General features: G+C 52.0%; 32 protein-coding genes. 14 read left to right on the forward strand and 18 right to left on the reverse strand.

All coding sequences use genetic code 11. The annotated features are described in order from the left end of the window. Nucleotides 1-221 precede the first annotated feature (221 nt). The 8 genes from QME66_02295 to lexA form a co-directional block, all read right to left on the reverse strand. Nucleotides 222-2,648 carry a DEAD/DEAH box helicase gene (locus QME66_02295; protein MDI6807797.1) on the reverse strand — a complete coding sequence of 809 codons (2,427 nt, stop codon included), beginning with the start codon at nucleotides 2,646-2,648 and terminating at the stop codon, nucleotides 222-224. 219 nt (nucleotides 2,649-2,867) lie between these two features. Next, nucleotides 2,868-3,311, reverse strand: coding sequence for a hypothetical protein (locus QME66_02300; protein ID MDI6807798.1), 444 nt, complete (start codon nucleotides 3,309-3,311; stop codon nucleotides 2,868-2,870). A 162-nt stretch (nucleotides 3,312-3,473) separates the two neighbouring features. Then, nucleotides 3,474-4,211 carry a PmeII family type II restriction endonuclease gene (locus QME66_02305; GenBank protein MDI6807799.1) on the reverse strand — a complete coding sequence of 246 codons (738 nt, stop codon included), beginning with the start codon at nucleotides 4,209-4,211 and terminating at the stop codon, nucleotides 3,474-3,476. Then, on the reverse strand, nucleotides 4,204-5,061 hold the full coding sequence (locus QME66_02310) for a site-specific DNA-methyltransferase (GenBank protein MDI6807800.1): 858 nt from the start codon (nucleotides 5,059-5,061) through the stop codon (nucleotides 4,204-4,206). Before QME66_02310 ends, QME66_02305 begins: the two co-directional genes overlap by 8 nt. 196 nt (nucleotides 5,062-5,257) lie before the next feature. Beyond that, nucleotides 5,258-5,530, reverse strand: a complete 273-nt coding sequence (locus QME66_02315; protein MDI6807801.1) for a GNAT family N-acetyltransferase — start codon at nucleotides 5,528-5,530, stop codon at nucleotides 5,258-5,260. Continuing rightward, nucleotides 5,527-6,324: a DUF72 domain-containing protein gene (locus tag QME66_02320; GenBank protein MDI6807802.1), complete on the reverse strand. Its 798-nt coding sequence runs from the start codon at nucleotides 6,322-6,324 to the stop codon at nucleotides 5,527-5,529. Before QME66_02320 ends, QME66_02315 begins: the two co-directional genes overlap by 4 nt. Before the next feature lie 224 nt (nucleotides 6,325-6,548). Continuing rightward, nucleotides 6,549-7,727, reverse strand: coding sequence for a DNA polymerase IV (gene dinB / locus QME66_02325; GenBank protein ID MDI6807803.1), 1,179 nt, complete (start codon nucleotides 7,725-7,727; stop codon nucleotides 6,549-6,551). A 38-nt stretch (nucleotides 7,728-7,765) separates the two neighbouring features. Continuing rightward, complete coding sequence (gene lexA, locus QME66_02330) at nucleotides 7,766-8,455, reverse strand: transcriptional repressor LexA (protein ID MDI6807804.1); 690 nt, start codon at nucleotides 8,453-8,455, stop codon at nucleotides 7,766-7,768. Nucleotides 8,456-8,850: 395 nt separating this feature from the next. Here lexA and dnaA point away from each other — a divergent pair, with 395 nt between their 5' ends. The 9 genes from dnaA to QME66_02375 all read left to right on the forward strand — a co-directional run bounded on the left by dnaA (nucleotide 8,851) and on the right by QME66_02375 (nucleotide 19,516). After that, nucleotides 8,851-10,206, forward strand: coding sequence for a chromosomal replication initiator protein DnaA (dnaA, locus tag QME66_02335; protein MDI6807805.1), 1,356 nt, complete (start codon nucleotides 8,851-8,853; stop codon nucleotides 10,204-10,206). 326 nt (nucleotides 10,207-10,532) lie between these two features. Continuing rightward, the gene (gene dnaN, locus QME66_02340) at nucleotides 10,533-11,660 is read left to right on the forward strand and encodes a DNA polymerase III subunit beta (protein MDI6807806.1); all 1,128 of its coding nucleotides are present in this window, start codon (nucleotides 10,533-10,535) and stop codon (nucleotides 11,658-11,660) included. 23 nt (nucleotides 11,661-11,683) lie between these two features. Further along, nucleotides 11,684-11,965, forward strand: coding sequence for a DUF721 domain-containing protein (locus QME66_02345; protein ID MDI6807807.1), 282 nt, complete (start codon nucleotides 11,684-11,686; stop codon nucleotides 11,963-11,965). Between the two features lie 51 nt (nucleotides 11,966-12,016). Next, the gene (gyrB, locus tag QME66_02350; GenBank protein MDI6807808.1) at nucleotides 12,017-13,930 is read left to right on the forward strand and encodes a DNA topoisomerase (ATP-hydrolyzing) subunit B; all 1,914 of its coding nucleotides are present in this window, start codon (nucleotides 12,017-12,019) and stop codon (nucleotides 13,928-13,930) included. A 202-nt stretch (nucleotides 13,931-14,132) separates the two neighbouring features. Further along, entirely contained in the window at nucleotides 14,133-14,324 is a 192-nt protein-coding gene (locus QME66_02355) for a hypothetical protein (protein MDI6807809.1), read from the forward strand. A gap of 9 nt (nucleotides 14,325-14,333) precedes the next feature. Beyond that, a complete protein-coding gene (locus QME66_02360; GenBank protein ID MDI6807810.1) occupies nucleotides 14,334-15,005 on the forward strand; it encodes a hypothetical protein in 672 nt (223 codons plus the stop codon). A gap of 16 nt (nucleotides 15,006-15,021) precedes the next feature. Continuing rightward, nucleotides 15,022-15,948, forward strand: coding sequence for a site-specific DNA-methyltransferase (locus tag QME66_02365; GenBank protein MDI6807811.1), 927 nt, complete (start codon nucleotides 15,022-15,024; stop codon nucleotides 15,946-15,948). Between the two features lie 116 nt (nucleotides 15,949-16,064). After that, nucleotides 16,065-18,491, forward strand: a complete 2,427-nt coding sequence (gyrA, locus tag QME66_02370) for a DNA gyrase subunit A (GenBank protein MDI6807812.1) — start codon at nucleotides 16,065-16,067, stop codon at nucleotides 18,489-18,491. A gap of 92 nt (nucleotides 18,492-18,583) precedes the next feature. Continuing rightward, on the forward strand, nucleotides 18,584-19,516 hold the full coding sequence (locus tag QME66_02375; protein MDI6807813.1) for a WD40 repeat domain-containing protein: 933 nt from the start codon (nucleotides 18,584-18,586) through the stop codon (nucleotides 19,514-19,516). Nucleotides 19,517-19,599: 83 nt separating this feature from the next. Here QME66_02375 and QME66_02380 read toward each other — a convergent pair whose 3' ends face one another. Next, nucleotides 19,600-21,726 carry a pitrilysin family protein gene (locus QME66_02380; GenBank protein ID MDI6807814.1) on the reverse strand — a complete coding sequence of 709 codons (2,127 nt, stop codon included), beginning with the start codon at nucleotides 21,724-21,726 and terminating at the stop codon, nucleotides 19,600-19,602. 95 nt (nucleotides 21,727-21,821) lie between these two features. Then, nucleotides 21,822-23,336: a pitrilysin family protein gene (locus QME66_02385; protein ID MDI6807815.1), complete on the reverse strand. Its 1,515-nt coding sequence runs from the start codon at nucleotides 23,334-23,336 to the stop codon at nucleotides 21,822-21,824. A 308-nt stretch (nucleotides 23,337-23,644) separates the two neighbouring features. Between QME66_02385 and QME66_02390 the strand changes: the two genes are divergently transcribed. Continuing rightward, entirely contained in the window at nucleotides 23,645-24,670 is a 1,026-nt protein-coding gene (locus QME66_02390; protein MDI6807816.1) for a hypothetical protein, read from the forward strand. A gap of 44 nt (nucleotides 24,671-24,714) precedes the next feature. Next, on the forward strand, nucleotides 24,715-25,575 hold the full coding sequence (locus tag QME66_02395; GenBank protein MDI6807817.1) for a gamma-glutamyltransferase: 861 nt from the start codon (nucleotides 24,715-24,717) through the stop codon (nucleotides 25,573-25,575). Nucleotides 25,576-25,756: 181 nt separating this feature from the next. Here the strand turns inward: QME66_02395 and QME66_02400 are convergent, their stop codons facing one another. The 8 genes from QME66_02400 to QME66_02435 form a co-directional block, all read right to left on the reverse strand. After that, a complete protein-coding gene (locus QME66_02400; GenBank protein MDI6807818.1) occupies nucleotides 25,757-26,977 on the reverse strand; it encodes a T9SS type A sorting domain-containing protein in 1,221 nt (406 codons plus the stop codon). A 44-nt stretch (nucleotides 26,978-27,021) separates the two neighbouring features. Then, nucleotides 27,022-28,107: a D-2-hydroxyacid dehydrogenase gene (locus tag QME66_02405; protein ID MDI6807819.1), complete on the reverse strand. Its 1,086-nt coding sequence runs from the start codon at nucleotides 28,105-28,107 to the stop codon at nucleotides 27,022-27,024. Between the two features lie 48 nt (nucleotides 28,108-28,155). Further along, nucleotides 28,156-30,654 (reverse strand): DNA methyltransferase, encoded by a 2,499-nt coding sequence (locus tag QME66_02410; protein ID MDI6807820.1) that lies wholly within the window; start codon nucleotides 30,652-30,654, stop codon nucleotides 28,156-28,158. Nucleotides 30,655-30,749: 95 nt separating this feature from the next. Beyond that, on the reverse strand, nucleotides 30,750-31,397 hold the full coding sequence (locus tag QME66_02415; GenBank protein ID MDI6807821.1) for a hypothetical protein: 648 nt from the start codon (nucleotides 31,395-31,397) through the stop codon (nucleotides 30,750-30,752). 268 nt (nucleotides 31,398-31,665) lie between these two features. Then, nucleotides 31,666-34,452, reverse strand: a complete 2,787-nt coding sequence (locus QME66_02420; GenBank protein MDI6807822.1) for a M6 family metalloprotease domain-containing protein — start codon at nucleotides 34,450-34,452, stop codon at nucleotides 31,666-31,668. A gap of 207 nt (nucleotides 34,453-34,659) precedes the next feature. Beyond that, nucleotides 34,660-35,577, reverse strand: a complete 918-nt coding sequence (locus tag QME66_02425; GenBank protein MDI6807823.1) for a biotin-dependent carboxyltransferase family protein — start codon at nucleotides 35,575-35,577, stop codon at nucleotides 34,660-34,662. A 40-nt stretch (nucleotides 35,578-35,617) separates the two neighbouring features. Next, complete coding sequence (pxpB, locus tag QME66_02430) at nucleotides 35,618-36,274, reverse strand: 5-oxoprolinase subunit PxpB (GenBank protein MDI6807824.1); 657 nt, start codon at nucleotides 36,272-36,274, stop codon at nucleotides 35,618-35,620. Next, nucleotides 36,271-37,038 carry a 5-oxoprolinase subunit PxpA gene (locus tag QME66_02435; protein ID MDI6807825.1) on the reverse strand — a complete coding sequence of 256 codons (768 nt, stop codon included), beginning with the start codon at nucleotides 37,036-37,038 and terminating at the stop codon, nucleotides 36,271-36,273. The genes pxpB and QME66_02435 overlap by 4 nt, the downstream gene beginning before the upstream one ends. Nucleotides 37,039-37,406: 368 nt before the next feature. On the opposite strand from QME66_02435, the gene QME66_02440 reads away from it, so the two are divergent. The 3 genes from QME66_02440 to QME66_02450 all read left to right on the forward strand — a co-directional run bounded on the left by QME66_02440 (nucleotide 37,407) and on the right by QME66_02450 (nucleotide 41,725). After that, on the forward strand, nucleotides 37,407-39,116 hold the full coding sequence (locus QME66_02440) for a TldD/PmbA family protein (GenBank protein MDI6807826.1): 1,710 nt from the start codon (nucleotides 37,407-37,409) through the stop codon (nucleotides 39,114-39,116). A 26-nt stretch (nucleotides 39,117-39,142) separates the two neighbouring features. Then, nucleotides 39,143-40,939 (forward strand): metallopeptidase TldD-related protein, encoded by a 1,797-nt coding sequence (locus QME66_02445; GenBank protein MDI6807827.1) that lies wholly within the window; start codon nucleotides 39,143-39,145, stop codon nucleotides 40,937-40,939. A 243-nt stretch (nucleotides 40,940-41,182) separates the two neighbouring features. Next, nucleotides 41,183-41,725 (forward strand): SdrD B-like domain-containing protein, encoded by a 543-nt coding sequence (locus QME66_02450; GenBank protein ID MDI6807828.1) that lies wholly within the window; start codon nucleotides 41,183-41,185, stop codon nucleotides 41,723-41,725. Nucleotides 41,726-41,793: the final 68 nt, after the last annotated feature.

Genomic DNA, 41,793 nt, shown 5'->3' on the forward strand with positions numbered 1-41,793 from the left:
GGACACGACACTTTCATAGGGGCTTCTCGCCCCTCTGACGCTTCAGAATGCTCCTACTCGTCGCATCCCTACGCTGTCACCCCTGAGGGGGTCGGCCACGACCCCCTCATACCCCCTGGCAGTGTACCTCATGAAAGGCCCTGCATTTCGTAAAGTTACTTCTGGGACGGCACACTAGCTCCTGTCTAGTTTTTTCGTCAAACATACTTTTGCAGAAGCGTTTAAGGATTCAGCGCGTCTGGGAAGCAAGTGAAATCTCCACGAACCCTTGAACCCTCGATCCCGAGAACCCTCTCCAGGAGTTCCAAAGCGATCTCTTTGCTCGGAATGGTGAATCCGCCATAGACATCCGGGTCCTGTTGTGTCGGAGGCCTCAGGACCGGAAGTCCAACACATGAAGGACACCCCGATGCGCAGGGGCATTCCTTGACGAGCGAAAGACAGGTTTTCAGAATGCCGGCAACCTCGGCGTAGGCCTTCTCGCTGAATCCAAGCCCGCCGGGATAGCGGTCGTAAATGAAGATCGTTGGCTCACCGGTGTTTGAGCTCTCGACAACACCGCCGATATCCGCCCTGTCCGACATAACAAGAATCGGGAGCACCGTTACAAGAAGATTCCTGATTCCAGCGAGACCTTCCCATGGATTCTTGCCTCTATTCCTGAACTCCGACAGAAGCTCTCCCGGGAGGATGATGCCCAGGCACGTCGTGTCAATTACCTGCTCCGGCAGATCCAGCGATTTGTAGCCTATCGAATCGAGGCTCCCATACTTTATCTTCTTGAACGCGGTTGTCTTCCACGCAACCGTGCAGTCGCCGACCAGGATTTCTGTCTCTCCTTCCTTTTTCTTTTCTTTCCAACTCGTGACTCTTATGGAAGAGTCGATTACGGGCTGCGTGTAGTAGTCGAGGTCTCTCTTTTCAACAAATGCGACCTTTGCCCTCAGGTCAAGTTCCTGAACGAAGTAGCTTTCGCCTTCATGAAGGTACACACCTTCTGGATAGATGACCTCTGGGGCGCTTATTGCATCAACAGTGCCGATGACCTCATTGTTTTTCTTTGAATCAAGAATCGTGAATGTGTCGCTTGAAATTGTTCTCAGGTTCACTTTCCCCCGGGGCATCTCCGCCGAGCTCCAGTAATAGAGGGAATCGATCTCCTTGAGTTTTCCTTCTTCTTCCAGGAGTCTGCAGATTGGCTTCGCGAGAGGCCCGAAGAGCTTTTCATCGTCCGGGTTGAGAGGAAGCTCAAAGGCAGCGCATGCGAGATGGCTTGCAAGTATGAAGGGATTGTCGGGCTGGATGATGGCGGCTTCGGGAGATTGCTTGAAGAAATACTCGGGGTGTCTCATGAGGTACTGATCAATCGGATCGTTGTAAGCGACAACGACCGCGAGCGATTCATTTTCGCCCCTTCCAGCTCTGCCCACCTGCTGCCAGGTGCTGGCGATGGTCGGCGGGAAGCCAACAAGAATGCTTGCATCAAGTCCACCGACATCAATCCCAAGCTCAAGCGCATTTGTGCTTATCACGCCGAGGAGCTCTCCGCTGAAGAGCTTTCGTTCAATTTCGCGCCTTTCTTCCGGGAGATAGCCGGCCCGGTAAGGGCTGATGAGGGAAGAAAGAGATTTCCCGTGCGACCTCTTTTTGCCCCGGCTCCGCTCCAGCTCTTCTTTCACGTATCTGTAAATGAGCTCGGCAGTGACCCTGGCCTTTGTGAAAACGATCGTCTGTGTCTCTCTTTCTATCAATTCAGTGAGAAGCTCCTTTGCTTCGACATTCGAGCTTCTCCTTTCCATCCTTGCCCTATCGATGAACGGCGGATTCCAGAACACAACGGTCCTTTTTCCTCTGGGTGAGCCGTCCGCATCAACAAGGGAAACATCCTCACCGATAAGCCTGCCGGCCAGTTCGCCGGGGTTTCTTATTGTGGCAGAAGAGAGTATGAAAGTTGGCTTTCCGCCGTAGTGTTCCACGACTCTCCTCAGTCGCCTCAGTACGTTGGCAACATGCGAGCCGAAGATCCCCCGGTAAGTGTGAATCTCATCAACGACAATGAATGACAGGTTTGAGAAGAACCTTGACCACTTGGCGTGGTTGGGGAGGATACCGCTATGAAGCATGTCCGGGTTCGTCAGGATTATGTTTCCCTCGTTTCTGAGAGTCCGCCGCGCATATTGAGAGGCGTCACCATCGTAGGTGCCGGCCCTCACAAGCTCATCAAGCGAAGGTTCCTGGCTCGCAAAGAGGGCAAGCGCTCTGAGCTGGTCCTGGGCAAGTGCTTTGGTGGGAAAGAGATAGAGAGCTGTCGCTTCATCCTGCTCCAGCATCTTCTCAAGAACGGGAAGGTTGTAGCAAAGGGTTTTCCCGCTAGCTGTACCGGTGACGACTACAAGGTTTTTCCCAGCTCTTCCCAGCTCGAGGGCTTTGGCCTGATGAGTGTAAAGCTCCCCTATGCCCAGTTTCTCAAGTGAAGATGCAATCGCCCGCGGAAGCTCCGGAGACGGAACTCCGTACGCTGCATTTCGCTTCGGGATTATTTCGACATGGCTGATTCTTGGACTATGCTTGTCTCTCCCGCCGAGCTCCAAAATAAATGGGAGAAAGTCGCTTCGTGCTTTGGCAGTTGCTCTCACGCTTGTTGCCAATTAGATTCACCCCTGCGGCCCGGTCCCATGAAAAGCGTTAATGATGGAGCTTATTCTTTTTTGTCACCACCGGCGTTCGTAGGATTGCTGTTACCTTGTGAACTCCCGTCATTGTTGACGGCGTCCCGTCTCGGCTGGACGGGTCTTCGAAAAGCGTTCAGTGCTTGCCCTTTCTTGAATGGGACAGGGACAGTCTTCGTCTCTTTAGTCATTTCTACATCACCTCCATGTATTGGCTGAGACAAAAGCTATGGTCAACAGTATTCCGAGAACAAATGCACCCCCTGACGACAGATTAAGCCGATCCATCCGAGTCGATAGGATCATGCTGACTCTGTAGGAATCTTCGTTTTCTTCTATGTAGAAGCGCCGAGCCGCATCAATAAGCTTCTTAATCGCCCTTTGCCCGTAAATAAAAGAGGCGATAGTAACTATTATTGCCAGCGAAAAAGCCAACCAAGACAAGAATAGCAAGTACTTGTGACAAGCAACGTCAATGGGCACGACGTCTGAAATAAATGCTACAGACAACCCGAGAAACGCGCTGGACAGAGATAATATTGAATGATCATGGGTCTCTGAGTTAGAGATTTGCTTCGAAATCAGTTCATCTAGCGTTTGCTCGTAGAGTTTCTCTCTTTCCTTTCTGTCATCACTGTCCACAGTACCCTCCTTGCAAGTCTGACGGTAAGTATAGACGTCAGACATACCCGTCGGCGCCACACATCCAAATCCTAACGGAGCGACCGAATACAGGTCTTGGCAGTTGAACGGTGTGTCTTGAAATGGGCGGCGCGTCTGCAGGAGCGTCGTGGTCAGATGATTCTATGATTTCTTGCCAGAATTGAACTTGACCAGTTTCTTCCACATTATTGAGCCGTCCTTAGCACAGTACTCGCGCGCGAACTCAATTGTGAATTTGTTGACGACTTTCGCGTATTCCTTTGAAAATTTCTCGTTCCTCTCTTTTGCCCTGTCGCCCAACGGTTCGACGATCTTCGTGTACAGACCTTCGTCCCCAGAAACAAACTCCCAAAATCTCTGTCCGCAATACTTCTGGTAGTCTCCCTTATCTGGACTATCGTCTTTTCCACAACAACAGCCGTTTATCGCAACGATCTTCGTTTTCGATATGGATGTACGCAAAATCTTTTTCGCTTTCTTGAAGTCATCCTTCATCCTTGCAATTTGGCGACTGTTGCCCCAATTGGGGCCCGACTTTATGGAAACGATGTGTTTGACCCCATCCCTGTCAAACTCCAGATCAATCCCTTCCGCGGAAGATTTCTTCCCCCCAAAGGCCTGACCGCAAATGAAGAGCGCTAGACTTTCAAGAAAATCTCCAAAGATTCCTTCTTCTTGTGACGACAAGTGAGCGTCCAACAAGGTTTTCACCAGATCGTGGGCGGTATTCAGGGCCTTGGCCTTCAACAGATAGGGGTTTTTCCTCTTGAGAATTTTATTAAGTTGGAGGGCCAAGAGACTATCCAATCTCCTCTTGTGAAAACTCTGGATGTTCTTTCCGACAAATCGGACAATGCTTTCTTTTTCGATCTTAGCCATACTTTCTGCTTCTTTCTTTCCTAGCAAACGGGGCAGCTTGGGCCGCCCCAAGTTTCTTCTTGGCCAGTCTAACGTACTCCGGTTCAACATCTATCCCGACTGAATTTCTACCGAGTTGCTGAGCCACCTCACAGGTCGTTCCGCACCCAACGAAAGGATCTAGGACCCAGTCACCTTCTTTGGTGAAAAGCTTGATAAACCATTCGGGCAGAGCGCGTGGAAAGGCTGCACTGTGATTCCGATTTCCTGTCTCGGTGGCCAGATGGAGAACGTTAGATGGATAGGCCAATTCCCTGCCAATCCAGTTCGCAATATTTTTTCCAAAGCCGCTCCCGACTTGAGAGTTGAACCTCTTCACATCGTTTTTCCCAAGGTGCCTTAACCTTGTTTCTGCCCACTTGCCCATGGGCACCATCACATTTTCTTGATACATATGGAAGTCTTTTGACTTGTTGAACTGTAAACACCTTTCCCATGCGTCGCGGAATCTGTTCGGCCATTTGCCAGGATGGCAATTCTTCTTATGCCAGATAAATTCCTCAGTCCACAACCATCCTTGCTTTCTCATCTCAAGTATCAGCTCGATTACATAAGTGTGCCTTTCTCCGCCAACCACTCTCTCCTTGATGTTCAGCATGAATGTACCGGTAGGTTTGAGTACCCTGAGAAACTCGTTACTCCTTGGCAGGAACCAGTCTACGTATCTCTGTGGCTTGATCCCCCCGTAGGTCTTCTCCCGACTGTCGGCATACGGGGGAGAGGTCACAATTAGGTCAAAGAAGTCCCTTGGATAGTTCTTCAGGACTTCGAGGCAGTCACCTTGCCTTATTTCGTGTTCAGCAGTTCTCATAATGTCAGATATTGGACCCCAGTCGATTCTAGTCTGCAGACTCCGCGGTCCGGACGTCAAGCCTTCTTTGTCTCCCATAAACCCTCCTCCCCACACCCACTCTGTGAAGTGCTCTCGTTGTCCAGGCAATCTTGGACCGGACAAACTTGCCGCTTGCCTCAGGACTTGCTCTCACTCTTCTTGTTCCGTTCCGACATCAAAGAAACTTGGCCCAGCGGCTGCGATTGAGCTGTTCAAACCCTTCGCGCATGTACAAATGGGTTGCGCGATCGTGAGTTATGTCAACTTCAAGGTCTATTGCGGCACAGCCGTGCTCCCGCACACGTTCAAGGACTGCTCCAAGCATCAGCGAGCCAATCCCGCACTCTCTTCTTTCCGGCACAACATACAGCTCTTCGAGCCAGGCAGTCAGGCCGCCGCGCTCAAGAGTCCAGGCGATGCTTATCTGCTTGGATCTTTTGTCTCTCACTGGCGCCTGCTCTCCATGTCTAAATTGAGCAGCGTTTTCATGAGCTGGGCATTCTTGGCGGCTTGGCCCGCATGGCAGTTATTGAAAAAGACGTAAGTCTTTTCTGTTGCCCGGGCAAGGTCCCTGATTTTCGAGAGCCATCCTTTGAGCTCGTCTTCGCTGTAAAGATAATCGTACCTGTCCGAGACTCCACCGCTTGCCCACCAGTTTTTCGCGTTTCGGCCGTGGAGCCGAACGTAACCGATATCTGTCGTGTTCCTTGCAATCGGCGGGACAAGGCCTTTCAAGCCCGGCTCATCCACCGAGCAGTAGCCAATCCGTCCTTTCTCAAGCACATGAAACACTTCATCTTTGATCCATTCCGCATTTCTGAACTCGACAAAAAGAGGGTGGGGGAGGAGTTTTTCCCGCAGGGATAGCAGATACTCCTGATTCTGCCCCGTGTTTTTGAAGCTCCAGGGAAACTGAGCGAGAATTCCTCCGAACTTCCCCTCTCGAACAAGGGGCCTGCAAATCTCCAGGAAGTCGGCAAAGACCGTTTGGGCCGGGGCGCTTTCGTGAGTCATCGCCTTATTTGCTTTGAGAATGAACACAAAGCCGGGCGGGGTTTTCTTCTGCATCTGCTCGATAACCGCAGGGTGTGGGATCCGGTAGTAAGTCGAGTTCACCTCAACCGTATTGAAAATGCGGGCGTAGAAGGACAGCATGTCACCTTTCCTCTGGCCCGCCGGATAGAAATTTCCCACCCAGTCATCAAAACTGTATCCCGATGTCCCGACGAGAATCTCCGCCACTAGGCCTCCAGGGGGTGAAGCCAGGAGAGAGATGTCCTTGAACCGACTTTCCGAAAATCTCCGGACTCCCTTCTTGGACAAGGGAGCGGCTGCGGAAAGGCTCCCCTCGCCCCGCTCCTTTCCCCAAGGGGGAGAGGTTGGTGAGGGGGTCTCACTAGCACAGCCAAGCGCGTGTTGATGAGCCAATTCTGGCAGAGCCCAGCAGACCTGCCGGACAGTACCATTTACCTTGCCCTCGAAAGAAACGAAGGAAGAGACATTCCCCGTGCTAATACGTTTTCTCCAAATCGGTCCCTGAGACTGTCAACCGCGCGAACCAGGTCTTTCTTCTTTTCTTCTGTTGAAAAAAGCCCCGGTGCATGCTCATTTCTCCTTGTTAGGTTGCATGCAGATACGCCGAGGAGTCTTACTGCTTTCTGTCCGGCATTCAAATTATACAGCCTTAGAGCTGCCCTGAAGATAACTTGGGCATCATCGGTGCTCGAATCAAGCACTTGCTGTCTGGTAAAGGTCGTAAAGTCTGAGTATCTTATCTTTATTCTCACCGTCTTCGACTCATAATCGTCTTTTCTCAATCTTCTTGATACCTGTTCAGAAAGCCTGAGGAGCGTACCCTCTATTGTCTCATTATCAGAAACATCCTGGCTGAAGGTGTGCTCATGACCCATTGATTTCGGCTCGATTCCATCAAAATATGGTACAAGAGGCGTTTCGTCTTCGCCCCTCACAAAATGCGAAAGAAGCTCGCCGTATTTTCCAAATATCCTCTTAAGAGTATCTGGCTCAGTCTTAAGAATATCTACTACTTTCCTAATCCCTATTTTTTCAAGCTTTTCCTTGGTTTTTTCGCCAACTCCCCAGAGGCAGTCAACGGGCTTATCCCCGAAGACTTCAACAAACCGTTCAAATCCGATGGCGTTGAGGCCGTTCGGTTTTTCAACGGATGATGCCATTTTGGCTATGTACTTGTTCGGACCTATGCCAATTGAGCAAGAAAGCCCGAGCTCGTGGGATATTATGGACTTTATTTCATTTGCACACCCCTTAGCTCTTGCAACATCGAATCCTTCGCCGGTAAGCTCAAGGAACGCCTCATCAATGCTGAACGGCTCAACAAGGGGCGTGAACCTTTTGTAGATCTCAAGAAGTTTAATAGAGAAGTAAATGTACTTCTCTGGATCCCCTTCCACAAAAACACCCGTTGGGCAAAGTCTCTTTGCAACAGCCGCAGGCATCCCGGCGTTGATGCCATACTTCCTGGCCTCGTAAGAAGCTGCGGAAACCACGCTCCTTCTTTCCGGATTTCCGCAGACGATTACGGGCTTACCCTTGAGATGCGGCTTGCAGAGAACTTCAACCGACGCAAAGAATGCATCCATGTCAACATGCAGAATTGTTCTCATGGGAACGTGTTTGATGGGTTCGAGCAGAATCGGTTCCTCTATAGCTTCCTTATCACCCCGGTGACTTTGCCGAGAATCCTGAACGTCGGGGAACTTTTACCCACAGAGATCGGATTGTGAGCGGGATTCTCGGGCTTCAGGATCACTCTGTTACCCTTTTGAAAGAATCTCTTTACGGTGGCCTCATTATCGAGCAGCGCGACAACAATTTCGCCCGAATTGGCAGTCGATTGTTGCTTTACGACTATTATGTCTCCGTCGAACATCCCGACGCCCTTCATGCTGTCCCCTTTTACCCTCAGCGCAAAGCACTTGGAATGCCTGACAATGCCTTCATCAAGAGATAGGTACTCCTCAATGTTTTCTTCAGCAAGAACCGGCGCCCCGGCCTGTACTCTTCCAAGAACCGGGATTCGAACCGGCTTCGGTTGTTTTTCGTCGTCCTTTTCAACAAGCTCAATTCCTCTTGATTTTGATTTCACTCTCTTAAGAAACCCCGACTTTTGAAGCTTGCCCAGGTGATACCTTATGCCGTTAGTGGATGAGATCCCGAATTTCTCGCACAGCTCTCTTATGGTCGGGGGCATTCCTTTCTCTCTGATCGACCAGGTGGTGTGATCGAGTATCCTCTTTTGGAGCGGTGTGAGCTCATCAATTTTGATTTTCTTCATCTTACGGATATCATAGTGCACATTTGAGCAACAGTCAACAAATTTTTCCTGCTTCATCGGGCTTTCTTCTTGACACGGGGCATTGGACGGGGTTTTAATTCCGTTGTCTCAATCAAGAGTAAGCTCTCTCTGCTTTTGGTCTCGCGTTTTGCTTCCAGGAGAGATTCCATCTGCTAAAGAAGTGCCTTTCTGACAATCAGAAAGGCGTTTCGAGTTTTAATGGGGTCTTCGGAATGTTTTGTTTGTATCCTGTGGATAAGTTGTTGGGGCCACCTTTCAGAAGTGCTCTCAATCTACTTGATTTCCAAGGAGCTATGATCTCACTTTGTTATCAACAACCACCTTGTACACAAATCAAGAATTCTGTCGAAAAAGAGTTGAGACTTCTGGCTCCCGTTGGAGATTAGTGAAGTTCTAGATTGTTGGTAACTTGTTTATTTTGAGGTCTCCCTTTGTCAGTATCTTATGCCGAGAAAACCTGGAACGACATCCTTTCTGCGATCTCCCAGAAGGTAAACACTCAGAGTCTCGAGACTTGGTTTAGGCCCATAAAGCCCGTGGTAGCCAATTCTGAGCTATTACTCCTTCAGGTTTCGAACAACTTCATCGCCGATTGGATGGAAGAGCATTACGTAGATCTGATTTGTGAAGCAGCGTCAGGATACCTGGGGGCTAATTTTAGGGTGAACTTCTGCATCCAGCAGGATGCCCCCGACACGAGCGAGGAAACCTCTTCGGCGAAAGACCGTTCCCTTTACGCAAAGCCCACAGGACAGAACGGAAACCAGCTCAATTCCAAGTTCACGTTTGATAGTTTTGTCGTTGGCGGCGCAAACAACCTGGCACACGCCGCTTGCAGGGCTGTGGCAGAGAATCCGGCATATACATACAATCCCTTGTTCATTTACGGCGGAACGGGGCTGGGGAAGACGCATCTAATGCAGGCAATAGGCCACGTTGTCATGGAGAGACAGCCGGCCAGCAAGGTTTTCTACGTTTCCTCGGAGAAGTTCACCACGGAACTCATTTACTCCATTCAACATGGAAGAACCATGGAGTTTAAGAACAAATACAGGGCTGCCGACCTTCTTCTCATTGACGACATTCAGTTCCTGGTCGGGAAAGAAACGACACAGGAGGAGTTCTTTCATACGTTTAATTCTCTCTACGATGCCCACAGACAGATAGTGCTTACGAGCGACAGACCCCCAAAAGAACTGGACATGCTTGAAGATAGACTCATCTCCCGCTTCAGTTGGGGTCTTGTAGCAGATATTCAGGCCCCCGATCTTGAGACCAGGGTGGCAATTCTCAAGAAGAACGCCGAATTCATGGGGTTCAGTCTCTCAAACGACATAGCTCTTCTTGTTGCCAGCAGCATCAAGTCAAATATCCGGGAGCTGGAGGGTTCCCTTGTCCGGCTTGTCGCCTTCGCAAACCTTACGGGAAAACACCTTGTTCCCGAAGTTGTCCAGGACGTACTCAGGGATTTCATGAGGGAGGAAATAAAAGCCGTTGATCTCCCAATCATCCAGCAAACTATTTCAAAACACTACGGAATCTCGGAAGAATCCCTAAAGGGGAAGAAACGGACGAATTCGATAGCTTTTCCCCGGCAGGTAGGAATGTATCTTGCCCGCCAGCTAACCGAACTTTCCCTTGCTGAAATAGGACAGAGATTCGGAAATAGGGACCACACAACGGTCCTTTACGCCTGTGAAAAGATTACATCCATGATTATGACTGATAAAGCTATGAAGGAGTCCGTTGACAAGTTAACCGAAGAAATTTTGAGCTCCTCCAACTAAGTTCTCCATAATCCTAATAACCTGTGGAAAACTCCCCAACAATTTTCAATCATCTCACAAAATCAGAGAACTGGGATTGTTTCAAACAGTGTTTTGAACAAAAACAATTGTTCCAGCCGTGCCGTGTTCCATAGAGAAATCGAGTTTCAAAAAATGTTATTCAGATTTTCATAGTACCAACTACTACTACAGTATTATCTCTTACTTGAATCTTTTGTTTTAGACTCTGTTAGTATCTGGAGAAAATGTGGAAATTTACATTGCATGTTATGAACTCTTTTCCTATACTAAATGTGGTTTTTCCCAGCGAAAGGTAGGGGCCAAAAATGAAGCTAAAAGTCCTCAAAAGTGAATTCTTCCGCATCCTTCAGACAGTCGTAGGAATCGTGCCGGCAAGAAGTACGCTCCCCGTTCTCAACAACATCCTTATTGAGTCAGAGAACGGAAAACTCCTGGTCACTGCAACGGATCTTGATACGACGATCTCAACGTCGACCGGGAAGTTTATGGGTGAAGAACCGGGTCAAATTTCCGTATCTGCGAGAAAAGTCTGCGACCTCGTGAAGGAATTGCCCGAGGAGGTTATTCTCCTGAGTGGGGGGGAAACGAGTCTTAAATTGAGTTGGCAAAAGGGATCCGCGTCTTTCCCGGGCATGCCCCCCGCGGATTTTCCCAAACTGCCCACCGCCAAGTTTGAAACAAAGGTGGTATTCCCTGCACTCTCTCTTGAAAGAGCGGTAAGAAAATCATCTTATGCTGCAGCGGTTGACCAGGCCAGACCCGTACTGAGCGGGGTTTTGTTTCAAGTCTTTCCAACCGAGGTAAGACTTGTAGCAACAGACGGTCACAGACTTGCGAGATCAAGTTTTACCGGTAAATTTCCGAATGTGGTGAAGAATGAAACGGTAATTCCTCCAAAGGCGCTTTCCTACGTCACCAAACTCATGGGGAAAGAGTCTAAAGACATCACTTTTTCGATAGCCAAGAACCATGTGAAGTTTGACGTGGGTGAATCTATCGTCTATTCGAGAGTTCTGGAAGGTCCATTTCCTAACTACGAGCAGGTTATCCCAAAGGAGACGGGGAAACGCCTTGTTGTAGATAGAGAAGAGCTCATGGCCGCAATCAGGAAAGTGGCAATTTTTTCTGATTCTGTTACTCACCAGGTAAAATTCGCGCTTGCGAAAGACGTTATGACTCTGAGTGCCTCCACTACAGACATTGGGACTGCGGAGGAGAAACTCTCGGCGAGCTACGCAGGTGATGAGATGGAGATAGGCTATAACGCCGTGTACCTTCTTGACATGCTTGGGAGTATGGAAAGCAGGGAGGTGAATTTCGGTCTCAATACACCTGTTACCGCAGCAGTTCTCACGCCCGGGGAAGGCAAAGAGGGGGAGGATCTTCTTTGCCTTGTCATGCCGCTGAGGCTCCCGGAACCTTCCACCGTCTGAGACCCTACAATCTTGGCTGACCGATGGAAAGAGTAGGAAAAATCCTGGAGACTGTCCTTCGGAGTTTCTCTCTGGACAGCCAGCTCAAAGGCTGGAAAGCAGTCTCTCTGTGGAATACGGTAGTGGGGGAGAGAGTTGCCGGCAGGACTAAAGCGGTTTCTTTCCGCGACGGAAAGCTTATAGTTGAGGTCACCAGCTCCGTTTGGATGAAAGAGCTTACTTACCTGAGACAGGACATCTTGAGGAAGCTGAACGACACACTGGGCGAGGAAAGCATCAAGGAAGTCGTACTCAAGAGAGGATAGAATGCGGAGGGATGAACCTTGACCTCTAATTCTGATGGAGAAGTCGAAGTGATGGACGGCGAAGAAGACGTGAAAAGCAAATACGACGCAAAGAAGATTCAGGTCTTGAAGGGGCTCGAGGGCGTAAGAAAGAGACCAAGCATGTACGTGGGAAGCACGGGCTCTCGCGGACTTCACCATCTTGTGTTTGAAGTGGTTGATAACTCTATTGACGAAGTCCTTGCCGGGTTCTGCGACCAGATCGCCGTGACGGTCCACACGGACAGCAGGGTAACGGTTGTTGACAACGGGAGGGGCATACCTGTTGACATGCATCCGACTCAGAAGAAGTCCGCCGTGGAAGTGGTGATGACAATGCTCCATTCCGGCGGGAAGTTCGACAGTGAGTCCTACAAGGTCTCAGGAGGACTTCACGGAGTCGGCGTTTCCGTCGTGAACGCCCTGTCAGAGTGGCTTGAGGTTGAGGTGATACGGGACGGCAAAGTCTATCACCAGCGCTACGAGAGGGGAGTCACCGTGACTCCTCTAAAGGAAATCGGGAAGAGAAAAGGAACGGGCACCAAAGTCGCGTTCCTTCCGGACAGACAGATATTTGAATCGCTCGATTTTTCCTTCGACACCCTTTCACAACGCTTGAGGGAGCTTGCTTTTCTCAATAAGGGCGTGAAGATAGAGATCCTGGATGAACAGACACAGCGAAGCCACAGCTTCAAGTACGACGGCGGAATCGTCTCTTTCGTCAAGTTTCTGAACGAAAACAAGAATATTCTCCATCCTAAGCCGATCTACTTCTTCCGCGAAAGGGACAAGGTGTCGGTGGAGATTGCGCTTCAGTACAACGACGGCTATCTCGAGAATATCTTTTCATACGTGAACAACATAAGCACAACAGAGGGCGGAACACACATGGAGGGTTTCAGGGCGGCGCTCACGAGATCCATCAACACCTATGCCCAGAAGGAAGGTCTTATCAAGAACTCGGATGCGACTCTGACCGGCGACGATGTGAGGGAGGGGCTGACGGGCGTCGTGAGCGTGAAGCTGGTGAATCCGCAATTCGAAGGGCAGACAAAGACAAAGCTTGGAAATAGTGAAGTGAAAGGGATAGTCCAATCAATCGTAGGCGATGGACTCCAGGAGTTCTTTGATGAAACCCCTCCGCTGGCAAGAAAGATCATTGACAAATGTATCTCTGCATCCCGGGCCAGGGAAGCAGCAAGAAAAGCAAGGGAGCTCGTGAGAAGGAAGAGTGTCCTTGAATCCGGTTCTCTGCCCGGAAAACTGGCTGACTGTTCGCTCAGAGATCCTGCTCTTTGTGAACTCTACGTTGTTGAGGGAGATTCGGCGGGCGGTTCTGCAAAGATGGGACGGGACAGAAGATTTCAGGCAATCCTTCCCCTCAAGGGGAAGATTCTGAATGTCGAGAAGGCCAGAGAAGACAAGATGCTCTCGAATGAAGAAATAATTACCATCGTCACGGCTATCGGAGCGGGAATTGGAGTTGAGTTTGACCCCGACAAGGCAAGATACCACAAGATAATCATCATGACCGATGCCGATGTTGACGGCGCCCACATCAGAACGCTTCTTCTTACGTTCTTCTTTAGACAGATGAAAGCACTGATTGAAAGGGGATATGTCTATATCGCCCAGCCGCCGCTTTACAGGTTGAAGAAGGGGAAGACAGAAGAGTACGCATACGATGATAAGCAGAGAGACAGCGCAATGGAGAAGCTCGGCAGAAAGGGCGTTACTCTCCAGAGATACAAGGGGCTGGGTGAAATGAATCCCGAGCAGCTCTGGAGCACCACCATGGACCCCGAAACAAGGACAATGATCAGAGTAACTCTGGAGGATGCCGTAGAGGCCGAACAGATATTCACGATCCTGATGGGCGATCAGGTGGAACCCCGAAGGAAATTCATTGAGGATAATGCGCTTTCCGTGAAGAATCTGGACATTTGAGGAAGACACGGTCGCGAGAGATTAAACACAAGATCAGTCTAAACGAAGGCTCGGACCAAGTGATGGTGGCCGCTCAAGAAGAATGCGAACCGGCCACCGCGAAGGCGTATCTTGCGGTAGTTACGCTCTAGTGTTTGAAGCCCTTCGCGCCATATTGAGATCGTGTACTTGCAGGCCGGGATTCGCAAGTGCGAGGAGCAACATGTCGGAGCTCTGGAACAAGAGCCATGAAAGCGATTTCTTCACAAAGTCGCTGCGAAATGTGGCTCCGGAACAGCTCTTCTACGTTACCGAAGAAGGCCGATTTGTGGCCTATTGGCCAAAGAAATACGGTGGAGAAAAGAATACTCTCCAGAGCCGAAACGCGCTGATTGGCGACTACACGGAGAAGTGAGTTTGTGATTTGCTCGCTCCAGTTTCAAAGAAAGCTGGAGGATATTGCGTACGGGGAATAGTCTGCGAAGAAATTGGGCTGACGAAACAATCCCCAGCAGATGTGGCAATTTGCAGAGACAGCAAAATTTTGCAAGAACCGGAGAACATTTTGTTGATAACAGAAGTCAAGATGTCAATAGTTTGGAATTGGGAGTTTTCCCCCACAAGGAAGAGTCTAGACTGTCTTGGTGATTACAAAACTCACCAAGGAAATCCCGGACTTCTGAGATCGGACACAATGCTGAAGGCCATTGGCAAGATCATCAATATCCGCGTGTCCAGCGCCTCTGCTTCCAAGATTCCAATCGTCATCATAGGTAATACTCCCATTACAGACACCTACTACGAGAAGGTTGATCATTTGAAAAAGAACGGGATTATCCAAGGCTTTTGGTCTGTGAATCCCAAGCCCCTTGACAAAGCTGGCGAAAACATAAAGAACACACCAAATTACGGATTCCGCAGATTTGATAACTACGAAGAACTGGAATCGAATACGCTGAAACTATTGAAAGAAGACAGAGAATTCTTTTCCAGTATGATGACTAAGAAGAGACTAGGAGAAGTCATTGAACTGGCTAACAGGGAATCGACTTTTGAAGGGAAGGCGCAGAAATTCTTGGGGCTTTTGGGACGATGAAGGGGGGGCAATACCTATGGAACGACAGGATTCCTCGGTGAGAAGAAGGAGCGGAACGCAGACCAGCGCCTTTGGTACGCCTGGGCGTATTAACCATGATTCTTCAAGGTTCTACAACAGCAGACTTTACAAAGGATTGAGCAACGGGACAAACATGGAATATGTTGAGAACGTGATTGAACCGCAATACAAAAACAGAATCTTTTGCAAGAGTAGCGAGGGAATGACCGAACTCCCAGACAACAGCGTTCATATGATGGTCACATCGCCGCCGTACAATGTCGGAAAAGAATACGATGAGAATTTGTCTTTAGACGAATATCGGGAGTTCCTGAGGCGAGTGTTCAGGGAGACATATAGAGTGCTGGTACCTGGTGGCAGGGCATGCATAAATGTAGCGAACTTGGGAAGAAAACCCTATCTGCCGCTCCACAGTTATGTTATTGAAGATATGCACAATATTGGTTTCCTGATGCGAGGAGAAATACTGTGGGACAAGGGTAGCAGCGCGAGTCCTTCCACTGCCTGGGGCAGCTATTTGAAAGCAAATAATCCTGTGCTACGAGATGTTCATGAGTATATTCTCGTTTTTTGCAAAGATACCTTCTCAAGGCTAAACCCACAAAAAAGAAAAAGTACCATTTCAAAGACGGAATTTCTGGAATTTACCAAGAGCGTCTGGAAATTTCCCGCCGAGCGTGCGACTAAAGTTGGTCACCCTGCGCCATTTCCGTTGGAACTACCGTATCGCTTAATCCAAATGTACACTTTTGAGGGCGACGTTGTTCTTGATCCTCTTGCGGGCAGCGGGACGACCTGTATTGCAGCACTGAAGACCAACAGGGAATATGTGGCTTATGACATTGAGAAAAAGTACTGCCACCTGGCAGAGCAGCGACTAGGGCGATTTCTTGCCGGGATGGCTAGGTTGTCTCCAATGTAAGCCTCTCGGCTACGAACCGTGGGCGTGGGAATTTGGATTGTATGTTGAGATAGACGGGAGTGGCGAGTTGCAAGTCGAACCCCGTCGACTTCAGCAATCTTAAACGGGAGTATCTGATGGCACTGGGAAGAGAAAGAGTACTGCCGCGCTACATCGAAGATGAGATGAAGAGCTCTTACATCGATTACTCGATGAGCGTAATCGTATCCAGGGCCCTTCCGGACGCAAGGGATGGCTTGAAGCCCGTGCAACGAAGAATTCTTGTCGCTATGAGGGATCTCGGCGTCCATCATGACAAGCCCCACCGGAAATCGGCAAAAATAACCGGTGACGTGACCGGTAACTACCATCCTCACGGAACCGTTGCAGTGTATGAAGCGATGGTTAGAATGGCGCAGGATTTTTCGGTCCGGTATCCCCTTATCGACGGCCAGGGAAACTTCGGCTCGATCGACGGCGATTCACCCGCGGCCGAGAGATATACAGAGGCAAGGCTCAGCGCTCCCGCAGAGGAGATGCTGAGTGACATTGAGAAAAACACAGTCAATTTCAGGCCGAACTACGATGAGTCGAGAGAAGAACCAATTGTCCTCCCGGCACTTCTTCCAAACCTGCTCGTAAACGGCTGTTCGGGTATTGCAGTTGGAATGGCAACGAACATTCCTCCACACAACCTTGGAGAAATAGTCGATGCGGTGGTGAAGGTCGTGGATGACGCGGATGTCGCGCCGGAAGAGCTCCTCAAGGTAGTCAAGGGACCCGATTTTCCAACCGGCGGCGTGATCTACGGAAGGGCAGGAATCAGAGATTGTTATCTCACTGGAAAAGGGCTCATGAAAGTGAGGGCAAAGGCCTCCATCGAGACCCAGGAAAGCGGGAAGGAGAGCATCATAGTCGAAGAAATTCCCTTCCAGGTCAACAAATCTTCGCTTCTGGAAAAAATCGCGGACCTTGTAAAAGAAGGGAAAATTGATGGTGTAAGCGACCTCAGGGATGAGTCAGACAGGGAAGGCATGCGCATCGTAGTTGATTTGAAGAAAGATGCCCAGGCAAGGGTTGTGCTCAACCAGCTTTTCCATCACACACAGCTCGAGACGACCTTTGGGGCTTCAATGCTCGCTATCGTCAAAGAGCGGCCGAGGATACTTACCCTCAAGGAGGCAATCGAGCAGTACATAGAACACCGCAAGGAAGTGATTGAGAGAAGGACAAAGTTTGACCTTGATGAGGCAGAGAAGAGAGCGCACATCCTTGAGGGTTTGAGAATCGCCCTGAATCACATAGACGCGATAATAGCCCTTATTAAGAAGGCAAAAGATACAGAGACTGCAAAAGCCGAGCTCATGGCCAAATTCAAGTTGAGCGACATCCAGGCGCAGGCAATTCTCGATATGAGACTTGCAAGACTCACCGGCCTCGAGAGAAAGAAAATCGAGGAGGAGTACCTCGAACTCATCAAACTCATTGCCAGGCTCAAAGGGATTCTTGAGAGTGCCAGGAAGATCCGGGAGATCGTAAGAATAGAAGCTCTCGAGCTGAAGAAGAAGTATGGTGATGAGAGACGCACGGAGATTGTTTCCGAAGGGGTAGAGTTTGAAGTGGAAGACCTGATTGCAGAAGAGGACATGGTTGTAACGATATCGCGCGCGGGTTACATAAAGAGGCTTCCGGTTACGACATATAGAAAGCAGCACAGGGGAGGTAAGGGTGTAACCGGCGCATCGATGAAGGAAGAAGATTTCATCGAACACCTTTTCATAACGTCGACCCACAGCTATCTGCTCTTTTTCACAACAAAGGGAAGATGCCACTGGCTCAAGGTTCACGAGATTCCCCAGGCGGGCCGTGTGGCAAAGGGTAAGCCGATAGTGAACCTGATTGAGGTGGACAAGGACGAGAGAACCACGGCTGTTGTTCCCGTGAAGGAGTTTGATGAGCAGCACTATCTCATCATGGCAACGAGGAGAGGAACTATCAAGAAGACAAACCTCTCAGCTTATGGAAATCCGAGAAGGGCCGGGATAAATGCAATCCATCTTGACGAGGGAGACGAGCTCATAGATGCCCAACTCACCGACGGAAATCAAGACGTTGTCCTGGCAAAGAAGCAGGGGAAAGCGGTGAGGTTCAATGAAAGAGACGTCCGGCCGATGGGGCGGAGTGCCCGGGGAGTAAGGGGTGCGACCCTTGAAGGTCAGGACGAAGTTGTCGGGATGGTCAGCGTGAGGAGGGATGGGACACTTCTCGTCGTAACTCAGAATGGGTACGGCAAGAGGAGCCCGCTCGATGACTACAGGGTCACGAGGCGGGGCGGGAAGGGGATTATTACGGTAAGAAACACTCCAAGAAATGGGCCCGTAGTTGCGCTGCTCGAAGTTGTAGATGATGATGAGCTTATGATCATGACAATTAGAGGCCAGATTATAAGACTCCCGGTTAAGGGAGTTTCGGTTATGGGAAGAAACACCCAGGGCGTGCGGCTTATCACTCTCGATGAAGGAGACAAGGTGGCGGGGGTGGCAAGAGTAATAGCTGGCGAGTGAACCCTTCAAGGCCTCCCCCTCGTACTAAAGGAAGCGATACCAACGAGTGAGAAGTGGAAGTTGCGGCCTTTCGCTCGGAAGGGGATGATAGCATGAAGAAGAACCTGGTTTTGACTCTGATGATCACTGCGATGCTCTGCCTGCTGGCAAACGCGGGGATGGCACAGGATGAACCAAAAGGAACGCCTCCGGGTAGCGATCCAGCTGATCCCACTCGGTATCGCCCGGGTCCGCGATCGGGAACAACCCTGAGAAAGCCCGTAACCCCCGACAGGGCACACGGGGGAGCCGTCTACGCCGTGAGTTACAGCCCAGACGGCATGTATGTTGCTTCGGGAGGGCTGGATTATGGCGTCAAACTCTGGAAGGTACCAGAGGCAACTCTTGTCAAGATTCTCGAGGGCCATCAGGGTGCAGTGAACTCGGTGGCTTTCAGTCGGGACGGGAAATACCTTGCGTCCGGAGGTTCGGACAATGCGATTATGCTCTGGAGTGTCCCGGATGGCGGGTCGGTGACGACTCTCGGGAGGCACTCGAAGCGTGTGAATTCGGTGAGTTTCAGTCCGGACGGGAAATATGTTGCCTCCGGAGGTTCGGACAATGCGGTTATGCTCTGGAAGGTGCCGGAGGGTAAGCTGGTGGCGACTCTCGGGAGGCACTCGAAGCGTGTGAATTCGGTGAGTTTCAGTCCGGATGGTATGTATGTCGCCTCTGGAGGTTCGGATAATATGGTTATGCTTTGGAAAGTTCCGGAGGGCGGGTTAGCCAGGACACTCGAAGGTCATTCGGATGCAGTCAACTCTGTCAGTTTCAGCCCGGACGGAAAATACATCGCCTCGGGCAGCTCTGACAACACTATCGCGCTGTGGAGCACGCCGGATGGAACGTTGATCAGCACTCCCGGACAGCATGCCAAACGCGTTTTTTCAGTCTGTTTCGATCCGGCAGGCCAGTGCATCGCCTCGGGCAGCGCCGACGAGACAGTCGGCCTCTGGGGTTCAATCTATTCCCGCTCCCAGTTCTGATGCCCGATGCCGCCGTTTCCATGATTCCGTGATGTTTGCGAAAGCCCGGGCTCTTCGGGCTGGCATCGCAGATCTAAGCTCTGCTATTTGATAACGAAGACTGAATCCTGGACGGCCGAGTTAAACTTGACCTCTTTGACGTTGGTCTCCCCGGCTTTTGTGCCATCCTTTTCTATGATTGTCCTGAATGGAAACTTAACTCCCTTGACATCCCTGAAATCGGAGTACGTGGAAGTAAGAGTTCCAGGCAGTCCCATCAAGCCCTGGCTCTCCACTGTCCTGGAAATGATCCCCGTCTGCTTTTCCACATAGATTCTTAGGGGCTTATCTTCAAGTCCAATCCTGATCAGTATGATCTGATATGTCTTGCCGCCTTCTTCCACCTCTTCAAGAAACTGCGGAAGTATAGCTTCTTTTTCAAAGTTCTGGAGTATGTATATGTGGGAAGTCTTGATGGTTGACAGCAGGTCCAGACGCTTCTCTGCATTGAGCTCTTCGGTGCCCCTCGGGCTCTTCATCCAGCCGATTCTCCCATCGTATGCCTTCACCATTTCGCCCATTGGAGTCTTCACAGACTGGAATATCCTGTCGGGGAATTTGATCACCGTCTTTATGTCCACCTCAAGACTCCCCGCCTGGGTCTGCACGGTCAGGGTTGAGGTCTCGGTGATGTCCTTCACGGCGCCTACATTCTTCCCGCCCGTTGCCGCCAAACACAGTTTGAGAATATCCTTTGCCTTATCTATTGTCTCGGGCGTGGGTTCCGGAAGCGGCTCCTCCTCCGCCTCCGGAATTGTGATGTCAATCTCGGCGACCGGCCCCAGAGAAGAAAGCGTTTTTGCGAATTCCGTCTCATTTCCGACTGCGAGGATCACAAGCTCCCCGGGATGGAAATGCTGTTTCGCAACTCTCAGGACATCCTGTCTTGTGACTTTCTCAATATTTGCCTTGTACCTGAAGATGAAGTCCTTGGGATAGCCGAAGTACTCATAGTTGATGATACGCTCCAGGATTTTTGCCTTGGTGTCGAAGTTGAACACAAATGAATTGAGGATGCCGTCCTTCGCAGTCTTGAGCTCCTTGTCCGTGACTTCGGATGTCGTCATCTTCTCAAGTTCTGTCTTGAGAGCCGTTATCATGTGTACGGTCTGATCTGATTTTGTCCCGCCCCCGATTTCAAAAACCCCGGGGTAGTCATAACTCGCCCCCCAGTATCCCCAGACGGCATAGGCAAGCCCTCCCTGGGAGCGGATGTTGGTGTTGAGCCTGGAGGTCCAGCCCATGCCAAAAATTCTTCCGGCAATCTGAAGGGCAAAGTAGTCCGGATCGTTCATCTTGCCCCCGATATGTCCGAGTCTAACGTTTGTCTGATTGACTTCGGGCCTGTCGATTAGACACACTTGATTGCGGAACTTATAAGTAACCTCCGGAAGAGGGGGCAGCTCTGAGTCTTGACGTTTCCAGCTTCCGAAGTAGGTTTCTATTTTCTTTCTCATCTCTGCAGAGTCAAAGTCACCGACAATTCCAAGAATCACGTTGTTCGGAACAAAATACCGCTTGTGGAAAGCGACAAGGTCGTCTCTTTTGATTCTGTCAATTGTCTCGTATTCTGTTGTCCTGGCGTAGGGGCTATGCTCTCCGTAAATCAGTTTGTTAAACTCCCTGTCGGCGACAGCGCTCGGATCGTCATTCCTTCTTGCAATTGCATCCTTCTCCTCAATCTTCGCGAGCTCGATCTTGTCCTCTCTGAAAGCCGGGCTCTGCAGGACGTCTGCAAGTATTGAGAGCCCCTTGTCCACATCCTCCTTGAGCACGGACATGGAAGCGCCGCCTTGCTCGGTGTAGATTGCGGTCTCCACGTATGCGCCCAGGGCTTCGAGCTCGTCATCAAGCTCATCGCCGGTCCTGGCGGCAGTGCCCCCGGTCCTCATGGCTGTTCCGGTAATCGAAGCAAGACCCACTTTGTCTTCCGGCTCCCATCTTGCGCCGGTTTTTATGATCGCATGCGCATAAATCAGGGGAAGCTCATGGTCCTCCAGAAGGTAGAGGACAAATCCGTTGGGAAGCTCAGAACGCTGGGGCTCGGGAATATTGAGCTCTCTCTGGGGAGGAAAAACCAGTTTGTCCCAGCGTTTTGCATTCCCCGCAAGGGCAAGAGCCGTTGAAACAACCAAAAAGCATAGAGACAGCGCGAGAACTAGCTTTCTCATATTCATTCCTCCCTCCAGCGACGTGCTGCCTGACCCCCGCACCCCATTAGCCTCTCCCCGTTGGGGAGAGGTTGGTGAGGGGAAGGTCCGTTCTCCTACTCCGGTTCTTTCGATTTCTCTATTGCAGCGACCGTTTTGTTTCTCTTTACGAAGCACTCATTTGCAACCCGCTTTATATCCTCTGCTGTGACCGCATCGATCTGGTCCAGTTCCTTGAACAGGTTCCGCCAGTCACCCGTCACCGCTTCATATTCCGTCAGCGTTGTAGCCATTCCCATGTTTGAAGAAAGCTCACGCAGCAGATCTGCTCTTGCCCGCGTCTTCGCCTTCCTGAGTGTCGCCTCGTCCACGAGTTCGGTTTTCAGCTTCACTGTCTGTTCATCTATGGCCTCTTCAACCTCCTGATTCGTGCGTCCGGGGGCCGGGAAGCCGTAGAATATGAAGAGCCCCGGGTACTTCTTACCGGGCTCGTTGGAGAGGCCCCCAACCATTGTCGCGACCTTCTTGTCTCTTACGAGACTTCGGTACAAACGGGAGGTCCTGCCATTGCTCATGATGTCCGCTATTGCACTAAACACTGCGGCATCCTTGTCGGTTGCGCTCCCCTTGTGGTATCCGATCACAATGATTGGCTGAGACTCCTCCTCCATAACCTCTCTTCTCTCACCCTGTTGAGGGGGTTCGACGGTCTCAACGGGTTCGGGTCTTGGTTTTGCCGGGATTCTGCCGAAGTAGGTTTCAGCAAGCCCCATGACTTCCTTCGGGTCAACATCCCCGGCAATACCGATCACAAGGTTACTTGGGACATAGTAGGTGTTGAAGAACCGCTGTGCCTCCTGCCTGGTTATTGTTTCAAGGTCGCTCATGTGACCTATGGTGGGTTCTCCGTAGGGGTGCGCCTTGTATGCCATAGCGAGGAACTCCTCGATGAGCTTGCCAATCGGATTGCTTTCCCCCATGCGCCTTTCTTCCATGATAACTCGCTTCTCCTTGTAGAAGTCTCTCAGGACCGGGTTCAGGAATCTATCCGATTCCAGGCTCATCCAAAGCTCGAGCTTGTTCGAGGGAAGGCTGTAGTGATAAACCGTGGCGTCTGCCGACGTCCAAGCGTTGAGTCCAACTCCGCCTGCCTCCTGGACAATCTGGCCGAATTGATTGTCTATCACAAAACTGCTTGCATCTTTCTCCGCCTCTTCGAATTCCTTCTCGAGTTTTGCGACGCGCATAGCATCGGCCTGTTCGCCCGAGCCCTGCTTGCGCTTGAGCGGGTCCTTAAGGGAGAGGTAGGCATCATCAAGCCTGTCCATCGCCTTGATTTCCTTCTTGATATCCTTTGTGCCGATTGATGTTGTTCCCTTGAAGGCCATGTGTTCGAAGATGTGCGCCAGGCCGGTTATGCCCTTTGTCTCGTTCACCGATCCCACGTCCGCGTACGTCGCGAGCGAGACAACCGGGACCTCTCTTCTGGGGAGAATTATTATCCTCAGGCCGTTCTTCAAAGTGTGTTCAACAACGCTGTCCTGGACAGCCTTGAAATTCTCGAAGGCACAAAGCAAACCTGACGAGAACAGGACGATACTGATGATGAAAAGCACCAATAACTTCTTCATGATCACTCCTCCCCCTGCGAATGCTTCACTCTCCGAAGCACGTACACCGACGGACCTCTTCGCTGTCTAAGTGCTCCCCTCATATTGTACCGAAACCTGACAAGTCTAACACTCTGAGTTCCAAAGTCAAATTTCAGATACATTTATTTTTGAGGCAACGAATCACCGTTCAGATACTTCTTGTTTTGACGCAACAGGTTGAGGGGGCAGTTCGGGAAACCCCTAAAGACTATTCGCAGAATGACGAATAACTCATTGGGGAATGCCGGGATGCGGATTTGAACCGGCTTCCGGGGAGGGAGAAATCTATGAATAACACGGGAAGAATGCGGTTGGTTTGCAGGGTTCTTGTTCTATTTGTGGTCGGGATACTTATTGGCTGCGGGAAAGAAAAGGTTAGTGCCCCAGAGAGTTCTCTAGGGACTTACCTGTTCTATACGAATGCGTCAAGCACAACGCCGGTGTTCAAACCCGCGCCTTCGGCTGCAACGACTATTCAAAGCCATAATGTCCGGGCCGCGGCAACCCCCGAGTGGGGCTCCGGGAATCCGTTGTATCACGTTTATTATTCACTACGAGAGTTCCTAAGCTCAAGAGATGAGGGCAAGGTGGATCGTGCCAATCTTTACAAACTGCTCATTGATGTTGATCAGGTTTACACCGGGACGGCAAAAGACGTCCAGTCAATCGCAGAGCAGGAAATCACTCCGCCTTTCGGCAAATTGCAGAAGATGCTCTGCAACAAAGCGGTAAATGATACGGCGAATAAGTGTGCGATAGCCCTGAAGGAGACAAGCGACGGGGTAAACGCGATACTGGGCTGGATCTGGAGCGATCAGCCGCTGAAGAATGAATACGGCGTTGCTTCAATGTCATATGGAACGGCTTCGAAGGACCTGACTGTGGACATGACCTACAGCGTTGACTACGACACGGGGACCCCCCAGACCGAGTACAATCTCAGGTGCAATGTTGCCGGGAATGCTGAGCGAAATGAATTTCAGTTCAAGTACATAATCGGCGATGCCAAGATAGTCGCCAAGGGCGTTTCGCGGGGCGAGGGTAACTACATGCTTTTCAAGTATAGTGGGTTTGGCAATCCGGTGAAGTACATCGTTGTTCCGGGCGATGCCGACGAAAACTTCTTCATAGGGCAGAATGGTAATCCGACCTACATTTTTGACGACCCCAATAGCTTGCCGGCATCAGTCGCGGCATACAAGGATTGGGTTGTGAATGAGAATTTCTTCACGGCGGCCGACATGGTCACGGACGTTACTACCCTTAACAGCGGCAATGCTAGACAAGGGACGATATACATAAACTCCAACTAGCGGTTTTTCAGATTTCTCCGTCTGGGATTGGACTTCTCAACATTCTGGAGCAGGACAGCGTCCCGGGATTGGGCCACAACTCTTCCGCGTTCATTCACACTTTCGCCGAAGCATCAAACCGTCTCTATGCGGACAGAGCATTCTTCCTGGGCGACCCCGATTTCATTCGCATCCCCCTGGCAAGGTTGATGTCTCAAGAGTATGCGAGGAAGATTCGCGCCCGGATCAATCCAGGCCGCCACGTGCCCGGCAGCGAAGTCGTTCACGGAGATAGCGCTTGGCTGGCACAATTCGGCGGGAAAAGGACAGAACCGACGGAGACCACTCATTTCTCCGTGGTTGACCAATGGGGCAATGCCGTCAGCAACACCTATACACTCAATGCAGGTTATGGGTCGCTCTATGTCATAGATGGTGCAGGCTTCCTGATGAACGACGAGATGGACGACTTCAGCGTGAAACCGGGAACACCGAACATGTTCGGCCTCGTCGGCGCCGAGGCGAATGCAATCCAGCCCCGGAAACGAATGCTCAGCTCGATGACTCCAACGATCGTGACGAAGGATGGGAAGCTGTTCCTCGTGATCGGCTCACCAGGCGGGTCAAAGATCATTACGGCAATCTGTCAGGTGATTCTGAATGTAATCGACTACGGCATGAACATTCAGGATGCAGTGATTGCCCCGCGCGTTCACAGCCAATGGCTCCCCGATGAGCTTCAAATCGAACCTCTCGGCGTGCCCGGAGATGTTGTCGAAGGTTTGACCGCAAGAGGTCACACCGTGAGAATTGAAAAAGACGGGTTCATAGGTGAGGTACATGCCATTCTGGTTGATGAGAAGCACGGGCTGCTGTTTGGCGCCAGGGATCCGCGCAGGGAAGGGTCTTCGGTAGCTGGATATTGAATACCCCCTCACCAACCTCTCCCCCAGGGGAGAGGATCAAGATATGATTCTGTGTTGGTGGTTGTGCTTGAGACCTTTCCCATCGGGGGAGAGGTTCAAGACTATGACTCTAGGTTGATAGTGATGCTTGAGACCTCTCCGCCAGGGGAGAGAATCAAGAGATGTGGGGTGGTGCGGGGGGTTATCTCAGAACAACAAGTTTTCTTGAAGTGGAATTTCCGTCAAGCGTCATCCTTAATATGTAGATGCCGCTTGGAAGATTTCTGCCCGAGCTGTCTTTCCCCTGCCAGGTGAGCGCATCTCTTCCGGGCATCTTCACCTCATCAAGAAGGGTTGTCAGCTTCCTTCCTTCTATGTCGAAAACATCGAGAACAAGATGTCCCTGTCTACTAAGCTCATAGGCGATATCGGTTGATCCCTTAAACGGGTTGGGATTGTTCTGGAAGAGAGTGAGCACGCTGTTTCCATCAAAGAACGTCACATTAGTGTCAACGGTAACAAAGATTTCATCAATCGAATGGCCGGTGGAATGCTCTGACGTGAAACCTGCCAGTTTCCCGATGGTGGGGCAAATGTCCGGAATTGAATGGTAGGCGGATGAAGTGTATCCGGCCTTTATGTCGGGGCCGATCGCAAGGAACATTATCTGACGACATCCGGTGCAACCGTCCCCGTGACTTGTGAAATCGGTGGTGTGCCTTCCGTGATCATTGGTCACAAACATCGTTGTCTTGTCTTTGTAAAATGGATCGGTCTGAATCTTCTGCCAGAGCATATCCACAATGCTGTCGGCTGTGGAGATTGCCGTCTGGTAAGTTGTCCAATTCCCCGAGTGGCCTGCTGCATCCACGCCGGCAAGGTACACTTCAAAGAATCTGGGGTGGTAGACATCCATAATCTGTGATGTGTAGCTCCAGACATTCAAGTCGGTTGACCCCTGGCTCCAATACGTCGCCCAATATGAAGGCCCGTAGTCGGGGTGATAGCTGAATAACCACGGGCTTGAAAAGTACTTTGCGACGTACCAAACGGAGTCCCCGGGAGCAGAAAGCTGCTTTCTGTAATACTCAAACATGGTCGGGATGATTGTGTACTGGGTGCTCTTCCCGCCTATGACAGTATCCCTCGGCGCAGTCCAAGCCCCGCACCAGATTGCGGGGACCGCCCGGTCGGTCAATGTAATATTGTTGTTGGCGAAAGTTGTTAGCACCGATCCCTGAAGGCTCAGGTTGTACATTTTGTCAGCATACCTGTGGGCAGGATCGCCGAGAGTCTCTGTATATCTGGCGCCGTCGATGACAACGAGAACAATATTTCGCGTGGTATAGCCAAAGCAGAAGCTTGCAAGGACAAGGGTTAGAAGGAAAGCGGAAAGAAAGATAGTGCCCCGGCTGGTGAACATGCAGATATACTACCACAAAAAGACGACTAAGCCAAGCGGGATTATCAGTATCCGGCTCTCTTATCGACGAGATTGAGGAGGGGCCTTCCGCCGAGGAATCGTTTCAGGTTTTCGAGAAACAACGCGGTCACTCTCTCCCAGTAGAGAGGAGAAGCTCCCGCGACGTGAGGAGTGAGAATCACATTCGGCAGACGATAGAGCTCGCTTCCTTCCGGGAGCGGTTCCTTCTCAAAAACATCAAGCCCCGCTCCCCCTATCCAGCCTTTCTTGAGGGCCGTTACGAGGGCTTCTTCTTTGACGGCCGCACCCCTTGAAACGTTGATGAAGAAAGGCCCCTTTTTCATTGAGCGGAACTCTTTCTCTCCGAACATTCCTCTCGTTTCGGCTGTGTGCGGAACTAAAACAAGGACGTAATCTGACCGGGCAAGGACTTCCTTCAGCCTCGCGGTGCCGAAGACTTCATCTCCTAGAGCTTCCGTGTCTTGATCCTGACCGCCCGCGCGGTGCAAGCTCTGTCCTTGCAGAGTTTCTGATTGCCCGATTGTCTGAAACGGCCTGGTGGAATCCTCAGCGTCAGTGTGGAGATCTGGGGTTTTCCTTACGGCAAGCACTCTCATGCCGAAAGCTTTGGCTCTCCGTGCGACTTCTTTGCCGATGCCCCCAAAGCCGATTATCCCTATCGTCTTACCGAAAAGCTCGCCGAGTTCCGGCGGCTGAGTCCAGAGATCGATTCTTCCCCACTTTCCCTCAAGCTGTGCCTCGAGAGCCCTGTTGATCTTTCTCGAATAGGCCAGCATCAATGAAAAGACATGTTCGGAAATAGGAATCGCCTGGATGCCTTTTGAGTTCGTCAATATGCAGTTACTCTCGACCAGCTCCCTGAACAAGAGGCCGGTGACCCCCGCTCCGGAGCAGTGAACCCATTTGAGCTCTTGCGCGCCAAGGAATGCCTCCCGCGGAATCCGCCAGGCGAATGCTATGTCCGAATCCCTGAGTTCCCCGGCGAGATTTTCTGCATTCTTGAGATGATGCACTGTGCCGCCGGCAAGCACTTTCTCAATTTCGTGGACTCTTTCCTCGGGATAGTTCCAGAGCGGGAAATCGCCGTAGATCGCTATTACAAGTTTCAAGGTGTATGTTTCCCGTGCACGGGGGTATTCCGCGAAGATACGTAGAGGCTACCTTCTACCCGGAAGTTTTTTCCCTCCGGCTGACTCGGGCAGGCCTAACTTGAGCTGAGACCTGTCCTTCACTTGTCCCGCCATAGGTCTGTCGAGGCTTGTCGCAACGATCGCGTCAACGTCGAGTTTTCCACGGTGTTTCTGGTATCCCTGCTCAAGATTTTCGAAAAAGACAGGTTTCCAAGAATCTGCCAGGTATCGCTCACCGAATAAAGGAGAGCGAAGCTTGCGAGCCAATTGATTTCTTCGTTCAAAGGGAGTAACTAGATATTTGGGAACCGAGGAATCTACGTTGGACCCTCGCTTGAGAGCTTCGGTCATCGAAGTGGTTGTCTCAATCTCGAAAACAGCTTCCACCGCGCCACCTTTGAGCCACAGGACATCAATATTCTCAACCTCGTCGAGATTCTTGGCATTGCTGAGCTTTTGGAGCGACGATTTGGAAACGAACTGCCGCAGTTCTCCTTCCCGGTCAGAGAACCCCTCTGCCAGCGGGTCTCCCTGTTCCTTGCGGCCTATCCATATCTCGTAACCGTGAGCCTTGCCGACTTCGGCCAGGACGATGATCATTCGAGTATGCATCCTTCTGATCGTCTCGCGGTTATATTCGGGCTTCAGCATCCATTCGCCCTTGCCTACAGGTCGGGCATACGCCTCGAGGGCTTCCTTAATGCTGATAGAATCCGTGGTGAGGGCATTCGGAAACTCCTCGCTGATTGCCTTCCACATATCAGTGAAAGTGACTCGCCCCCGTTCTTGAAGCTTCCTCAGAACTGTCTGTTCAACTCGCTCCGAGAGCGGCACGGTCTGCAAACGCGGGATGCTTGAGGGATCCTTGAACCACCATGCTTTGCCTTCAGTCCCTCCAATAGCCACAGAAACCAGAATGAACTCCCGGTCCAGTTGGTTTTCAAGTGCGGTCTTGACGTCCAATCCAGCTCGCAGTTCAGAGAAGTAGCCATTTTTGGCCAGCTCCGGATCAATCGCGTTGATGAGAATCGTATAAGGCGTTGGCTCGGCGCGTTCAGCAAGCACACGCTTGGCTGTTTCCAACACGATGCGCTCAAACCGTGCGGCATCTATTTCCTCGGGAGGAACCGCCTTTCCCGTGGTCTTTGGTTTGTGGAATCGAAGATAGAAGTCACCCTGAGCAGAGCCGAAGGGTTGCAAAAGGGACTTTGCCGAAGGACGCGCCAGCTCTTGATGGTAGATCTTCTTCAAATCCAAGCCTGCCATGACACATGCATAGATCGTTGCATTTCGGACTTTGAACGTCGGATTGTGGAAGGTCAATGTCAGATGAGCATCAGGCTTAAGCACATCATGCATCCTTCGAAACGCATTACGGAGGAGGGCGTGATACACATCAAACGGCTTGTGCTGACGTTCGTTTCGGACAACTTCCTTCGCAAGGATCCTGTCCAGATAATCGGCGTTCTTCTTAAGCCAGGCAACCCAAAGATAGGCCAGCTCCCCATATTGCACAGACGCGTCGTAAGGCGGATCGGTAAAGACATAGTCCACGCATTGACCGTGATTTTCGGCCATCTCTTTCATCAAGTCCAGGCAATCACCACCATGGATGTACACATCTGCCCGGTCTTCAAGCACCTCCTCAACCGTCTTTCCAATCCGAATTGACGAGAAGAATCGGTTGGATTCCTCCTTTGCCCTGATAAGCCCCTGATGTCCCATCACGGCGCTTTCGAACTTTTCCCAGACATTCTGTTCCATATGGGGTCCCGAAGGGTACCAGTAGCTATGATGTATCCAGGCTGAACTAAACGGAGTGAAGTGTCCGGCTTCTGAGATCGGACACATATTTGTGCACAGATGCACCATCGATGTGAACGCAATCTTCAAGAAATCCTGCAGGTCGCGCTTGGGCTCGTCTTCGATAGCCTCCATCAGCCAGGCAAGCGCGGTCAGGTTTCGCTTTGTGAAAAGTTGATCAAGCGATTCGTACTGCTGTTTCTCTTTGAACGGCGTGCCATCGGGATAGTAGAGCCGGTTGCGCGGATACCAGGCCTTACTCCGCATACGTTCAATCTTCTCAAGAAGAGCTTTGTCAGCTCGATTTGGGCCGCAATCCTTTTCCTGCCGATCGCCGCAGGATGGACAAGCCTCGTACCGGATTTCCACGCACTGGCCGCCGTCCCAAACAGCGCAGGTAAACGGGAATGTGTGGCGACACTTACGGCAGCTCGTCTCGTATAGTTTAAGAATGCGACCTTTCGCACGTTTCTCAACTCGTTCAAAAGCTTGTCTCAACTGCTCCAGATCGATGGGCTTTATCGTAAGGCGGGTAATTTCAGCAGCAATCGGAAGGAGATCGCAGACAATCGCCTTCCGGCCTGCTCTGAGTGCCTCCATCGCGACCACCCCACTACCCGCGAACGGATCCAAAACTATTCCGCCCTCAGGACAGTAGGTTTTGATGTATTCACCCACAACATTCCAGGTTTTTCTTCCCCAGAATTTGTGCCAAACGTACATTGGCGTGTGGGCTAACGGAGGTATCTGCTGGCTTATGTGTTTTGGGTCTCGAGCGGAAGAGGGGGCCGGTGCTTGCTTGACTCGTCTCTTGGATTTCACGACAGAGCGTCGGCGACTCGTTTACCAACCTCAAGTGCAGCGATGATGCGGATAATCTTTACAGAGTTCAGCCCCTTGATGCGGAGCTCCTCGCCCAAGAACTGTCCGAAAAGTCCCAGAATGGTGCCATCGAACCGGGCAAGAAGATCTTTGGCGATTACTTTCGGTGGTCGTCCGCGCACCCCCGAGCCGATAATTGTGGCAAGCAGGTCTACATCATCGGGTTCTTTGGGCTGCGGCTCTGAATCTGACGGCGGTTGAGGGGTCTGAAAAAGACCATCTTCAATACTTGGGCTTGACCAGCTCAATTTGTAGGCGCGATAACGTTTTCTGCCAATCTCAATCGCTGCCATAATGCGTGATGCCTTCCGACGGCCGAGACCGGCTATCTTGGCTAGATCCTCAACGGTGGCTTCCCGGTGGATTCCGTACAGGCCGATATAAATGTCGAGCACTGCATTCGCAATGCTGGTCGCGGGGCGCCCTGCTGTGCCTGAGCCGATCAAAATCGCCAGTAACTCATATTGCTTGAGGGTGTGGGATCCAAGCTCGACGAGTTTTCCTCCTGGATGGCTCCATCTCTTTTCTTGCTGAGAGGATTTCTCGGAGGGGACTGCCGAGCTAGACGCGGCCCGATCATTCATATCTTTATCTTATCCACCGTGGGGGAAGCGGTCAAGGACTTTGCGGATGGTCACTTTGCTTCGAAGTTGCAGCAGCGGACAGCCACGAGGTCTCCCGTCCTAAGAGACATCGTCTAACCATTGTGCTGGAAGTCTCATTCGACAACGCTGGGGCTGAATCCGGCAGAATGCCCATCGCTTCAACGAGCATGAACTGTCACGATTCCAAGAAGAAAGGGAAGAGCGCTTTGCCCTTCCCTTTTCAATGTCATGCTGCGCGGGTCGTTCGTTATTTCAGCAGGACGACTTTCTTCGTGCTCACGAAGCTTCCAGAGAGAAGCTTTGCAAGATAGACCCCGGCCGGAAGCTCGGCTCCCCTGTCGTCTCTTCCGTTCCAGGTCAAGTTGTGCCACCCGGCATTGACTCTCTGATCCAGGACCGTCCTGACCAGTCTGCCTCTCGTGTCGAACACGGCTAGGTGCACATCTCCTTCAGCTGGGAGAGCGATCCTGAAGATTGTCTCGCTGTTGAACGGATTCGGATAGGCCTGTGCAAACTCGAATCGAGCCGGTATGGGATCGATCCTTGAGACGACACCTACCGACTTTTCGATCGTGAAGAGCGAATCGCTCACGTCCTGACCCATGTTGAGTGTCTTGTCGTATGCTTCCACTTTTATCTTGCACTGACTCACGGATGTGTCAGGCAGGAGCCAGAAGAAGCTTCCATCGTTCACTTCGTTCCTGGCGACAGTATCCGGATAGGTTGCTCCCCCATCCGTTGAGAAGAGGATGTGGATGCTTGCTGTGTCGCCCGGAGTTGCGTCGGTAACGGTCCAGGTAACGGAGTGCAACGTTCCGCTGGTCCAGGTCTCGCCGCCATTTGGTGTCAGGACGGTGACGGACGGGGAGTAGGCGTCCTGGATTGTGAACACGGCATTACTCACATCTTCACCTGTGTTAAGGGCGCGGTCGTACGCCCTTACTTTTATCTTGCACTGGGTTGACGGAAGATTCGAGACTGTCCAGGAATAGATTCCATCATTTGTTTCTCCGTGAGCCAGAGTGACCGGATAGGTTGCCCCGCCATCCGTCGAAAGGTAGATGCTTGTCGAATCAACAACCGTGCTGTCTGTGGCTGTCCACGTAACATCGTGGCTGGTCCCCGAAAGCCAGGATTCCCCGCCGTTTGGAGAAACGACAACGGCCAGAGGCGGATAAGCATCCGGAGTTATGTCGAGCGTGATATTGCCTCCTGCCTCGGCTATGTTCGTCACCGCAACATACCTGTTACATCCATAGTAGGAGCTGCTGTTTGGGGTAGTAGAAGCGTTAAAGGTGGTTTTTCCGGAAAATGATGAATAGAAATCGCCTGCGTTTCCGCCAGATAAGTTGAGCTCCAATTCATAGAGGCCGTCCGCCTGTTCAACGGAAATGCCGTACCACTTCTCTCCATTTGAACCATTTGGTGGAAGCAAGCCGCACTTGCAGTTCATCTTTCCAACATATACGCCGCCCGATACACACTCCGCTTCATTCGGCCGCCAGTATGTTCTGTCGAAAACATTCTCGTCCACATGCCAAATAAGCAGACCGTGCGCATTGGCAGTCATCCTTATGAATCCCTGATCAAATCCCAACTGCTGTCTGTTCTCAAGGAGCCAATATTCCTTGCCAGAGGTGCCCCACTGTTCGACCTTCAACATCGAACCTGTTGGAGTATTCTTGATGGGGGGGAGAGTCACCCCCGTTGTACTTTGGGTGATCGCTGTTGGTGTGACGAAGCCAAGCTCAGCAATTCCCCAAGCACTTGGATGAGCAGGCGCGTTTCCCGCATTGTCCGGATAGACGTTGGGATGACGATTCCAGCTTCCGCCTGCCATGAGACTGAACCGGCCAGTGCCCTGTGATTGATAACCGTAATCATATTCGTCGGGCAGGCCGAGTACGTGTCCAAACTCATGAGCATAAACCCCAACCGTCGGGAGGAATGGTCCTGTAACTGCACCGCCATAACCGGTCGTATTGCCTCCACACTCAGGCTCCATTGAATAGTCATCTATTGTGACTCCATCCAGCGTTACAGCGTAACTCCCAAGACCCCAGGCATGGGACCAGATAACTGCTGGGTCACCGCTCCACTCTGCCCCGGTCCCCGAATGAACTATGAAAAGGTTCTGAACAACACCACCGACTGCATATTGCGAGAAATCAACAAGTGGGTCGGCAGCTATACAGGCATGTCTTGTCAGTCCCTGAGCGTTGGTCGGATATGGCCCAAAACCGTTATCGTGGATACCGTCGTTCTGGCAATAGTAGGTGTATGCATTCGGTACGGTCACCCATCCAACACTGCTGGGAAGGTTTAACGTAACTATGTCAACGTTGTCATAGGAGATTTCCTTCAAGAAGTTCTTTAGTGTGCGATTGGTGGTTGTGTCTGCTCCCCCGCGAATGTAGCTTGTCCCGAAAATCATGCTGTCGAAGACCCCGGGGGAGTACCTGGTCGCTGGCCCTCCGGGCGGGTTTGTCGTGAATTTGACAAGGATGACGAGTGCCTTGAGCGTTGTCGTACTGGTCGCGTTCAACTGTGCCGGTCTTTGAACGCGATTAACTCTGGAACCGGGTTGAGAGACAAACGCGGCCTCTGTTCGGGCGTAAGGGACCTTAAGTCCGCGAGCGTGATAAGACTGAACAAGGTCCGGGTCAAGGGGCATGAGAACTGGCCTATCTTGTGAGGATTTCAGGTTCTCCCCGCCCGATGCTTGTGCCGAAGGGCTGGAAGCAGGTAATGAGAACGCCTCTGACAGGAAAAAGCTGGCACCCGGACTCCTCTCCGGGGCCGGAGACAGAGCTGTCGGGATGAACAAAGCGATCAGGGCTAGGACGGCGAAGGGAGTCAGAAGAACTAGGGCGTATCTATTGAAAATTGAAAGGGTTAAAGCCTTTTGCTGCGAGCCTGCGGTCCTGGCACAACGTTTCATCTCTCTCTCCTTTTCCTTGAGCAAGTTGCCAAAATCTCTTCGGGAGGGATTCTTGTAGGCATTCAAGTGATATACAACAGCTAATTTTACCATGAATTCCCGCCAAACTCAAGGGAATTCGGCCTGGGCAGAAATCCGAGGCGCAACGGGGTGGTTAAGACGCAAAATCAACAGGATAAATGGGGGATGTGACCTGCTCTTGCAGGTCCAACGAGCAGTGAGAGCCAGCACCGGTGGGACCACGGAGGGCATCGCCCGCTCAATGGCCAGGGAAACACTCTTCAAGAATTCAATATAGTTTCAGATTGCCGGATTGTCAATGGGTATCGACATCTGAGTGCGCAGGACGGCCTGGGCCTCGGCGATACTGACTGCTTCAAACCGAACATGATCGCCAGGCAGGCACTGGGCCGTGAGCGGCAGGTCGGCCCGGATGATGGTCGCGATTTTGGGATAGCCCCCGGTTGTCGGATGATCGACCATCAGTGCGATTGGCTGGCCGTCCCCCGGAATCTGAACACTGCCGGTGACTACTCCATCGGAGACAATATCAACCTGATTGCGGTGGGCCACCAGTGGGCCCCGAAGCCGACAGCCCATCCGGTTGGAAGCCGCAGTGACCTCGTATTCAGAGTTGAGGAACGTTGCCAATCCCTTTGCTGTGAAGCAATCATCCTGCGGTCCAAGCACGACACGCAATGTTGGGTGAGGCGAATAGAGAGGCCGGGCTGAGCGGGGCCAGGTTTTCCCTGCACAGAGCGCCGGATTGTCCTTCATCGGACCGAGCGGCAGCTTATCTCCTGTCCGCAGCGGGCGGCCTTCAAGACCTCCGAGCCCGCCCGTCAAGTAAGTAGCCCGCGAATTCAAAAAGTCTTTGACAGCGATGCCCCCTGAGATAGCGAGATAGGCGCGGGCGCCGCTCCGCCGTTCACCGAAGCGGATCTCGCATCCGGCAGGTACCGGGGCTGAACACCAGGCCGGCAGTGGAGAGTTTCCCACCGATATCTCGAATTCCGCTCCGCATGCAGCTATGAGACATTCGCAGGATGCGCGAAGCACTGGCCCGGCGACGCCGGGATCGTTGCCCACGAGAATGTTGGCCGCCCGCAACGCGAACGGGTCGGCCGGACCGGCTGGCGGAACTCCAAAGCGCGCCCAACCGGCACGGCCCGAGTCCTGAACCGTTGTGAGCAATCCTGCCCGGACAACTTCAAGCATGCGATCTCCGCAGTGCATGAGAAGCTCCAGATTTTCCGGATCAATCTACTGGTAGAAAGCGCACCCGGTCGCCTGCGTGGAGGACGAATGGATCGTCACTGTCAGGGTCAAAGAGTGACGTCGGCGTCCGCCCGATAATGCGCCAGCCTCCAGGCGTGTGCAGCGCGTATATGCCTGTTTGGAGACCGGCGATGCCAACGCTTCCCGGCTCCACCCGCGTTCTCGGAGTCGTCAGACGAGGAGTGGCAAGAACTCGTGGCAAGCCAAAAAGGTAAGAGAATCCCGGTGCGAATCCCAGCATCGCCACGCGGTAGGCCGGCTCAGTGTGGAGACGGACGACTTGCGATGGTGTCATCCCACAGTGGGCCGCTACATCTGCAAGATCGGGCCCGCTCGTGCCGCCGTAGCTCACAGGAATTTCGAACAGCCGTCCCTCAGGAAGACGATCAGCACGCAATCCCTCCAATGCCCGAATCAGCGCCGCACGGACTTGTGTCTCACCTGCCGTGAGCGGGTCGTACATCACCAGCAGTGAGCGGTAAGTGGGGACAGTCTCCAGCATCCCCGGGAACGGCTGAGCGTTCAGGGTTGCATCCAGTGCGCGAACCCGGCGATTGAGGGCCTCGTCCATCCGGTCGCCGAATTCAACTGTGAAGGCGGAATCGCCGGCGGCCAGAATGCAAGGGTATTTGCTCACCCAAGTACCTTCGTAAGCGGAACCACTTCGACGCCTGCGGACTCGAGTGCCCCGCGCGCTTCCGTTGCGATGCATGCCGCTCCCGGCGTATCGCTGTGGATGCAGATAGTCTCGATGCGCAAAGGAATAACGCGCCCATCTATTGTCTCAACCTCATTCCGGGTGACCATTCGCACTGCTTGATCCGCTGCCTGGATTGGATCGTGGATTACAGCCCCCGGCTCACTGCGCGGGACAAGCGTGCCGTCGGCGCGATACGCGCGATCAGCGAACCCCTCGCGCGCTACGCGCAGATTCAGAGTCCGGGCAGCTTTCTCGAGGGCAGAGACGGGCAAGGCAATCACGACAAGCCTGGGGTCGAATGCAACTATTGCGCGAGCCACAGTCTCCGCGAGCGCAGCATTCCGCGCAACGGTGTTATAGAGAGCACCGTGCAGTTTGACATGAACGAGAGGAATGCCTGCTGTGCGCACAAAGCCGGCCAATGCGCCAATTTGATAGATGAGAATGGACTCCAGCTCATTCGCCGATAGCTCCATGTCGCGGCGGCCAAAACCTTGCAGGTCCGGATAACCGGGATGCGCCCCCACCGAAACCCTATTTCGCTTCGCCAGCCCCACTGTCCTCGCCATCACCACCGGGTCTCCTGCATGCAGCCCGCACGCAATGTTGGCCGAGGTGACAGTCCGCAGCATTGTCTCGTCATCTCCCAGGTTGTAGTGCCCAAAACTCTCCCCCATGTCACAGTTCAGATCCACCAACATGTTATGACCCTCCGCCGGGTTCCCCGGAAATCGTCCGACTCGCATTCGGCAACAGCGAAACTCTTCCAGTCTCCGATTTGTGCTCTCGTTCTGGCATCCGGAAGATTTGTATAGCCGAACCGTTACTGATGTCAATAGTCGAAAGAGCCAAAAATTGGAAGTGAGCATTCCTGTCGGCATAGTGGATTGTTGTTCGCGGCACCCAATCCGGCAGGAGGGAAAGGACATCTCGAAGTGACTGTGATATGATCGCGGCCGTCGGGAGCTCGCGCGATGCAGCTCTTGCGTGTGCAAACTGTATGAGGGTGCGTGCGTGCAAGTCCCACAGTATTATCGACATGCCGGCTGGTTCAATCAAGGGGGGAGACATGAGAAAGAAAATTCTGTGGTTCAGCGGGGTTTTGCTCGCTGTGGTTGCCGTCTCTTGCGCCTCTGCTGCCAAGCAGGGCGACGACCTTCCGAGCCAGCTCAAGGTGATGAAAGGGGAACTTCAGAGGAATTTCGAAGCCCTGCAGAAAGGAGAGAATCCCCCTTATTACATTAGCTATTCTATTAACCACGTCCGGTCTCAGTCTGTCTCGGCCTCTTTCGGCGCGATCACGTACAAGAATGATGATTCGGAAGCATATCTGAACATCAGTGTCAGGGTTGGCTCGTATGCGCTCGACAATTCCCACGAAATCCGCGGGGACCAGTTCGCCAGGTACCAGCGAATGATTCCCAGGTCCATGCGTGCGCCGCTCGCGGACTCACCGGAGGCCTTGAGAGTCCTTCTCTGGCAGGGGACTGACAAGGCGTACAAGGACGCGGTCGGGATGCTCGCCAAGATCAAGACCGACAGGAACCTGAAGGTCAAAGAAGAGGACCAGTCTGATGACTTTTCCCTGGCGGAGCCGCACGTACAGATTGAAAAACCCCTCGAAATCACCGTGGATCTGAACCGGTGGGTTGAGAAAGTGAAAAAGTTCTCTGAGCCCTTCAAGAAGAATCCAAACATCCTTGAATCAGGAGCGGCTTTCACCAGTGAAGTCAGGAACAAGTACTTTGTAAGTAGCGAAGGGACGATCCTGCTGACGCCGGTCAACTATATGCGCCTCCGGGTCACAGCGACTGCGAAGGCAGAGGACGGCATGGAGCTGCCTCTCTACCTGAGCTATTTCGGATACAAGGAGTCCGACTTGCCGAGCGACAGTCACGTCATGGCCGAAGTCAATCAGCTGATTGCGACTCTTGCGGCGCTAAGAGATGCGCCTCTCGTTGATCCTTACACCGGGCCGGCTGTCCTGTCAGGCAAGGCGAGCGGAGTATTCTTCCACGAGATACTTGGGCATCGACTTGAAGGGCACCGCCAGAAGAGTGAAGAGGAGGGTCAGACCTTCAAGAAGAAAGTCAATGAGAAGGTCCTGCCGGACTTCATGTCGATAACCTTCGACCCTACAATCAAGGAAATAAACGGGCTGAAACTGTCCGGGTACTACGAATTTGATGATGAAGGCACAAGGGCGGAAAAGGTCGTCAGCATTGAAAACGGAGTCTTGAAGGGTTTTCTGATGAGCCGTTCCCCGATTGAGAAATTTCCAAAATCGAATGGTCACGCCCGTTGCCAGCCGGGAACGGAACCCGTCTCGAGGCAATCCAATCTGATCGTCAGCTCCAAGAAGCAATTATCCGAGCAAGAGCTGCGGCAGAAGCTGATCGATGAATGCAAAGAGCGGGGCAAGCCCTTCGGACTTGTCTTCAAAGAGATCCAGGGCGGGATGACAATGACGGGCAGAATGATTCCCAATGCGTTCACCGTTATACCGATTCTTGTCTACAGGGTTTATGTTGACGGCCGACCCGACCAATTGGTTCGCGGAGTTGACCTCATCGGAACCCCGCTGACTACGTTTGACAAAATCGAAGCCACGGGTTCAGACATCCAGGTATTCAACGGAATGTGCGGCGCCGAAAGCGGCTCCGTGCCGGTGTCGGCAGCGTCTCCTTCCATTTTCGTCTCACAGATTGAAGTCCAGAAAAAGGAGAAGTCACAGGACAAACCGCCTATTCTGCCCCCGCCATCGTCGGTGAACGAATAGGAAAGGACAGGGAGAGGAGCTTCAACATGAAAAAACTAATGATTTCCGTCGTGGTGTTCGTTGCTTTCTTTCTGGTGAGCACGCTTGCATTTGGACAGGAGGCGCCGGTACTCCTCAAGGCGATGCAAGATGAATTGGCCCGGTCGGTGGATAAGCTCAAGCTCGAGAACGAAGAGGCTCCTTATTTCATTTCCTACCTTATCAAGGATTGTCAAATGTTGGAGATCGTTGCGAATTCGGGAGCCGTCACCCGTAACGATGAGAATCGATTCCGAAAGCTGGATGTGGATGTGCGGGTGGGGAACTACGATCTCGACAATTCTCATTTCCAGAGCTTCCAGAATATGGGGTTCTCGATGCGCATGTTCGGCGGCAGGGCGGAGGTCACGCTTGAAGACAACTACGATGTGCTGCGAAGAGAGCTATGGCTTGAGACTGACCGCGCTTACAAAGATGCGTTGGAGACGTTCACGAAGAAGAAAGCCTACCTGCAGAACACGATCCGCTCCGATTCGCTGCCGGATTTCACCAGGGAAGAAAAACTCTCCAACATGAAACTGCCTGCCGCCTTCGATGCCAAGAGGGATTTGCTATCGAGAACCGTCGGCGACATATCAAGGCTGTTCCTGGGAAACGATAAGATACAAAAATCGACAGTTGCCCTTAAGAGATCGATTGAGAACACCTATTATGTCAACAGTGAAGGAGCGGTCTACGTCGAACCTCACGTAGCTTCAAGATTGTCCATCAGTGCCACCGCCCAGGCCGAGGATGGAATGCCGCTCAAGGATTTCCTCGTCTATGCGTTTGCCGATGTCGATGGCATGCCTGCCGTGGAGACGCTCAAAAAGGACGTTGAAGCCATGATGCGGGAGCTGGCGGCACTGAGGAATGCTCCGGTCGCAGAGGATTACAGTGGCCCCGTCCTATTTGCCGGCCAGGCGGCCGCCGAAATCCTGGCTCAGGGGTTCGTGGACAACCTTGTGGCCGAGCGCACCTCGGCAAGTGACAATGCCCAGTTCAACATGTTTTCCGGCAAGAGAGAAAACCCTTTCCTCAGCAAGGCGGAATTGCCGGTCACTGCAAAATCGATTTCGGTCAAGGCCCAGCCGACGCTCAAGAACTACGGGGGTGCCGCTCTACTTGGCTCCTATGAAGTAGATGACGAAGGAGTGAGGACCCAGGATGTCAGCCTGATCGAAAACGGTATTTTGAAGAACTTCATGATGTCCCGCTCCCCCGTTAAAGGATTCAACAAATCAAACGGCCATTTCCGCGGCACCTCTGCGGCCCCGAGTGTCGTCCGGCTGTCATCGAGCGAAGCATCTCCATACGGGGCGCTGAAGGACAGGCTGATTCAGGAAGTGAAGGATGACGGCCTCAAATACGGATACATAATCAAGTCCATCATACCGCTCTCAGAGGCGAAAGAGCTTGGCGACATTGATATTCAGTCGATGGTGATGAGCATGTACACGTCGAGCCCCACCGAGATCAAACTCTCCAGGCCCGTCGTCGTTTATCGCGTGTATCCCGATGGGAAAGAGGAACTCGTACGCGGGGCAGAATTCGCAAATCTGGGGATAAAGTGCTTCAAGGACATCATTGGAACTTCGGATGATGCATTTGTGTACAACTACCCAATCCGGTCCTCCGAGATGCCGTTTGATCTCGGAATTTTCGGTATAAGTGTCCCTGGATCCGACTACTACGCAAGCGTCATCACGCCGGCGATTATCATTTCTGAGATCGACGTAAACAAGTCTATCGGGAACTACGGAAAACCGCCAATCGTCAGCTATCCTTCTTTGGTGGGGAAGTAAGAGCTGACAGAGCCTGTGCTTTGAGGCGGTCTTCTCATCTTTACAAAGGAAAATCACTCTCTTTCGGGATACGGATCTAGCCTTCCATGCGCCCCGTTTCCCAATAAGGGTAACGAGATTCGGCTTTTTCCCTTGACTTAGGCTTTTAAGTGTGGAGAACCCGGTCTGGAGAAAGTCGATATCACCACGGATTCGGGGAGAAAGACTTCTTCCGGCAAACAGGGTCTTTATGTCATCCCAAACATGTCGAATCTCTACAAAACGCGCGTCAGCTTGCGTCCGGAAACACTTCCGGCAATCTATACACCGACTCAGGCGACACAGGAGGCAATTCTCCGTCCGGGAATGTTCACCGAAGTCAATCTTGGAGTGGCAGCTTTCGGGATAGTCACCGGTGCGGTCCTTGCGGCGGACGATGAAGAGAAGCGGCAAGCTGAGAAGACTCTGGGCAGAGCCCTCGGGGAACCGAAGTGGACGGGTGTCTCCAACGTCAGAGTGATTCTTGTCGATGGAGACGGGAAGATTGCCGCCAACTCAATTACGGGAGCTGACGGCTCGTACTATCTCGGCGATGTCAGGCCGGGCAAATACACAGTCCAGGTTGATGAAACAACGCTTCCGCCGGACTTTGTACTCGAGACAAAAGAACAGCAAGTTGAGGTGCTGTCAGGTATCGAGCCCCCCGTGGTCGAGAATGTCAACCTATTGGGAAGATACACGGTCCCGCGCGAGAAAGAGCCCGAAACCAAGACGGAAGAAGGAATAGAGTACAAGATATTCAAATAATCCGAATTGGGGACACCCATAACCGTGGGTGTCAAGGGTCCTTGCTGCATGACGTCACGTCATAGTCA

Source organism: Candidatus Eisenbacteria bacterium (assembly GCA_030017955.1).
In the GTDB taxonomy this organism is placed as follows: Bacteria; Eisenbacteria; RBG-16-71-46; order JASEGR01; family JASEGR01; genus JASEGR01.

What these genes read in the sequence shown, in the direction of transcription:
- QME66_02305 (MDI6807799.1), bottom strand. Translation starts at nt 4,211, where the DNA reads ATGGCTAAGATCGAAAAAGAAAGCATTGTCCGATTTGTCGGAAAGAAC.
- QME66_02310 (MDI6807800.1), bottom strand. Translation starts at nt 5,061, where the DNA reads ATGAGAACTGCTGAACACGAAATAAGGCAAGGTGACTGCCTCGAAGTC.
- dinB (MDI6807803.1), bottom strand. Translation starts at nt 7,727, where the DNA reads ATGAGAACAATTCTGCATGTTGACATGGATGCATTCTTTGCGTCGGTT.
- lexA (MDI6807804.1), bottom strand. Translation starts at nt 8,455, where the DNA reads ATGAAGCAGGAAAAATTTGTTGACTGTTGCTCAAATGTGCACTATGAT.
- dnaN (MDI6807806.1), top strand. Translation starts at nt 10,533, where the DNA reads ATGAAGCTAAAAGTCCTCAAAAGTGAATTCTTCCGCATCCTTCAGACA.
- QME66_02345 (MDI6807807.1), top strand. Translation starts at nt 11,684, where the DNA reads ATGGAAAGAGTAGGAAAAATCCTGGAGACTGTCCTTCGGAGTTTCTCT.
- gyrB (MDI6807808.1), top strand. Translation starts at nt 12,017, where the DNA reads ATGGACGGCGAAGAAGACGTGAAAAGCAAATACGACGCAAAGAAGATT.
- QME66_02355 (MDI6807809.1), top strand. Translation starts at nt 14,133, where the DNA reads ATGTCGGAGCTCTGGAACAAGAGCCATGAAAGCGATTTCTTCACAAAG.
- QME66_02365 (MDI6807811.1), top strand. Translation starts at nt 15,022, where the DNA reads ATGGAACGACAGGATTCCTCGGTGAGAAGAAGGAGCGGAACGCAGACC.
- gyrA (MDI6807812.1), top strand. Translation starts at nt 16,065, where the DNA reads ATGGCACTGGGAAGAGAAAGAGTACTGCCGCGCTACATCGAAGATGAG.
- QME66_02375 (MDI6807813.1), top strand. Translation starts at nt 18,584, where the DNA reads ATGAAGAAGAACCTGGTTTTGACTCTGATGATCACTGCGATGCTCTGC.
- QME66_02380 (MDI6807814.1), bottom strand. Translation starts at nt 21,726, where the DNA reads ATGAGAAAGCTAGTTCTCGCGCTGTCTCTATGCTTTTTGGTTGTTTCA.
- QME66_02385 (MDI6807815.1), bottom strand. Translation starts at nt 23,336, where the DNA reads ATGAAGAAGTTATTGGTGCTTTTCATCATCAGTATCGTCCTGTTCTCG.
- QME66_02390 (MDI6807816.1), top strand. Translation starts at nt 23,645, where the DNA reads ATGAATAACACGGGAAGAATGCGGTTGGTTTGCAGGGTTCTTGTTCTA.
- QME66_02400 (MDI6807818.1), bottom strand. Translation starts at nt 26,977, where the DNA reads ATGTTCACCAGCCGGGGCACTATCTTTCTTTCCGCTTTCCTTCTAACC.
- QME66_02410 (MDI6807820.1), bottom strand. Translation starts at nt 30,654, where the DNA reads ATGTACGTTTGGCACAAATTCTGGGGAAGAAAAACCTGGAATGTTGTG.
- QME66_02415 (MDI6807821.1), bottom strand. Translation starts at nt 31,397, where the DNA reads ATGAATGATCGGGCCGCGTCTAGCTCGGCAGTCCCCTCCGAGAAATCC.
- QME66_02420 (MDI6807822.1), bottom strand. Translation starts at nt 34,452, where the DNA reads ATGGTAAAATTAGCTGTTGTATATCACTTGAATGCCTACAAGAATCCC.
- QME66_02425 (MDI6807823.1), bottom strand. Translation starts at nt 35,577, where the DNA reads ATGCTTGAAGTTGTCCGGGCAGGATTGCTCACAACGGTTCAGGACTCG.
- QME66_02435 (MDI6807825.1), bottom strand. Translation starts at nt 37,038, where the DNA reads ATGTTGGTGGATCTGAACTGTGACATGGGGGAGAGTTTTGGGCACTAC.
- QME66_02440 (MDI6807826.1), top strand. Translation starts at nt 37,407, where the DNA reads ATGAGAAAGAAAATTCTGTGGTTCAGCGGGGTTTTGCTCGCTGTGGTT.
- QME66_02445 (MDI6807827.1), top strand. Translation starts at nt 39,143, where the DNA reads ATGAAAAAACTAATGATTTCCGTCGTGGTGTTCGTTGCTTTCTTTCTG.
- QME66_02450 (MDI6807828.1), top strand. Translation starts at nt 41,183, where the DNA reads ATGTCGAATCTCTACAAAACGCGCGTCAGCTTGCGTCCGGAAACACTT.